The organism is Thauera sp. ZXT1-4 (assembly GCF_052598215.2).
This window is the reverse complement of the sequence record NZ_JBQWSN020000026.1, coordinates 1-51444: the sequence shown is the minus strand read 5'-3', so window position 1 is coordinate 51444 and position 51444 is coordinate 1. Positions and strand designations below refer to the sequence as shown.

General features: G+C 65.1%; 48 protein-coding genes. 17 read left to right on the top strand and 31 right to left on the bottom strand.

Going from position 1 to position 51444, the window contains the following annotated elements:
- Both ACUH78_RS15770 and ACUH78_RS15765 read right to left on the bottom strand, forming a co-directional pair.
- The coding region (locus ACUH78_RS15770; RefSeq protein WP_445333939.1) for a DUF6531 domain-containing protein at positions 1 to 4427 on the bottom strand (4427 nt) is incomplete at its 3' end.
- Positions 4428 to 4578: 151 nt separating this feature from the next.
- Entirely contained in the window at positions 4579 to 4812 is a 234-nt protein-coding gene (locus tag ACUH78_RS15765) for an RHS repeat domain-containing protein (protein ID WP_445333940.1), read from the bottom strand.
- A gap of 257 nt (positions 4813 to 5069) precedes the next feature.
- On the opposite strand from ACUH78_RS15765, the gene ACUH78_RS15760 reads away from it, so the two are divergent.
- From ACUH78_RS15760 to ACUH78_RS15740, 5 genes are all read left to right on the top strand, one after another.
- Entirely contained in the window at positions 5070 to 6038 is a 969-nt protein-coding gene (locus tag ACUH78_RS15760; protein ID WP_445333941.1) for a PilN domain-containing protein, read from the top strand.
- Positions 6035 to 6616 carry a type II secretion system protein GspM gene (gene gspM / locus ACUH78_RS15755; RefSeq protein WP_445333942.1) on the top strand — a complete coding sequence of 194 codons (582 nt, stop codon included), beginning with the start codon at positions 6035 to 6037 and terminating at the stop codon, positions 6614 to 6616. Before ACUH78_RS15760 ends, gspM begins: the two co-directional genes overlap by 4 nt.
- Positions 6597 to 7112 carry a hypothetical protein gene (locus ACUH78_RS15750; RefSeq protein ID WP_445333943.1) on the top strand — a complete coding sequence of 172 codons (516 nt, stop codon included), beginning with the start codon at positions 6597 to 6599 and terminating at the stop codon, positions 7110 to 7112. The genes gspM and ACUH78_RS15750 overlap by 20 nt, the downstream gene beginning before the upstream one ends.
- A 179-nt stretch (positions 7113 to 7291) precedes the next feature.
- Entirely contained in the window at positions 7292 to 9190 is a 1899-nt protein-coding gene (gene gspD / locus ACUH78_RS15745) for a type II secretion system secretin GspD (RefSeq protein ID WP_445333944.1), read from the top strand.
- A gap of 64 nt (positions 9191 to 9254) precedes the next feature.
- On the top strand, positions 9255 to 9956 hold the full coding sequence (locus tag ACUH78_RS15740; RefSeq protein ID WP_445333945.1) for a hypothetical protein: 702 nt from the start codon (positions 9255 to 9257) through the stop codon (positions 9954 to 9956).
- 92 nt (positions 9957 to 10048) lie between these two features.
- Here the strand turns inward: ACUH78_RS15740 and ACUH78_RS15735 are convergent, their stop codons facing one another.
- The 11 genes from ACUH78_RS15735 to ACUH78_RS15685 all read right to left on the bottom strand — a co-directional run bounded on the left by ACUH78_RS15735 (position 10049) and on the right by ACUH78_RS15685 (position 21751).
- On the bottom strand, positions 10049 to 11689 hold the full coding sequence (locus tag ACUH78_RS15735) for a hypothetical protein (RefSeq protein WP_445333946.1): 1641 nt from the start codon (positions 11687 to 11689) through the stop codon (positions 10049 to 10051).
- 50 nt (positions 11690 to 11739) lie between these two features.
- A complete protein-coding gene (lipA, locus tag ACUH78_RS15730) occupies positions 11740 to 12711 on the bottom strand; it encodes a lipoyl synthase (protein ID WP_445333947.1) in 972 nt (323 codons plus the stop codon).
- 47 nt (positions 12712 to 12758) lie between these two features.
- Entirely contained in the window at positions 12759 to 13427 is a 669-nt protein-coding gene (gene lipB, locus ACUH78_RS15725; RefSeq protein ID WP_418364406.1) for a lipoyl(octanoyl) transferase LipB, read from the bottom strand.
- Positions 13424 to 13708: a YbeD family protein gene (locus ACUH78_RS15720; RefSeq protein WP_418364405.1), complete on the bottom strand. Its 285-nt coding sequence runs from the start codon at positions 13706 to 13708 to the stop codon at positions 13424 to 13426. Before ACUH78_RS15720 ends, lipB begins: the two co-directional genes overlap by 4 nt.
- Positions 13709 to 13723: 15 nt before the next feature.
- Entirely contained in the window at positions 13724 to 14851 is a 1128-nt protein-coding gene (locus tag ACUH78_RS15715) for a D-alanyl-D-alanine carboxypeptidase family protein (protein ID WP_418364404.1), read from the bottom strand.
- A gap of 111 nt (positions 14852 to 14962) precedes the next feature.
- Positions 14963 to 16099, bottom strand: coding sequence for a septal ring lytic transglycosylase RlpA family protein (locus ACUH78_RS15710; RefSeq protein ID WP_418364618.1), 1137 nt, complete (start codon positions 16097 to 16099; stop codon positions 14963 to 14965).
- 12 nt (positions 16100 to 16111) lie between these two features.
- Positions 16112 to 17254, bottom strand: coding sequence for a rod shape-determining protein RodA (gene rodA / locus ACUH78_RS15705; RefSeq protein WP_418364617.1), 1143 nt, complete (start codon positions 17252 to 17254; stop codon positions 16112 to 16114).
- A complete protein-coding gene (gene mrdA / locus ACUH78_RS15700; RefSeq protein WP_418364403.1) occupies positions 17251 to 19236 on the bottom strand; it encodes a penicillin-binding protein 2 in 1986 nt (661 codons plus the stop codon). Before mrdA ends, rodA begins: the two co-directional genes overlap by 4 nt.
- A 12-nt stretch (positions 19237 to 19248) precedes the next feature.
- Entirely contained in the window at positions 19249 to 19770 is a 522-nt protein-coding gene (gene mreD, locus ACUH78_RS15695; protein WP_418364402.1) for a rod shape-determining protein MreD, read from the bottom strand.
- Between the two features lie 3 nt (positions 19771 to 19773).
- The gene (gene mreC, locus ACUH78_RS15690) at positions 19774 to 20646 is read right to left on the bottom strand and encodes a rod shape-determining protein MreC (protein WP_435751378.1); all 873 of its coding nucleotides are present in this window, start codon (positions 20644 to 20646) and stop codon (positions 19774 to 19776) included.
- Positions 20647 to 20707: 61 nt separating this feature from the next.
- On the bottom strand, positions 20708 to 21751 hold the full coding sequence (locus ACUH78_RS15685) for a rod shape-determining protein (RefSeq protein ID WP_418364400.1): 1044 nt from the start codon (positions 21749 to 21751) through the stop codon (positions 20708 to 20710).
- A gap of 168 nt (positions 21752 to 21919) precedes the next feature.
- Here ACUH78_RS15685 and gatC point away from each other — a divergent pair, with 168 nt between their 5' ends.
- From gatC to ACUH78_RS15650, 7 genes are all read left to right on the top strand, one after another.
- Positions 21920 to 22207 (top strand): Asp-tRNA(Asn)/Glu-tRNA(Gln) amidotransferase subunit GatC, encoded by a 288-nt coding sequence (gatC, locus tag ACUH78_RS15680; RefSeq protein ID WP_435751377.1) that lies wholly within the window; start codon positions 21920 to 21922, stop codon positions 22205 to 22207.
- A 43-nt stretch (positions 22208 to 22250) separates the two neighbouring features.
- Positions 22251 to 23723 carry an Asp-tRNA(Asn)/Glu-tRNA(Gln) amidotransferase subunit GatA gene (gatA, locus tag ACUH78_RS15675; protein ID WP_445333948.1) on the top strand — a complete coding sequence of 491 codons (1473 nt, stop codon included), beginning with the start codon at positions 22251 to 22253 and terminating at the stop codon, positions 23721 to 23723.
- Between the two features lie 25 nt (positions 23724 to 23748).
- Positions 23749 to 25221 carry an Asp-tRNA(Asn)/Glu-tRNA(Gln) amidotransferase subunit GatB gene (gene gatB, locus ACUH78_RS15670; protein WP_445333949.1) on the top strand — a complete coding sequence of 491 codons (1473 nt, stop codon included), beginning with the start codon at positions 23749 to 23751 and terminating at the stop codon, positions 25219 to 25221.
- 104 nt (positions 25222 to 25325) lie between these two features.
- A complete protein-coding gene (locus ACUH78_RS15665; RefSeq protein WP_418364396.1) occupies positions 25326 to 26417 on the top strand; it encodes a YeeE/YedE family protein in 1092 nt (363 codons plus the stop codon).
- 103 nt (positions 26418 to 26520) lie between these two features.
- On the top strand, positions 26521 to 27339 hold the full coding sequence (locus tag ACUH78_RS15660) for a class II glutamine amidotransferase (RefSeq protein WP_418364616.1): 819 nt from the start codon (positions 26521 to 26523) through the stop codon (positions 27337 to 27339).
- 111 nt (positions 27340 to 27450) lie between these two features.
- Positions 27451 to 27870: an HIT family protein gene (locus ACUH78_RS15655; protein ID WP_445333950.1), complete on the top strand. Its 420-nt coding sequence runs from the start codon at positions 27451 to 27453 to the stop codon at positions 27868 to 27870.
- 15 nt (positions 27871 to 27885) lie between these two features.
- Positions 27886 to 29496 (top strand): cyclic-di-GMP receptor FimW-related protein, encoded by a 1611-nt coding sequence (locus ACUH78_RS15650; RefSeq protein WP_445333951.1) that lies wholly within the window; start codon positions 27886 to 27888, stop codon positions 29494 to 29496.
- Here ACUH78_RS15650 and phoR read toward each other — a convergent pair.
- Positions 29483 to 30799 carry a phosphate regulon sensor histidine kinase PhoR gene (gene phoR, locus ACUH78_RS15645; RefSeq protein ID WP_445333952.1) on the bottom strand — a complete coding sequence of 439 codons (1317 nt, stop codon included), beginning with the start codon at positions 30797 to 30799 and terminating at the stop codon, positions 29483 to 29485. The two genes, ACUH78_RS15650 and phoR, sit on opposite strands and share 14 nt — an antisense overlap.
- A 26-nt stretch (positions 30800 to 30825) precedes the next feature.
- Positions 30826 to 31536: a phosphate regulon transcriptional regulator PhoB gene (gene phoB / locus ACUH78_RS15640; RefSeq protein WP_418364392.1), complete on the bottom strand. Its 711-nt coding sequence runs from the start codon at positions 31534 to 31536 to the stop codon at positions 30826 to 30828.
- Between the two features lie 155 nt (positions 31537 to 31691).
- On the opposite strand from phoB, the gene ACUH78_RS15635 reads away from it, so the two are divergent.
- From ACUH78_RS15635 to ACUH78_RS15620, 4 genes are all read left to right on the top strand, one after another.
- On the top strand, positions 31692 to 32120 hold the full coding sequence (locus tag ACUH78_RS15635; RefSeq protein ID WP_435751370.1) for a gamma-butyrobetaine hydroxylase family protein: 429 nt from the start codon (positions 31692 to 31694) through the stop codon (positions 32118 to 32120).
- Between the two features lie 7 nt (positions 32121 to 32127).
- On the top strand, positions 32128 to 32865 hold the full coding sequence (ubiE, locus tag ACUH78_RS15630) for a bifunctional demethylmenaquinone methyltransferase/2-methoxy-6-polyprenyl-1,4-benzoquinol methylase UbiE (protein WP_418364390.1): 738 nt from the start codon (positions 32128 to 32130) through the stop codon (positions 32863 to 32865).
- Positions 32866 to 32884: 19 nt separating this feature from the next.
- Positions 32885 to 33745 carry a Tim44 domain-containing protein gene (locus ACUH78_RS15625; RefSeq protein WP_445333953.1) on the top strand — a complete coding sequence of 287 codons (861 nt, stop codon included), beginning with the start codon at positions 32885 to 32887 and terminating at the stop codon, positions 33743 to 33745.
- Between the two features lie 173 nt (positions 33746 to 33918).
- Positions 33919 to 34500: a ubiquinone biosynthesis accessory factor UbiJ gene (locus tag ACUH78_RS15620; protein WP_445333954.1), complete on the top strand. Its 582-nt coding sequence runs from the start codon at positions 33919 to 33921 to the stop codon at positions 34498 to 34500.
- Positions 34501 to 34570: 70 nt separating this feature from the next.
- On the opposite strand, the gene ACUH78_RS15615 is transcribed toward ACUH78_RS15620, so the two are convergent.
- The 9 genes from ACUH78_RS15615 to ACUH78_RS15575 form a co-directional block, all read right to left on the bottom strand.
- Positions 34571 to 34996 (bottom strand): F0F1 ATP synthase subunit epsilon, encoded by a 426-nt coding sequence (locus tag ACUH78_RS15615; RefSeq protein WP_418364387.1) that lies wholly within the window; start codon positions 34994 to 34996, stop codon positions 34571 to 34573.
- A 53-nt stretch (positions 34997 to 35049) separates the two neighbouring features.
- On the bottom strand, positions 35050 to 36450 hold the full coding sequence (atpD, locus tag ACUH78_RS15610; RefSeq protein ID WP_418364386.1) for a F0F1 ATP synthase subunit beta: 1401 nt from the start codon (positions 36448 to 36450) through the stop codon (positions 35050 to 35052).
- Between the two features lie 26 nt (positions 36451 to 36476).
- Positions 36477 to 37346: a F0F1 ATP synthase subunit gamma gene (atpG, locus tag ACUH78_RS15605; RefSeq protein ID WP_094269682.1), complete on the bottom strand. Its 870-nt coding sequence runs from the start codon at positions 37344 to 37346 to the stop codon at positions 36477 to 36479.
- Between the two features lie 21 nt (positions 37347 to 37367).
- Complete coding sequence (atpA, locus tag ACUH78_RS15600; RefSeq protein WP_418364385.1) at positions 37368 to 38906, bottom strand: F0F1 ATP synthase subunit alpha; 1539 nt, start codon at positions 38904 to 38906, stop codon at positions 37368 to 37370.
- Positions 38907 to 38918: 12 nt separating this feature from the next.
- Positions 38919 to 39452: a F0F1 ATP synthase subunit delta gene (locus ACUH78_RS15595; protein WP_418364384.1), complete on the bottom strand. Its 534-nt coding sequence runs from the start codon at positions 39450 to 39452 to the stop codon at positions 38919 to 38921.
- A 3-nt stretch (positions 39453 to 39455) separates the two neighbouring features.
- On the bottom strand, positions 39456 to 39929 hold the full coding sequence (locus tag ACUH78_RS15590; protein WP_418364383.1) for a F0F1 ATP synthase subunit B: 474 nt from the start codon (positions 39927 to 39929) through the stop codon (positions 39456 to 39458).
- 47 nt (positions 39930 to 39976) lie between these two features.
- Positions 39977 to 40222, bottom strand: coding sequence for a F0F1 ATP synthase subunit C (gene atpE / locus ACUH78_RS15585; RefSeq protein ID WP_002925444.1), 246 nt, complete (start codon positions 40220 to 40222; stop codon positions 39977 to 39979).
- Positions 40223 to 40286: 64 nt separating this feature from the next.
- Positions 40287 to 41138: a F0F1 ATP synthase subunit A gene (gene atpB / locus ACUH78_RS15580; RefSeq protein ID WP_418364382.1), complete on the bottom strand. Its 852-nt coding sequence runs from the start codon at positions 41136 to 41138 to the stop codon at positions 40287 to 40289.
- A 2-nt stretch (positions 41139 to 41140) separates the two neighbouring features.
- The gene (locus ACUH78_RS15575; RefSeq protein ID WP_418364381.1) at positions 41141 to 41482 is read right to left on the bottom strand and encodes an ATP synthase subunit I; all 342 of its coding nucleotides are present in this window, start codon (positions 41480 to 41482) and stop codon (positions 41141 to 41143) included.
- A gap of 215 nt (positions 41483 to 41697) precedes the next feature.
- On the opposite strand from ACUH78_RS15575, the gene ACUH78_RS15570 reads away from it, so the two are divergent.
- The gene (locus ACUH78_RS15570) at positions 41698 to 43020 is read left to right on the top strand and encodes an MFS transporter (RefSeq protein ID WP_445333955.1); all 1323 of its coding nucleotides are present in this window, start codon (positions 41698 to 41700) and stop codon (positions 43018 to 43020) included.
- 12 nt (positions 43021 to 43032) lie between these two features.
- On the opposite strand, the gene ACUH78_RS15565 is transcribed toward ACUH78_RS15570, so the two are convergent.
- The 7 genes from ACUH78_RS15565 to ACUH78_RS15535 all read right to left on the bottom strand — a co-directional run bounded on the left by ACUH78_RS15565 (position 43033) and on the right by ACUH78_RS15535 (position 51313).
- Positions 43033 to 43884, bottom strand: coding sequence for a ParB/RepB/Spo0J family partition protein (locus ACUH78_RS15565; protein WP_445333956.1), 852 nt, complete (start codon positions 43882 to 43884; stop codon positions 43033 to 43035).
- Between the two features lie 14 nt (positions 43885 to 43898).
- Positions 43899 to 44669: a ParA family protein gene (locus tag ACUH78_RS15560; RefSeq protein ID WP_004261854.1), complete on the bottom strand. Its 771-nt coding sequence runs from the start codon at positions 44667 to 44669 to the stop codon at positions 43899 to 43901.
- 116 nt (positions 44670 to 44785) lie between these two features.
- Positions 44786 to 45439: a 16S rRNA (guanine(527)-N(7))-methyltransferase RsmG gene (rsmG, locus tag ACUH78_RS15555; RefSeq protein ID WP_445333957.1), complete on the bottom strand. Its 654-nt coding sequence runs from the start codon at positions 45437 to 45439 to the stop codon at positions 44786 to 44788.
- A complete protein-coding gene (mnmG, locus tag ACUH78_RS15550; RefSeq protein WP_445333958.1) occupies positions 45436 to 47367 on the bottom strand; it encodes a tRNA uridine-5-carboxymethylaminomethyl(34) synthesis enzyme MnmG in 1932 nt (643 codons plus the stop codon). Before mnmG ends, rsmG begins: the two co-directional genes overlap by 4 nt.
- A 169-nt stretch (positions 47368 to 47536) precedes the next feature.
- Positions 47537 to 48334 (bottom strand): enoyl-CoA hydratase-related protein, encoded by a 798-nt coding sequence (locus ACUH78_RS15545; protein WP_435751363.1) that lies wholly within the window; start codon positions 48332 to 48334, stop codon positions 47537 to 47539.
- An 11-nt stretch (positions 48335 to 48345) separates the two neighbouring features.
- Positions 48346 to 50526: an acetate--CoA ligase family protein gene (locus tag ACUH78_RS15540; RefSeq protein WP_445333959.1), complete on the bottom strand. Its 2181-nt coding sequence runs from the start codon at positions 50524 to 50526 to the stop codon at positions 48346 to 48348.
- A gap of 4 nt (positions 50527 to 50530) precedes the next feature.
- Positions 50531 to 51313: an enoyl-CoA hydratase/isomerase family protein gene (locus tag ACUH78_RS15535; protein ID WP_418364373.1), complete on the bottom strand. Its 783-nt coding sequence runs from the start codon at positions 51311 to 51313 to the stop codon at positions 50531 to 50533.
- Positions 51314 to 51444: the final 131 nt, after the last annotated feature.

Here is a 51444-nt window from a genome sequence, read left to right as displayed (position 1 = left end):
TCCGCGGCCGTGGGGTAGCTGCGGCTGGTCAGGCGGTGCAGGTTGTCGTAGGCGAAGGTGACCGTCTCGCCGCTGCGCTTCCTGTGGCTCGTGAGGCTGCCGACGGCGTTGTAGCCGTACTGCTCGTAGTCGGTGGTCGATGAGGTGCCAACCGTGGTGGGGTGCGGGTAGCGCAGCTTCACCCGGCGGTCGTGGCCGTCGTATTCGTAGGTGGTGCGGTTGCCCTTGGCGTCGGTCAGTGTGACCGGCAGGCCGTTGGCGCTGTAGGTGGTGGTGGCGTAGGTTTGTGCCAGCGCCGTGCCGACCGCCCGCTTGACCTGGTGCACGCTGTCGTCGGCGTTGTACACCGTCTCGGTGACCCGGTTGCCACCCTGCGCCGCGGGGAGCACCTCGGTGACGCGCATCAGGCGGTCGAGGTCGTCGTAGGCGTAGTCGGTGACCGCGACCGGGGCAGCGGCCGTCGGGCAGGTGGTGGCCGCGGCGGTCACTGCCGGGCCCCAGGCCTTCAGAAGCTTGCCGGTGGCGGTGTAGCTGCGGCAGCTGACCAGCCATTGTGTGCCCAGCTGGGCCGCCGTGCGGATGAGCCGGCCGTCGTTGTCATAGCCAAAGCGCGTCTGCTTGCCCAGCGCGTCGGTCGTCTGCGTGATGCGGCGCTGCGCATCGAAGGCGTGCGTGGTGGTGTCGGTGACGTCCGTGCGCGGGCCGTTGACCTGGGTGAGGTTGCCCACCCCGTCGTAGGTGAAGGCGGTGGTGAGGTTGAGCTTGCCCGTGCCCGCGTCAGCCACGACCGTTTGCGGGACGTACTTGTTGGCCGCGTTGTAGGTGGTGGTGGTGACCACCGTGCTGGTGGCGGTGATCCTGCTCGATTGGGACGTCTGCAGATAGAACGTCGGGTAGCCGCTGGCGGTGTAGGCGGTGTAGCCGTAGGTGGTTTGCGGTTGCACGCCCGCGGCATCGGCCGGGGCGGTGACCGTCAAGGGGTTGCCTTGTGCGGTGTAGGTGTAGGTGGTGACCTTGCCCAGCGCGTCAGTGGCGCTGGCGACCTTGTTGAACGCGCTCTCGTAGGTGAAGTTGCTGGTCAGCGTGGCCAGCCCCGAGCCGGGTTTGGCGATCTGGCGAACCTGGCTGACATTGTGCGTGCAGCGCTTGTCGGCGGCTGCGCACGGGGCGTCGTGGTAGCTGTATTCCAGTGCATTGCCTTCGGGGAAGGTCTTGCGCGTGAGCCGCCCCTGGCCGTCGTAGGTGTTGACCGTGCTGCGCCCGAGCGGGTCGATCGACTTCAGTTCCTTGCCGAAGGCGTCAAAGTACGAGACCTTGCTGACGGCACCCGGCCCGACCTCTTCGGAACGCGAGCCGGCGAAGTAGTAGGTGTAGAGCTTGCCCGCCGCGTTGGTCTGGGTCTGCACCCGGCCCAGGGTGTCGTAGACGTTGGTGGCGAAGGCAACCGTTGGCGTGCTGGGGTAGAAGAACTTCGTCATCCGCCCCGGCAGGTCATACTGGTAGGTGGTGGTCTTGGCGGTGGCGTCGGTGTAGCTGGTGAGGTTGCCGTTGGCATCGAAGGCGTAGCCGATGCTGCGCGTGCCGTCGCTCACCGCGCTGATGCGCGCGCCGCTGTAGGTGAAGTTGAGCACCCGGCCCAGGCTGTTGGCGACCTGGGTGAGGTTGGCGCCGCTGTAGGTGAACTTGGCCTGGACGCCACTCGGGTGGGTGTAGGTGGCGAGCTTGCCGGCGCTGTTGAAGGCCAGCTTGGCGCGGTTGAGTGTTTCGTACTGGTAGGTGCCGTCACCTTGCTTGGTCAGCCGTGCGGCATTGCCCGGGGGCGGGTTGTAGCTGCCGTCGGGGAGCTTGACGAACACTTCGCCGTTCAGGCCTTGCTGCACCACCACGGTGTTGTTGATGAGTTGGTCGCCGAACCAGCGCTGGCCCAGCGTGGCAATGACCATCTTGTCGAGCGGCTTGGCAGCATCGGCCAGCAGGTCGAGCGCGACGAGCTTCTCGACCAGCGTGGGGACGGCGTCGAGCGCGGAGTCCTCGCCCATACCCTGGAAGCCGTCCGAGCCAACCCGAGTGCTGGCGGCCAGGCTGTGCGTCCAGCCCTTGCCAAGCGGACCGTCCTGGGTGCGGGCACCGGAGCTGTAGAGCTTGTTCAGCCCCAGGCTGAGCGGAAACTCGCCAACCCCGGTCTGGATGTCTTCGTTGGCGTAGAGGAAGCTACCCGACGCGAAATCAATCGGGTCGTTGATCAGCTTCATGCCCACCTCGATCCAGTCCGACGGCGATTTTGCACCGTTGGCCGACTGAACTACGGTTGCCGCAGGGACGTTGCTGACGCCAAAGCCCCCCGCCAACCCACCGCCGATGATGGCGCCAATGCTCGTGCCGGTGCTGTTGATGGTGAAGTAGCCCGCGCCCGACCAGCTCCCCTCTGTCAGGTTGCAGCGCGCGGGCAGGATCAGCCGGTTGCCCGCGTTGATCTGGCTCTGGAAGGTAGCCAGCCAGGGCGAGCACGACACCAGGTTCGGTTGCACCACGCTGGCGTAGTTCGACGACTTGGCGTCGTAGATACGGTCGTTGTTGATCGCGGCGATGTCGATGAGCTTGACCGTCGACACGGCGCTTACGCCTGCGGTCTGCTGCACCGCGGTCGATTCGAAGATGCTCGAGTGCATCGCCGAGCTGTAGAAGACGGCTCGCTCCTTGGCGGCGTCAGCGCTTTGGCTGACGACACTCAACAGGTTGCCCGGCAGGTCGACGTAAGGGGCACCGCTATAGCCGGCGATGCCGATCTGGTGGTGGAAGAGCGTGTTGGTGCCGGCGAGCCGGTCGGTGATGTAGTCGGAGTGGTTCACCTGGGCGATCCAGGTGGCCGACAGCACTGCCAGCGAGGAACCTAGAACGACTTCGGAGGTGTCGGCACTGCCGGCGGCCTTGGCGGTGTCGAGCTGGCCGCGGTAGCGTTCCACCAGCCCACGTCCGGCCGGCCCCCAGCCGTTGCCGACCAGGAAGGTGCCCCCGGCCTTGATCGACTGCGTGAAGCTCTGGTTGGCGAAGGTGTTGCTGTAGGCGCCGTGGGTGACGTCGAAGGTGACGTTGCCCACCGTGCCCGGCGTCACCGCGGTGCCAGTAGCCTGCGCGACGCCATCGAGCATGAGCACGGGCTGGTTCGAGCCGTTGTAGGTGAGCGTCAGACGCTTGCCGTAGAGGACGTCGGACGTGTAGCTGCGGTCGATGCCCTGGTAACGGATGCGCAGCGTCGGGCTGTAGTTGGCCGGGATCGTCGCCCACTCGGTGAGTGCGACGGCCGTGTCCTGATAGGGCAGCGTGGTCTGGCGCAAGGCGCCGCCCGTGTGCGGGGCCACCGTCTTGCCGCCGATCACGTCATCGAGCGTGCCCGCCGGCAGGTTGGTGCGCAGGTGCGTGGCCAGCGTGTTGGCGTAGGTGGTGAGGGTGTTGCGGATGTTGGTCCGGTTGATGCCCTGGACGTAGTCCGCGGTGATCGTGGCGCCACTCTTGGCCGCGGTGAGGTAGCTGCTGGCGTTGTAGCCGCTGGCTGTGGCGAGGTTGATGCCGCTCTTGTGGACGTGCGACTTGAAACTGGGGTCGAAGTAGTAGTTCGTGCCGCCGATGTTGACCTTCACCCACACGTGGTCGAACTTCATGCTGTGCAGCGCGGCGGTCGAGCCCGGGCAGCTGCCTGCCGCGGTCGCCGTGACCGAGGCCACCGGGATCTGGGCGTTGCCGAAGAGGTTCAGGACCGCGCAGACGTTGGCGGTGTCGACACCGAGCCAGTCCTGCACCTGCGCAGCGGTCAGATTGATGCGTCCGCGCACGTGGTTGGCGGTGAAGCCCGCCTGGCGCAGCAGCTGCACCATCAGCGTGGCCTGGTCGAAGGCGGTGCCCTGATTGTCGAGCAGCGCGCCGATCGCCCCTTTCTGGATCCCCCATGTGGGGTAGTAGGCGATGTTGTTGCGGACGTACTCGTAGATGAGATCGGGGTCGTTCTTGAGCGCGCGCGCGAGTTCGGCGATGGAGGCCGGGCCGCTCGGTGCGGTATCGCCCGCCACGCGCATCGCCGACAGCGTCGTGTCGGTGCTTGCACCGCTGGCTGCCCCGGTCTCACGCGGCACACCCTGGTTCAGATCCTTGGGGAGCCCGCGCGCACGGATCGCGCGCTCGGACTCTTCCGGGGTGATCGGCGCGAGGATGACCCGATTGACCCCGGGGCCGTGCTCGATGCGCTCGACCTGTCCGCCGCGTGCGGCCTGCGCCCGTTCCCCGCCGCGCGCCGCGTCAGGCGTTGCGGCCACGGCCGGCAACCCCTGGCCGAACTGGATATTGCCTTCGGCCAGCGCCGTGCCCGAGAACAGGCCGGCCACGAGCATGGCCAGCATGCCCGCGCGATGCGGACCCCAATTGCGTTCAAACATGATCGAACTCCCGAACAGGCGCACACGAGATGTCAAGCTCATTACATTGACATCGAACCAGGGCGTGCAAGGACGCGCGACCCAACGGACGGGTCGCTCGAAACCACGGTGGAAAGACAGACAGAGGCGAGCGGCGGGCAGCCGCAGACGATCAGGGCACGCCCGTGGTGACACGGCTGACGCGATTGCCCGCCGCGTCGTACGTGTAGGTGATGACGACGCCGCTACTGTAGGTGGCCGTCTTGAGCCGGCCCATCGTGTCGTAGGTGTAGCTCACCGAACCGGCCAGCGCCGGTACCGCAAGCCCCAGCATGGCCGCGACAGCCATGAGGCGAATCCCCGCGCCCACCGTCGGCGTGCGCTTGACGATCTGTTTCCCGCTCATCGGCTCCCCTCCTCACAAAACTGACTTCGGCCCTCTCACGCTCGTCACAGGATTCGACTACACTCTGACGACATAAGCGGATTGCATGCGTCAATTGTTGTGGGCAAAAATCCCAATGTCAACCTCTATTCCAAATTAAATATTTGTTTAAGATGCATGACAGCAACCGCCCCTCGGCACGACGTGCCCAGCCAACTGCCCTGATACCGACCTTGCGGGACACGCTCGGCGCCTCTTTGCACTGGTGGCGGACCGAGATGGATTGGCTCATCGCACCGATTGCGAGGCGCGTCTTCGGGGTTCGGGCACCACTGACGTTGGTGACGGATGCGGCTGGAAAACTTGCGCTGTCCGAGCTTGATAGCGAAGTGGACTCAGGCTGGGAGGCTGTCTGCACGGGGCGACAAGTGATCGTTCTGCTGCATCCGGCACACGTTATGCGCTTGACTTTGACACTGCCTCGATCAGCACGCGGAGATCTGCGCGCTGCCGTGCGCTACCGGATGGCGGTCGAGGCGCCGGTTGACGAGTCTGCGCTGTACTTCGACGTCGGGGACATTACGGGAGCGCCCGCGCGCGATGAGATCAGGGTTGAAGTTGCCCTCTGCAAGCGCGCGCTTGTCGCCGAGCTCGAGGCGGCTATCGAACGTGCCAAGGCCCGTGCTTGCGTAGTCGGCTTCTCGCCCGCAGGTTCGACGTCACCCAAATTCAAGTTCCACGCTTCACGAGGCATGCAACGGAGCCAGTCTGCAACGCGGATCAACCGGTGGCTATTCATCTCGGCTGCATGCATCATACTGACGGCCGGTCCGGCGCTGTTCGCCCATGCATCATGGCTCGGGGTTCGTGCCCAGTCCGAGATTGAAGCAAGGCGAGCCAAGCAAGGCAGTGTCATACAGCTTGCCGAGGTTAACGCTCGCATCATTGCCATACGCGAGCAGCTCGCTCAGGCTCAACGCTCGTCAGGCGCCCTGCGGGTCATGGAGGATATTGCGACCCACTTGCCCAAACAGGCGTGGATCAGCCGGCTGGAGTATGAGTCAGGGCGCCTCAAACTCTCCGGCTATGCCGCAGACCCTGCTGCAACTGCACGGGCGCTCGAGCAGGCTGCCAGCCTGACCAGCGTGAAACTGGAGTCGGTTTCACGGCTGGATGGCGGGGCTGACGGCGTGAGCGTGCCGCAGTTCGCCTTGAATGCGATCGTTGGCAGGGAACGGAGCCGATGACGACGGTGCGGACAATGGCGCAACGTTCATTGGCGATCGTCGTCACGGTCTTGCTGTTTGTCGGCGGCTGGACGCTTGTGCTGCAACCGCTCTATGGCCTGCCTGTGACCGCAATCGAACGGCTGAATGACACGCGCTTCGAGCTTGCACGCCTGCAGGCATTGGCGTCGGAGAGCGGAGACCTCACCGCTGACGATGTAGACCGGCTCGAGCAATCCGTGGCCCCATTGATCTTCTCCTCCCCAAAAGACGGCGCCGCATTCGTTGCCGCGGTCGACTCACTGATCCGTAGCGCAAACGTTCAGTTGCTGGAGCTCAGGACGGCGGATCCCACGAAAGTGGCGAACCTGACCCGCTTCACGATCGACGTGCGAATGACTGCATCTGAAGAGGCATTGATTGGTTTGCTGATTGCGGCTGAACGTCATCGACCACTGCTTCTTATCGAGCGGGCGGTGGTGACGACGACGGCTTCGATGATCGACAACAGTTCGACTCCGGTTTCCGCAGAGTTGCGGGTAAGTGCCTTTGCGGGAGAAAACGACCAACCGAGTGACGGTGAAGCCCGTGCTCGATAGGCAGACGGTCTCTTTGCTGCTTATCAACGTCTGTGTGGTCTCGTTATCCGTGATCGCTCATTCGGTTCTACTGGAGGCGCCGGACGATCTGCCCGCTACGCGCGCGAGCGTTCCGGCTGCTGCCGAGACGTCGGTTGTCTTGATGGAAACGGTGCCCAACGCGCTTGAACAAACCCTGTTGTTCTCCCCTTCGCGGACCCGCTTGGCTCCAGCAACCGCCGAGCCAGAGGTAAGACCCAGTGCAATGCTTCCCCGCTTGGTCGGCATCATGATCGACGGCCATAAGCGAACTGCTTTGCTCGAGCTGGAATCCACCGCTTCGAGAAAAGTTGTCGCTGAGGGTGATCTGTTTGACGGGTGGGTGGTGATGGCAATCGCCGCCCACGCTGTCCGGCTGCAGGGTCGATCGAGCAATGAGGATAAGTCCCATGCCGCCCCGAGCGTCGAGATCCGACTCAGGCAACTCATTCAACCCTCACAAGACCCAGAACAATGAACAAGTGGCATCGACTCCTTTTGGGGATCGCCGTATCGACGGGGTTGAGTGCGTGCTCCACGACACCTCCTGTCGCACCTACCCGCCTGTCGACGTGGAAGATCGTTCCAGCGGAGCCCATGAAGGCAAGCCCGGATACTGGGCCATCTCTTCCGAGTGCGGCAGAAGACGCGTCAAGAATGACCACGGAGTTCTACAAGTCTGGTCGCAGCGAATCTGCGGTGCCCCGCGAGGGAACACCTGGCATCCCTGACACAGGTGAACGCTTCGAGCTCAACTTCAATGAGGCCGATATCCGTGGCGTGATCGACGCTGTGCTCGGAGACATGCTCAAGCTCGACTATGTTGTCTCGCCAGCGGTGGAGGGGCGCATCACCCTGCGCACAAGTCGCCCTGTGTCCAAGGCCTCTTTGCTGTCGGCCCTGGAGGCTGCACTGGGTTCCGTTTCGGCAGCCTTGCTAAGGGATGGTCAAACTGTAAACGTGGTGCCCTGGAGCGAGGCTCCGCAGCGGGTTCGCCCTGCACAACGCCTTGCCTCGGCGATGCCTCCTGTTCCGGGCTACGCGGTGGAGATCATTCCACTTCGTTACGTGAACGCGAACGACATGCAGGCGATTCTAGATTCATTCGTCCCAAAAGGGACCGTCCTTCAGGCAGACACCCATCACGGGCATCTTGTCGTGGCGGGCAGCAGCCAGGACCGTGGCGCCATTCTGCGTACTGTCGAGAATTTCGACGTCGATTGGCTAAGCGGCATGACGTTCGCGCTCTACAAGCTTGCTCAGAGCCGGCCGGAGACCATCGTTGCGGAACTGCGGGAGATATTCCAGGGCAAACTCGACCTCTTTACGACCCGAATCCGCCTCGTGCCGCTCGAACGCATGCAGGCCGTGCTTGGCGTTGCTCGCAACAAGGCTGATCTCGAACTGCTAGGCGAGTGGATTGGGCGGCTTGATGTCTCGAAAGCCGGTGCGCAGCGCATCTTCGTTTATAACGTCCAGAACGGTAATGCGAAGGACCTGGTAACGTCGCTCCGGCAGGTGCTGACTGGGGAAATGCAGACTACAGCGACTACCAGCCCATCGACGTCCTCGTTGCCGCAGCCGCAGATGCCCGGCTTGCCATCGCCCTCGATATCGCCGTCAGCATCGGGCCCCCAGGCGAACATTGGCAGGCTGGTGGCGATCGAGGAGAACAACTCGTTGATGTTTTACGGCACTGAGGACGAGTTCCGTGTGATCCAGGAAGCGCTCAAGCAGATCGACGTGTTACCGCGCCAGGTCATGATCGAAGCGTTTCTGGCCGAGGTGACCCTGAACAACAACCTGCGCTATGGCGTGCAATGGTTTTTCGACTCGAGTGAGAACACCGTGACCCTGAGTGCGACCGACACCGGCTCGGTCGCTTCGCAGTTCCCGGGTTTCTCTTATGTGTATTCGGGGAAGGCAAATGCACGCATCGTCCTCAATGCCCTGCAATCCAAGACGGAAGTGAAGATCCTCTCGGCGCCCAAGATATCCGTGCTGAACAACCAGAAGGCAAGCCTGCAGGTGGGCGACCAAGTGCCCATCGTGACGCAGACTTCTCAGGGCACGGACGCGGGCGGCGCTCCGATCATCAGCACGATCCAGATGCGCGACACGGGGGTTATCCTGGAGGTGACGCCCCGGGTCAATGACAATGGGAATGTGATCCTCGATGTCATGCAGGAAGTGAGCGAGGTTGCTCAAACCACCTCTTCTGGCATCGATTCGCCGACCATCCAGCGAAGAAAGATCCACAGCGTCGTCGCGACGCGCGACGGCTTCACGGTGGCGCTCGGCGGCTTGATCCGAGAAAGTGGCGGTGTCGGAAACAGCGGCATCCCATTGCTCAAGGACATGCCCGTGGTCGGCAACCTGTTCAGGAACAACACCTCCGATACTCGCCGCACCGAGCTGGTGGTCTTGCTCGTTCCACATGTGATGCGCAATCAGATGGAAACCCAGTCGGTCGTCGATGCGCTGGTTGACGGCCTCGATGCAGCTTCCCAGCTCGCCGAGCATGCGCGCCCACTCGTGCGGCCTCGTGCGCAGTAGAGGCTTTGTTCTCCTGCATACGTTGTGGCTACTTCTCGTAGCGGCAACACTTGTTGCCGGCTCGATGGCCACGGTCTTCTATTCGACCGAGGAGCTTGCGATTTCGGAACAGCGGCTCAGCATGGACCTTGCGCACGAGTCTGCCGTCGAGTTGGTCATCCACGACATTCTGGTCAACGGCAACCGAAGCCCCTGGATCGGCGACGGCGTCGTCACCCGGGACCTGAAGATCGCGGAGCGGGTGATCGGGGTTTCGGTTCAGCAGGCCACAGGACTCGTGGATCCGCTGACGTCCGATCCGAAGGTGCTCGACCGCCTGCTGGAACGCCTTGCTATAGACCCCTTAAGTCAAGGCTCCTCGGCCGAGAGATCAGCAATCGGCATTCGCCCTGCCACCTACGCGGACCTTCAGGCAATGCTCGGCCTCGACCATGAGCGGTTTGCCTGTCTATACCCACACGTTACGCTTTACTCGGGCCGTACAGAGCCGGACGAGCGGTATGCGTCAAGCCATCTTGCTGACCTTATCGGGCTGAGATCTGGTCCGCTGGGCGAGCGCTCGATCCTGACTGACAGTCCTGTCCACAGCGTCGTTGGCAGGACGTTTCGTGTGAATGCCCTTGCCACCAACGAGCAAGGTGATGCTGCCGGGCTCTCCATCGAAGTAACGATCACCGGCCAAATCGATCCGAGCCATCTTGTTAGAAGCCGGAAACGCATCGCAACCGCAGCAGGAAAAGCCATGAAGTGCGACAAGCACACGTAACGACGGGCGATCCCGAGACAACCGAACTGTGCACAACTCCGCTCGGCAGTCCTTCGGCAACAACTTGCCGTTTGCACAGTTTTTCTGGGGGCCTACAACCGCCCGTTGTCCTTCTCCACGGCGCTTACAATCATTGAAAGGTGCTTGAGCAAGCTCTGCGTCAATTGGTGAATGCTCGGCTCCCTAACCTGCACTACCAAAGCCGCGCTTTGGGCGTTCCGCTCCTCAATAATTGCCAGTTGACGAAGCGCCACGCCGCACTCGATGACCTCGGCGAAGCACGCCCTGCGCTGGCGCACCCGTCCTGCCTCATCAGAGAACAGCAGTTCCGGAAGCACCTCTCCATCCTCATCGACAGCAACCGCCAGCGAAAAAACCGGGACAGCCCTCTCTTTGGGGTCTATGACCCGGATCGTTCTGTCCTTCTTGCCGTTTGCCGTGGTCTCGCGACGAATCCGGGCCAGTGTCTTACGTACGAAGTGGGGTAGCGGAGGCTTCTTGTGCATCGGCGGACCAGCCTCCGGTTGCGTCGCCAAATCAATCCCGGCTGCATCCGATGAACCATCCGGCTCGCCAAACGCGACCTGCTCGATGCTGCCGTTGCTCCGTATCAAGAAAACCTCAGCGCTTGCAAGACTCTCGATTTTCTCCTTCCAGACCGGTTTGCGCAGAAGATCCGGAAAGCGCCTCTTGGTCGGAAAACCTCCGGAATGCTGCGACTTACGAGCACTGGGATCATCATCGACCGTCTTTGTTCGGAGCGAGATCTCGCTTACGTGACGAACGCCAGTCGCGTTCCGGCTACTTTCCGGGCGTCTTGCGCCTTGGGCGTTGCGCCGGGACGTTTCATAGGAAAGGGATCGAAACGGGAAGGCGTGCGAGCAGGAACGAAGTTGATAAGCCAGGAACGTGGCTCTTGGCTCATCGCCAAAGGGCAACCAAACGCCAGTTACAGCGAGGTTCGTCTCGCCCTCGAACGGAAAGCCGGTATACGGGTAGGCCACCTGTCCACTTGCCGCAGCTTTCTGGCAGGAAATGTGGATGCCAGCCGCCGAGCGCCAGGCGAGTCGATCGCCAGCCATCCTGCCGACATCCGAGGCCGACGCCCCGGATATCCCGGGAGCGAGGACAAGGTGCATGTGCCGGGAGCCGGAATCGAACGATTTGCTAGACCACAGCGCCTCTGCGTTGAGCGGCATGGAAAAGAGCCGTTGGAGCAGGTTGCTCGACGAGCCGAAGTAGAAGCGGATGATCTCCACGCAAGGGATCAGCAGCCTGCAGCCACCACCCAACGAAACCGCAACGCAGTAAGCCTGTGTGTGAAGCCGATGCCACGGGTGGGCATGCAGTGGAATCAGAAATTTTTCGTCTACTGCCAGACCTGCTTTAACGAAGCTGGTGGTACCGGGCACGATCTGGACGCTTCGAAAGGTTTCGGCATGGTAACTCGGCGAGGCAATCAAACGGCCGCCCTGCCACAGATCACCGATCGCCAGCAACGGCAATACCGCAACGGGCGCCCAGACCTCCCTCTGGTGCATGTGATCCGTACCGCCAGGCTGCAAAAGCGCCTCAGCGTCATTCGGCTCGCACCGCAGCGGCGAAATCGCCACCTTGATGCTGGGTTGGGCGTAGCGTCGAACACTCCCGGGGTAGGCGCACTCGCCGAACCAGTCAAGACGCCAGACTCGTTCGTCCGGCGTCAGACTGGGAAAATTCGGGAGTGGGCTCATGGCCTGCAAATTTGCACGGATCGATGTAAATTTGCAGCGATCGATGTAAATTAGCTTTTATCGGTGGAATTTACACACACCACCCCGGCGCCGTGCGCCTGCTGGTCGGCCCAGTAGCTGGAGCGCACCATCGGGCCGCAGGCGGCGTTCTTGAAGCCCATCTTCAGCGCCTCGGCCTCGAACATCTTGAAGGTGTCCGGATGTACGTAGCGCAGCACCGGCAGGTGACCGCCCGAAGGCTGCAGGTACTGGCCGATGGTGAGCATCTCGACGTCGTGCGCGCGCAGGTCGCGCATGACCTCGAGGATCTCCTCGTCCGTCTCACCCAGACCCACCATGAGGCCGGACTTGGTTGCAACCTCGGGATGGCGGGCCTTGAACTGCTTGAGCAACTCGAGCGAATAGGCGTAGTCCGAGCCCGGGCGCGCCTGCTTGTACAGACGCGGCACGGTCTCGAGGTTGTGGTTCATCACGTCGGGCGGGGCGGCGTCGAAGATGTCGAGCGCGATCTCCATGCGGCCGCGGAAATCCGGCACCAGCACCTCGATGCGGGTCTTCGGCGACGCCGCGCGGGTCTCGCGGATGCACTCGACGAAGTGCTGGGCGCCGCCATCGCGCAGGTCGTCACGATCCACCGAGGTGATCACCACGTAGTTCAGCCGCATCGCCGCGATCGTCTTGGCGAGATCGGTCGGCTCATCCGGGTTGAGCGGTTCGGGGCGGCCGTGGCCGACGTCGCAGAACGGACAGCGCCGGGTGCAGATGTCACCCATGATCATGAAGGTCGCCGTGCCCTTGCCAAAGCATTCGTGGATGTTCGGGCAGGAGGCCTCCTCGCACACGGTGTGCAGCTTGTGCTCGCGCAGCGTGGACTTGATCTCGTTGAAGCGCTCGGCCTCCATGCCCGCGCCGAGCTTGATACGGATCCAGTCGGGTTTCTTGAGGCGCTCGGCGGGTACGATCTTGATGGGGATGCGGGCGGTCTTGTCGGCGCCGCGCTGTTTGCGCGCTGGGGTTTCCATGGTCGCTGTTCTCTGTGGGTTCCGGGTGGGGAAGGGCGCTGTCGCGATTATGGCGCGCGGGCGGGCGTTGCGGCAGCCAGCCCGGCCGGATTCGAGGCATCTGCCGCGGAAAGGGGCGGCAGCAGGCGCTCAAGGTGGCCGAGCAGGCAGTCACCGACCTGATCCACGCTGGCGTCGATGCCGAAGTCCTTCATGCGAATCGTCCTGAGGCCTTCGTAGCCGCAGGGATTGATCCAGCCGAAGGGGGTCAGATCAGCGTCCACGTTGATCGCCAGACCGTGGTAGCTGCAGCCGTTCCTGACCCGCAGACCAAGTGCGGCGACCTTGTCGCCGTCGATGTAGACGCCGGGTGCGCCATCCTTGCGCTCGGCGGCAAGGCCGAAATCGGCCAGGGTGTCGATGATCGCCTGCTCCATCAGCTTGACCAGTTCACGCACCTTGAGCCGGCGCCGTGGCAGATCGATCAACAGGTAGGCCACGAGTTGGCCGGGCCCGTGATAGGTAATCTGGCCACCGCGGTCGATGCGCTCCAGCGGGATGCCGGCCGGATTCTGCAGCAGATGTTCCGGTTTGCCGGCCTGCCCGAGGGTGTAGACCGGCGGGTGCTGCAGCAGCCAGATCTCGTCGGCTGTGTCGTCCTGACGCCCAGCGGTGAACACCCGCATCGCCTCGAGCGCCGGCGCGTACTCCACCAGGCCGAGGCGTTTGACGATCACAGCACCACCTTGACCATCGGATGGGCGGTGAGCTCGCGGTACAGCGCATCGACCTGCCCCTGAGACAAGGCGCGGAAGGTGCAGGTCACCGCGAGGTAGTTGCCCTTGCTGGAAGGACGCATCTCGGCGCCAGCGGGCTCGAAATCGGGCGCGTGACGCAGCACCACCTCGATCACCGCTTGGGCGAAGCCATCCACCCGCGCGCCCATCACCTTGATCGGGAAGTCGCAGGGGTATTCGATCAGCGTCTGGCGCGTCTGCGCGCCCGGTGTATCGGCCATGTCGATTCCCCGCGCTTACAGGCTCTTGAAGAACATCACGATCGCGTCCCACAGGCGGCCGAAGAAACCGGCCACCGGCACATCCTGCAGCGCCACGACCGGGTAGCGGCCGATCGCCTGCCCCTCGGCACTCAGGGTCAGCGTGCCGACCTCCTGGCCCTTCTCGATCGGTGCGACCAGCGGCTGGCGGCTCTCGAGGGTGGCCTGAATCTTGTCCGCGGACTCCTTGGGCAGAGACAGCGTGAAGTCGCTGGTGAAGCCCACCGGCAATTCGTTGAGCTTGCCCTTCCACACGCGGAACTGCGACAGGGCCTCATCGGCCGAGTACAGCTTCACGGTGTCGTAGAACTGAAAGCCGTAGTTCAGCAGCTTGAGCGACTCCTGCGCACGCACGGTATCGGAGGCGGCACCGAGCACCACCGAGATCAGCCGGCGCGGGCCGCGCTGGGCGGTCGACACCAGGCAGTAGCCCGCGCTGCTCGTGTGGCCGGTCTTCATGCCGTCCACCGTCGGATCCATGTACAGCAGACGGTTCCGGTTCGGCTGCTTGATCTCGTTGTAGGTGTACTCCTTGAGCGAATACAGGCTGTAGTACTCGGGAAAATCGCGGATGATCGCGGTCGCCAGACGTGCGAGATCATTGCCGGTGGTGTAGAGCTGCGGATCGGGCAAGCCAGTGGAATTGGAGAAGTTCGTATTGGTCATGCCAAGGCGCTGCGCCTCGCGGTTCATCAGCGCGACGAAGGCCTCCTCGCTGCCGGCGATGGTTTCGGCGAGCGCGACGCAGGCATCGTTGCCCGACTGCACGATGACGCCATGGATCAGTTGTTCGACCGTGACCGGTTTGTTGGGCTCGATGAACATGCGCGAGCCTTCCATGCGCCAGGCCCGCTCCGATACGGGCACCTGCTGATCGGGGCTCAGCGTGCCCGCCTTGAGCGCCGAGAAGGTGACGTAGGCGGTCATCAGCTTCGTCAGCGAGGCCGGCTCGATGCGGGCGTCGGCGTCCTTGCCGGCCAGCACCTGACCGGTGGCGTGATCGACCAGCACCCAGGCATTCGCAGCCAGCGCTGGCGGCGGCACCGACTGCGCAAGCGCAGCGAACGAGAAAAGCGACACGAATACGGCGATCAGGAAACGCATGAGAACAACCCGGGGAATTTGAAGAAGGGGAGCGCCCGATTATAGGCGCCGCCCCGAAGCAGACCAAAAAACGAAAGCCTTTGTTTCAACCCTTGCAGCCATCCGCGGCCTTCAGCGCACCACGACGAAGGGCTTGAGCTTGAGCATGGTGCCCATGCGCTCGGCTGCGTTGCGCGCCGCATCGACCGAGTCGTAGGGCCCCGCATGGAGGCGGAAACGCTCGCCGTCGGCGAGCAACTCGAAGCGCTCGGCCAGCGTGGAGGCCTGGCTCTGCACAGTGTCACGAAAACCCTCGGCATTCGCGTACGAGGAAAACGCCCCCAACTGCAGGAAGATGCCCGCGCTGGCCGATGCAATCGGAGGCGCCAGCCCCGCCGCTGCGCCGCACACCGCCGCGTCCGCACATTCGCCCACCGCTGCGCTCGCGATGCCCGGGGCCGGTTGCGCCGCCGCACGGGCCAGCGGCGCCAACGCGCGCGCGGCCGGAAGTTCCTCGCCCGCGGCGGCGGCAACCGCGCCTTCACCGGCACGCGCCGGCAGGGGCGGCACCGGGCGGGTGGCGATCATGGGTGCTTCGCCCGGCAGGATCTGCTCCACCTCGACCTCGGCGCTGCCGGTGTTGATGTAGCCGAGTTTGTGCGCGGCCGCATAGGACAGATCGATGACGCGCCCGCGCAGGAAGGGGCCGCGGTCGTTCACCCGCACGACCACCGAGCGCCCGTTGCCCAGGTGCGTCACACGTACGTAGCTCGGAATCGGCAGCGTGGGGTGCGCCGCGGTCATGCCGTACATGTCGTAGGGCTCGCCGCTGGAAGTCGGCTTGCCGTGGAAGCGCCGCCCGTACCAGCTTGCATGGCCGCGCTGGCGGAAGGCTCGCAGCTCGGTGACGGGCACGAAGCTCTGCCCCATGACGTGATAGGGCCGGTTGGCAAAACGGTGTAGCGGCTCGACCCGCGGCTCGGCATCCGGAATGTCATCCAGCCCGGCGGGAATCATGTCATCCGGACCATCGTCCTTGTAGTAGCCACCACCGCGCGGGGTGCTGACCCTGGGCGCAGGAGAGGTCGAGGGCGCTTCGGCGCGCGGCGCCTCGCGCGCAGGCTGGGAGCCGCAGCCTGTCAAAACGAACCCCGCGACCAGCGCCGCAAGCAGCGGCAGCCGGGCGAGGAAGCGCGAGCACGCGGACCTTCGCGGAGCAGCTATGGTACGGGCGCCAATGCCTGGCGCGGGAGGCGGGAGGTTGTGAATCACGTCGGACCTTCAGTTCTTGTCGGCAAAGCGGCTGCGCTGGATGCTCATGAGGATGCCGATCCCCAGACAAAGCGTGACGAGCGCAGTTCCCCCGTAGCTGATGAAGGGCAGCGGCACGCCCACCACCGGCAGGATGCCGCTCACCATGCCCATGTTAACGAAGGCGTAGGTGAAGAAGATCATCGTGATCGCACCCGCAAGCAGACGCGAGGCGTGCGTGGGTGCATTCGCGGCGATGTGAAAGCCGCGCAGCAACAGGATGACGTAGGCGACAAGCAGCGCCAGTGCGCCCACCAGACCGAACTCCTCGGCCAGCACCGCGAAGATGAAGTCTGTGTGGCGCTCGGGCAGGAAGGCGAGATGGGTCTGCGTGCCGTCCATCCAGCCCTTGCCGGTGAGCCCGCCAGAGCCGATCGCGATCGTGGACTGGATGATGTGGAAGCCCTTGCCGAGCGGGTCGCGGGTGGGGTCGAGCAGCGTGCATACGCGCTGCTTCTGATACTCGCGCAGCACCTGCCAATCGACCTCCGGCTCGCACAAGGTGTCGCCAAACGCGACGATGGAGCCGAGGCCGATCACGACGGCGACCACCAGTGGCACGATCAACTTCCACGACAGTCCGGCGAAGTAGATCACGTACAGCCCCGACGCAGCCACGAGCAGACTCGTGCCCAGATCCGGCTGAATCACGATCAAACCCACCGGCACCGCAAGCATCACGCCCGCAACAACGAAGTCAGAAAAGCGTGTCTGCCCCTCCCGCTTCTGGAAGAACCAGGCGAGCATCAGGGGCATTGCGATCTTCATCAGCTCGGAGGGCTGGATGCGGGCCACGCCAAGATCGAGCCAGCGCTGCGCCCCCTTGGACACCTCGCCAAAAAGCTCCACACCGAGCAACAGCAGCACGCCCAGCAGGTAGAGCGGCACGGCGAGCGCGAGCAAGCGCTGCGGCTTGAGCAAGGCGAGCACCCACATGCCCGCGAGCGCGACACCAAAGTGCATGAATTGGGCGTCGAGCCGCTCGGGGGACGCACTCTTCATCAACAGATGCGCGGCACCGAGCAGGACCGTGAGCAGCAGTATCAACCACGGATCGATCGGGCGGAAGAAGCTGCGCACCAACACCAGCGGGTTGAAGCGTTTCTCCATCAGCGTACACCCCTCGCCGCGGCCTGCACCGGCCGGATCTGCGCAGGAGCCGGAGGCGCTGCATGCGGAGCGCCCGCAGCCTCGCTCTCGACGCCATCCGTGCTCTCCACGCCCTCTGCGTCCTCTGCTGCCGGTGCATCGGCCTCACGGTGGAGCAGGTAATAGTCCAGCACCTGGCGTGCGATGGGCGCAGCCGATTGCGCACCGAAGCCGCCATTCTCCACCAGCACGGCAAGCGCGATCTGAGGGTTCTCTGCCGGCGCGTAGGCGACGAACCAGGAATGGTCGCGCAGGCGCTCGCGCACATTGTCCTTGTCATAGCGCTGACCACGCAGCGAGTACACCTGCGCCGTGCCGGTCTTGCCGCCCACACTGTAGGGGGCATCCTTGAATACGCGCTTGCCGGTACCGCTCTGGTTTACGTCCACCATGGCATCGAGCACGGCTTTCAGGTGCGCCTGCTGCAGCGGAATCTGGCGCAGCGGCTCAGGCTCGATCACACGCCGCTCACCCGTCTGCGAATCGACTACGTACTTGACCACGTGCGGACGGTACAGCCTGCCCTCGTTGACCAGCGCCGCGAGCGCATTGGCGAGCTGCAGCGGGGTATAGGCGTTGTAACCCTGGCCGATGCCAACGGAGATCGTCTCGCCCGCATACCAGCGCTGCTGCTCTGGCTTGCTGAAACGGCGCATCTTCCACTCCGGCGAGGGCAGCACACCACTGGCTTCGCCCGGAAGGTCGATGCCCGTTCGCTCACCGAAGCCGAAGGGCGCCATGAAGCTTGAAATGCCACCGATGCCGAGATCGGCTGCGAGTTGGTAGTAATAGGTATTGCACGACACGACGATGGACTTGTGCAGGTCGACCATGCCGTGCCCCCCGACCTTGTCGTCCATGAAACGATGACCGCCAAAAACGAAATGGCCGGGATCGGCGATCTCCTTGTCAGCCGTGATCTTGCCCAGCTCCAGTCCAGCCAGCGCCATGAAGGGCTTGAAGGTGGACCCGGGGGGGTAAGCGGAATAGATCGCACGATGCAGCATCGGATGGTCGGGGGACTCGTTAAGCGCCTTCCAGTCCTGCGTCGAAATGCCATCGACGAACAGGTTGGGATCGTAGGACGGCGTGGACACCAGTGCCAGTACCCCTCCGGTGGCCGGTTCGATGGCCACCAGCGCGCCACGGCGGCCGCCGAAGGCCTGTTCGGCAAGCTTTTGCAAGCCGATGTCCAGCGTCAGCTCCAGATCGTTGCCGGGCTTTGCCGGCGTATTCGACAGGGCGCGCACCGCCCGGCCACCTGCATTGACCTCGACCTGCTCCACCCCGGTCGTGCCATGCAGTTCGCTTTCATAGGACAACTCCAGCCCAGCCTTGCCGATATACAGGCTGCCACGGTAGTTCGCCGTCTCGCCCGTCTCGTCGATGCGCTCCACGTCGCGCTGGTTGATGCGTCCGATGTACCCGATCACATGGGCGGCTGCGGCGCCGTGCGGATAGTCGCGCAGCAGGCGCGCCTTCACATCCACGCCCGGCAAGCGGTAGCGCTGTGAGGCCACGCGCGCGACTTCCTCATCACTCAGGCGGTTTCGCAACGGCACGCTCTCGAAATTGCGGCTCTCCTCGACCAGCTTCCGGAAGCGGCGCCGGTCGCGGGCCTCAACGGGAACGAGCTTGGCGATCTCGTCCAGGGTGGCCTCCAGATCCTTCACTTGCGACGGCGTGATTTCGATCGTGTAAGTCGCATAGTTGCGCGCAAGCACCACCCCCTTGCGATCGACAATGGTGCCGCGGTACGGGACCACCGGCAGCAAGGCGATGCGATTGTCCTCCGCGCGGGTGAGAAAGTAATCGTGCTGGCGCACCTGCAGGAAATGGAAGCGTGCGGCAAGAAGACCCAGGCAGATCAGCACGAACAATGCCGCAACCACGACGCGAAGCCGGAAACCGGCCAGTTCGGCTGCAGGCGCACGGAACTCGGTCATCGCACGCCGACCTCAGATCGGACGATTGTCATCGCGCTCCACCGGCTGGTACTGCGGGAGCAGCAGCAGCAGCGAGACCGGCCACCACAGCACTGCACTGGTGAAGCTCGAAAGGAAATAGGACCAACCCGGGAACTCGCCCCCCGCAAGCAGGCGCACCCCCATCATCAGCCCCTGCGCGATCAGCAGGACCGGCAGCACCTGCAGCGCCTGCTGCCAGCCCGGAAACCACAGCACCCTGCGTGCGATGCTGGTGCACAGGTAGGCCAGCACGACATAAGCGAGCGCGTGCTGCCCCATCGCCGCGCCAAGACCCACATCGAGCAGCAGGCCGAACACGAAGCCCGCCCCCATGCCGATGCGCAGGGGCTCGCGCACGCACCAGATCGACAGCACCATCGCCACCCAGTCGGGCAGGCCCGGGGTGCGTCCAGTGGGGATGTACTCGAGGCCGAGCGCGAGGAAGAGGCTCAGGTAGACGAACCAGAGCTTGACCGGCAACAGGATGCGCCGCGAACGGTGGGTCGGCTGCATGGTTCAGCGCCCTCCCGCTGCGTCGGGCGGCGGTGGCGGATACGACGCGCGCCCCACGACCAGCACCTGGACGCTGCGCTCGATTGCAGCCAGCGGCTCGCAGTCGATGCGCGCGAAGGCACCCGCGTCGCGGTCCACACGGGTGATCCTCGCCACCGGCAAGCCGGGCACAAAAACCCCATCCAGCCCCGAGGTCACCAGCAGGTCGCCGGGCTGGACATCCACGTCTGCCAGCACGTGGCGCATCTCCAGCATGCTTCGCCCGATGCCGTAGAGCACCCCGCGCACACCGCTGCGCACAACGCTCACCGGAACCGACTGGTTGCGGTCGGTGAGCAGGGTCACCTCGGACTGCACCGGGTGCACCCGCGTGACCTGCCCGATCACGCCCCGGGCATCGACGACGATCAGCCCCGCCTCGACGCCCTGTTGTGCGCCGCGATCGAGGATGACCTTGCGCGCGAAGGGATCCGGGGCGTTGTAGAGGATGTCGGCCGCGATGCTGCGTGTCTGCACGCGCTGCGACATCTCGAGCAGGCCGCGCAGTTCGGCGTTCTCGCGCTCGAGCAGATCGAAGCGCAACAGACGCTCCCCGGCATCGAGCTGGATGCGGCGCAGCTCGGCATTCTCGCGCTGAACGTCGATCAGGGTGCCGAAGTAGCGCGAAGCGTTGCGCGCCACGTCTGCAGGCGCGGACGCGGCCATTTGCAGCGGGTAGGTCACCACCGACAGCCCGTTGCGCAGCACTTCCAGGTAGCGGAAGCGCAGGTCTGCCACCAGCAGCACCAGGCAGATGGCGACGAAGCCGAACAGGCGCGCCGGCGCTGCCGGGCCACGCTTGAAGATCGGAGGAGGCTGATGGCCGACGAGAGACATCCGCGAAAAAGCACAGGCCGTCAGGAAGCGCACGCCCCGGCATGCGGGCCGGGGCTATGCATCAGTCGGAGGTGAAGATGGACGCGAGCTTGTCCATCTTGTCGAGCGCCATGCCGCAGCCGCGTGCGACGCAGGTCAGCGGCTCCTCCGCCACGACCACCGGCAGGCCGGTCTCTTCCATCAGCAGGCGGTCAAGGTCACGCACCAGCGCGCCACCGCCGGTCAGCATCATGCCGCGCTCGGCGATGTCCGCGCCGAGCTCGGGCGGGGTCTGCTCGAGGCCAATCTTGACCGCAGACACGATCTGGTTGAGCGGCTCGGTCAGCGCCTCGAGGATTTCGTTGGACGAGATCGTGAAGCTGCGCGGAATACCCTCCGCCAGGTTGCGGCCCTTGACCTCCATCTCACGCACCTCGGAGCCGGGGAAGGCCGAGCCGATCTCCTTCTTGATGTTCTCGGCGGTGGTCTCGCCGATCAGCATGCCGTAGTTGCGGCGAATGTAGTTGACGATGGACTCGTCGAATTTGTCGCCGCCGACCCGCACGCTGCCCGCATACACCATGCCGCCGAGCGAGATCACACCGACTTCGGTGGTGCCGCCGCCGATGTCGACCACCATCGAGCCGGTCGCGTCCGACACCGGCAGGCCTGCGCCGATCGCCGCCGCCATCGGCTCCTCGATCAGGAACACCTGCGATGCGCCCGCCGCAAGGGCCGCGTCACGGATCGCACGGCGCTCGACCTGGGTGGAACCGCAGGGCACGCAGATGATGATGCGCGGGCTGGGCGACAGCAGGCGCGAGTCGTGCACCTTCTTGATGAACTGCTTGATCATCTGCTCGGTGACGACGAAGTCAGCGATCACGCCGTCCTTCATCGGGCGGATCGCGGTGATGTTGCCGGGGGTCTTGCCGAGCATCTGCTTTGCAGAGTGGCCGACTGCCTGGATGGAGCGCTTGGCGTTGGGACCGCCTTCGGTCCGGATCGCAACCACCGAGGGCTCGTCCAGCACGATGCCCTTGCCGCGCACGTAGATCAGGGTGTTGGCCGTGCCGAGGTCGATCGCGAGATCGTTGGAGAAATAGGAGCGCAGGAAACCGAACATGAAACCTTCCGAAACCGGTGGAGGAGGTCTGACCGCGCAAGGCGGCAGACAGGCGCGCCGCAATGCGAAAACCCCGCCCGTCGCCGCAACGCGGCGCAGCCCCGGGCGGGGCAAAGGCACTTATGATAACCTACAAACCTTTGTGGATTAAGCAGGTTTTGTTACGCCATGTCGCTCTCCAATGACCAGGTCGGGCACATCGCCCGCCTCGCTCGCATCGCCCTTTCCGAGGCCGAAATCGAGGCCACGCGCGACAAGCTCAACGGCATCTTCGGCCTCATCGAACAGATGCAGGCGGTGGACACCACCGGCGTCGAGCCGATGAGCCACCCGCAGGAACTCGCCACCCGCCTGCGCCCCGACCTTGTCACCGAGGCCGACCGCCGCGACGCCTTCCAGAAGGTCGCGCCGCAGACCGAGGCGGGCCTCTATCTCGTACCGAAAGTCATCGAATGATCCGCATTGCGCCGCTCGCAATGCCCACACTCCCGCCCAGCCCATGATCAACGCTTCCCTCCCGGAACTGCGCCGTGCGCTCGATGCGCGGCAGATCTCCGCCGTCGAACTCGCGAGCCTGTTCCTCGACCGCATCGACACACTCAATCCCGAGCTCAACGCCTTCATCACCGTTGATCGCGAGGGTGCGCTCGCCGCGGCCCGCGCCGCCGACGAGCGCATCGCCACCGGTACGGCCGGCGCGCTTACCGGCATCCCGCTCGCACACAAGGACGTGTTCTGCACCGAAGGCGTGCTGACCACCTGCGGCTCGAAGATGCTGTCGAACTTCGTCAGCCCCTACGACGCCCATGTGGTGAGCCTGCTCAAGGCCGCCGGCGTGGTGAGCCTTGGCAAGGCCAACATGGACGAGTTCGCGATGGGCTCGTCCAACGAAAGCTCGTACTACGGCGCGGTGAAGAACCCGTGGAGCACGGCTCACGTGCCCGGCGGCTCGTCCGGCGGCTCGGCCGCCGCGGTCGCGGCGCGCCTGGCGCCGATCGCCACCGGCACCGACACCGGCGGCTCGGTGCGCCAGCCGGCGGCCTTCTGCGGCATCACCGGCATCAAGCCGACCTACGGCCTGGTGAGCCGCTACGGCATGATCGCCTACGCGTCCTCGCTGGACCAGGGCGGCGCCTTCGGCGCCAGCGCAGAGGATTGCGCGCTGCTGCTGTCCGCGATGACCGGCTTCGACGAGCGCGATTCCACGAGCCTCGAACGTCCAACCGAGGACTACGCCGCCGCGCTTGCCGCACCGGCTGCGGCGAAGCCGCTCGAAGGCCTGCGCATCGGCCTGCCACGCGAGTTCTTTGCCGAAGGCATGGCGGACGACGTGCGCGCCGCGATCGACGCCGCAATTGAACAGTACCGCGCGCTCGGCGCCACCACGGTCGAGGTCTCCCTGCCCAACGCAAAGCTGGCGATCCCGGCCTACTACGTGATCGCGCCGGCGGAGTGCTCGAGCAACCTGTCCCGCTTCGACGGCGTGCGCTACGGCCACCGCGCCGCCGACTACGGCGATCTCGCCGACATGTATGCAAAAAGCCGTGCGGAGGGCTTCGGCGCAGAGGTCAAGCGCCGCATCCTGGTCGGCACCTACGTGCTCTCGCATGGCTACTATGACGCCTATTACCTGCAGGCCCAGCGCCTGCGTCGCCTGATCGCACAGGATTTCCAGGCCGCACTGCAGCACTGCGACCTCATCGCCGGCCCGACCACGCCTCGCACAGCCTGGGCGCTCGGCGCGATGGCAGACGATCCGGTGCAGATGTATCTGTCTGACATCTACACCATTGCGGTAAACCTCGCCGGCCTGCCCGGCCTTTCGCACCCCGCCGGCTTCGGTGCAGGCGGGCTGCCGGTGGGCCTGCAACTGATCGGCAACTACTTCGCCGAGGCCCGCCTGCTCGAGGCGGCACACCGCTTCCAGCAAGCCACCGACTGGCACGCCCGCCGCCCAGGCTGCGCAGCCTGACGCCGAACGCAACACGAGAAAGAAGATGAGCCGATCCGATTGGGAAGTCGTCATCGGGCTGGAAGTTCACGCCCAGCTCAACACCACCAGCAAGATCTTCTCCGGCGCCAGCACCGCCTTCGGCGCCGAACCCAACCGTCAGGCAAGCGCAGTGGACATCGCCCTGCCCGGCGTGCTGCCGGTGCTCAACCGCGGCGCAGTCGAGCGCGCCATCCGCTTCGGCCTGGCGATCGGCGCGCACGTCGCAGAGAAGAGCGTGTTCGCGCGCAAGAACTATTTCTACCCCGACCTCCCCAAGGGCTACCAGATCAGCCAGATGGACCTGCCGGTAGTGGTCGGCGGCGCGATCACGATCCGCGTCGGCGAGGGTGAGCAGGCCTACGAGAAGACCGTGCGCCTGACCCGCGCCCACCTCGAGGAAGACGCGGGCAAGAGCCTGCACGAGGACTTCCACGGCATGACCGGCATCGACCTCAACCGCGCCGGCACGCCGCTGCTCGAGATCGTCTCCGAGCCCGACATGCGCTCGTCCGCCGAGGCCGTGGCCTATGCCCGCACACTGCACGCGCTGGTGCGCTGGATCGACATCTGCGACGGCAACATGCAGGAAGGCTCGTTCCGCTGCGACGCCAACGTCTCGGTGCGTAAGAAGGGGGCGACCGAGTTCGGCACCCGGCGCGAGATCAAGAACCTCAACTCCTTCCGCTTCCTGCAGCAGGCGATCGACTACGAGGTGCAGTGGCAGATCGACACCATCGAGGACGGCGGGCGCATCCAGCAGGCCACGGTGCTGTTCGACCCCGACACCGGCGAGACGCGCATGATGCGCAGCAAGGAAGACGCCCACGACTATCGCTACTTCCCCGACCCGGACCTGCTGCCGCTGGTGATCGCATCAGAATGGAAGGCGCGCGTGCAGGGCGAGATGCCCGAGTTGCCCGGGGCGATGAAGGCGCGCTTCATGGATGAATGGGGCCTGTCGGCCTACGACGCCACCACGCTTACGGCATCCAAGGAAGTCGCCGACTTCTACCAGGCCGCCGTATCTGCCGCGGGCGCCGCACTCGCAAAGCCTTGCGCCAACTGGGTCATGGGTGATCTCGCCGCACGCCTGAACAAGGCCGAGCTCGACATCGTTGCATCGCCGGTGTCGCCCGCACAGATCGCCGGGCTGGTCGCTCGCATCGCCGACAACACCCTCTCCAACGCCATCGCCAAGAAGGTGTTCGAGGCGCTGTGGAACGGCGAGGGCGGAGGAAAGGCAAACGCGGCCGACGAGATCATCGAAAAGCAGGGCCTCAGGCAGGTCACCGACACGGGCGCAATCGAGGTCATGATCGACGAGGTGCTCGCCGCCAACCAGAAGTCGGTGGACGAGTTCCGCGCCGGCAAGGAGAAGGCCTTCAATGCCCTGGTCGGCCAGGTCATGAAAGCGAGCAAGGGCAAGGCCAGTCCGGCCCAGGTCAACGAACTGCTGCGCAGGAAGCTCGAGGGCTGAGCCCGCCCCCCTCCGTCCGGAACACAAAGCCCCAAACCTGGACACATTCTTATATTCTCTTCCTCTAAACAAGCCGGCAGATCCATGCCGGCGCAGGAGGAGACATGGAAACCGTGGCCCGGATCCTCGACCAGCTCGGAGAGGACACGACGCTCGCGCTCGGCGGACTCGCCATCGGGGCGCTGTTCGGCTTCTTCGCCCAGCGCGCGCGCTTCTGCCTGCGCGCTGCGGTCATCGAGGTGGCCCGCATGCAGGCGGGGCCCCGACTCGCGGTCTGGCTGCTGGCCTTTGCCGCAGCGCTGGTGCTGACCCAGGGGCTGATCCTCGCCGGTGTGTTCGACACCGCAAACGTGCGCCAGCTCTCCAGCCCCGGCAGCCTGTCGGGGCCGATCATCGGCGGGCTGCTGTTCGGTATCGGCATGGTGCTCGCGCGTGGCTGCTCAAGCCGGCTGCTGGTACTCGCCGCCAATGGCAATCTGCGCGCGCTGCTCTCAGGACTGATCTTCGCGGTCACGGCCCAGGCTTCGATGGACGGCATCCTGTCGCCATGGCGCGAAGCGCTCGGCACGCTGTGGACCATCGAAGGCGGCAGCGCCCGCGACCTGCTCGCCCTCAGCGGTCTGGGTAACGGCGGCGGACTGGCGTTCGGTCTTGTCTGGCTCGTCGCCGGGCTGTGGCTCGCCCGCCGCAGCGGTATCGGCGCGCGCATTTCTGCGGGCGCGATCGCCGCCGGGCTGATGGTGGGCTGTGCCTGGCTATTCACGTTCCAGCTCTCCACCGTCAGCTTCTCGCCCACACCGGTACAGAGCCTGTCCTTCACCAGTCCCTCGGCCGACGTGCTGATGCTGGTGCTGTCTCCACCCGGCGAACCGCTGAACTTTGACCTGGGCATGGTTCCCGGCGTGTTCCTGGGTTCCTTCATCGCTGCGGCCCTGGCGCGCGAGCTCAAGCTGGAGGGCTTCGAAGGCGGCCACGCGATGAAGCGCTACATTGCCGGTGCGCTGTTGATGGGCTTCGGCGGCATGCTCGCCGGCGGCTGCGCAGTGGGTGCCGGCGTATCGGGTGCAGCCGTGTTCGCGCTCACCGCTTGGCTGACGCTGAGCGCAATGTGGGTGGGCGCGAGCCTGACCGACCGCCTCATCGACCACCCCGGATCGGCCGCGGCGCGCGCACGGGACAGCACAAGCCCCCCGTGAGCGTATTCGCCCCCGGAGGACTGATTCGCCCCTGGATGAGCCGGTCACTGCACCGCGCAGGCCCATGGGTATACTGCATGCGTCCTTCCTGCGGAGCTCGATGATGTGCCAGCTCATGGGCATGAACTGCAACGTTCCAACCGACATCTGCTTTTCCTTTGCCGGCTTCCGCGCACGCGGAGGGCGTACCGATCACCATGCCGACGGCTGGGGGATCGCCTTCTTCGAGGGCAAGGGAGTACGCGTGTTCCTGGACCCCGCCCCGAGCGCCCGATCACCCGTCGCCGAACTGGTCCGCCAGTATCCGATCCGGTCGCTCAACGTCATCGCACACATCCGCAAGGCGACACAGGGCGATGTCCGCCTGGAGAACACTCATCCCTTCCAGCGCGAACTGTGGGGCCGATACTGGATCTTCGCCCATAACGGCAACCTGAAGCCGTTCGCGCCGCCGCTCTCGGGCCGCTTTCAGCCCGTCGGCAGCACGGATTCCGAGCTCGCCTTCTGCCACATCCTCGACGTGCTCGCCGCACGCTTCCCGCACGGCATGCCTGCAGCCGACGCGCTGCATGCGGCCCTGCGCGAACTCGCCTGCGAGATCGGCAGCCTCGGCGAGTGCAATTTCCTCCTCTCGGACGGTGACTGGCTGTTTGCACATTGCTCTTCGCGCCTGTGCTACATCATCCGCCAGGCGCCGTTCACCGTCGCCCGCCTGGCCGACGAGGATCTGGAACTCGACTTCCGTCACGTGACGACACCCGACGACCGTGTGGCGGTCATCGCGACCACCCCGCTCACCGACAACGAAAGCTGGACTCAGATCCCGCCCGGCAACCTGGTCGCATTCAGGGAGGGCGCCCCCGTCGCCCTGGGAGAAACCGGAACCGTGGCGCAAAGCCCACCCCCAGCACGAACCCCCTGACCAGCACAAGTGCAAAGGCGCCGGAAAGTGCGTAACAGTTCCTCCCCCGCAGTGCGTTGCAGGATTTAAACTGCATGTCGGATTCTGCACCCACCCTGCCCGAGAGCATCCATGGATTGCACGCTTTGCGCCCTGCCGCCGGAACAGATCGTCTGGGATGACGGTCGCTGCTGCGTCCTCCGCGTGGAGGACGAAGCCCACCCGGGGTTCTGCCGCGTGGTCTGGAAAGAACACATCGCCGAGATGACCGACCTTTCGGCGGCGGACCGCATGCATCTGTTCGAGGTCGTCATGGCCACCGAAGCGGCTTTGCGCTCGGCACTGCATCCCGACAAGATCAACCTCGCGAGCTTCGGGAACATGGTGCCGCACCTGCACTGGCATGTGATCCCCCGCTACCGGGACGACCGGCACTTTCCCGAATCGGTGTGGGGGTCCGCGCAGCGCGAGGGGCAGGTCCACGCCGCGGCGGATCCGGTCATTCTCGCGCGGGCCATCGATGCAGCACTCAATTGCGCCAGACCGGACTGACCGGAGCGGACGCCCATGGACTACGCCCAACCCGCCTTCTGCCTGGAACTCCTGCAAAAGCTGCACCCGATCGATTTCCGCACCACCCACGCAACCCTGGTCCGCATCATCGACGGGCTCCTGCATGCCCGGCCGGCACCCAACCAGCACCTGGAGGTGCTGGAGGCCGCACGTGAAACCTTGAGCTTCGTCCAGGGAGAACTGGCACGCACCTACTGCACCCGCCCGCTGCCTCCCAATCAGGACGAGAACAACGACTTCGGCCGGGTTACCGGGCTGTGGAGGGCAATGGCAAAGTCATATGCGCGTCTTGCCGAAGCCGCCAGCCCGGCAGGCCTGCTTGATGACCAGCGCGCACTGCTGGCCCAGCGCTGCCTGTTCTACGAAGGTCAGGCGCTGATCGAGCACTTCCGTGCGCACCGCGGAGTATCGGCGGGCGCCTGGCAGGCCGTTCATGCCGCGTACGCGGCGGCCGTGCACAACGGTGTCGCGCGCGTGCGGGTCGGAGAGCCACTTAACGAGATCTGGCGCGCACAGAGCCCGCACGAGGCCTACATCTCCACGCTGCTGGTGGAGTTGGCGAACCCCTATGGCCGCAGCGAACGCGAACTGAACTGGGTGGTGCGCTGGGCGCAGCGCTTCGCACCCTACTGCACCCTCGACCGCAGCTTCGACGGACAGAAGCCCACCGCCTATGGCGTCGACACCGAACACGATTGCGGCCTCAAGCCCCTCGGTCTGATGCAGCGCACCGACTCACTGCTGCGCTTCGACGGCAGCGCGCTGGCCAGCCAGATCCAGGCCGTGCTGACGCAGTTCAAACGCGGTGTCAAACCCGCTTCACTCGGCCTGGGCGAAGACTGTCCGACCAATGCTTGCGCGCGCTTGCTGCTGTCCCTGTACCGCCCTTGGGGTCTGGCCTCTTCCGGGCGACGCTTCCCACGCCGCAGCAAGAGCGGCGAGATTGGACTCACCGGGGACTGGCTTGCGATCGGCTTCGCGATCAAGGGTGAGTTGTTCCAGCAACCTGCAATCGAAGCGCCCAAAGGCAAGCTGCGCGACGACATCTCGCTCTTTACCTTCGGTGAACGGGTCCCGATGGCGGACAACCCGGACAAGGCGCAGCAACGCCGCCAGGAACAGGCGATGAACCTGGGCTTCGATCTGGAGAGCTGGGACCTGCTCGACCAGTCGGTAGGCGGGTTCCGCCTGCAGAGCCGGGGAGATGCAGCCCGGCTCGAGCACCACCAGCTCATCGGCATCGACCCGCACGACGGTGAGAAGATCCTCCTCGCCGATCTGAGCTGGCTGATGTACCGCGAGGACAGCACACTTGAGATCGGCATCAATATCCTGCCGGGAATTCCTCGCGTTGTGGCGGCCCGCCAGCTAGCGCCGGGCGGGCGAAACCCCTTCCATCAGGCCTTCATGCTGCCGGCCTCGCCGGCACTCAAGACACCGGCATCCCTCGTGCTGCCTTCGATGTGGTTCCAGGCCGACCGCGGCATCGAGATCCGGGACGGAGACCAGATGCGCCACCTGAAGCTGTGCAAGCTGTTGCTGCGCGGCGCCAACTTCGACCAGTGCAGTTTCGACGCCGTGGACCAGCCGCTCAGCCAGACTTGAGACGCGAAGCCGGGAACAGGATCGCAAACCGGCTTCCCGCGCCGGGCTGGCTTTCGATCTTCAGCTCACCCTGGTGGCGGGTGACGATGTGCTTGACGATCGCCAGCCCCAGACCGGTGCCCCCCGTCTCCCGCGAGCGGCTCCGGTCCACGCGGTAGAAGCGCTCGGTGAGACGCGGGATATGCACCGGATCGATGCCGATGCCATCGTCGAGCACCCAGTACTCGCCGCCCCCCGCACCCGTCCGCCAGCCGATCTCGATGTGCCCCCCCGCAGGCGTGTAGCGCACCGCATTGCTCGCCAGATTGGAGAACGCACTGTGCAACTCCTTGCGGCTCCCGAGCAGTTCGCCACCCCCATCGAGCGCGAGACGAATCTCGTGGCGGCCCGCCGACAGCAGCTCGGTTTCCCTGAAGACTTCGTCCACCAGCTCGGGCACATCCACCGGTGCCTCGCCGACCCCTGGCGCGCCGGTCTCTAGCGCGGACAGGGTGAGCAGCTCCTCGATCAGCCGCTGCATGCGGGTGGATTGCTCGCTTGCAAGGGTCAGAAAGTGGACGACATCCTCGCGCGAGAAGTCGTCCAGGCCGTCGATCAGCGTCTCGAGGAAGCCGCCGACCACCGTGAGCGGCGTGCGCAGCTCGTGCGACACATTGGCGACGAAGTCCCGCCGCATGTTCTCCAGACGCTCGAGCTGTGAAACATCGCGCGAGAGCACCATGCGTCGCCCCGCCGCGAGCGGAACCACCTCGATCTGCAGGCTGCGGTCGCGTCGTCGCGCCGGGTGCATGACCAGCGGCTCGGCCGGATGAGTGGACCGGAGATAGGCAACAAACTCAGGCTGACGCACGAGGTTCTGCAAAGGCGCGCGCAGGTCATTGCGGCGGTCGAGGTCGAAGTGCTGTTCGGCCATCGGGTTCATCCACTCGATGAGGTCGTCCTCGCCCAAGTAGATCACACCGTCCGGCATCGCCATCGCGGCCTGCTGGAACCGCCCGAGCTCGGCGGACAAGCGCTCCTTGACCTCGCACTCACGCTGGATGCGACCACCCAGCTCGGCAAAAACCTGCCCCCACAGGCCCTCGCCCTGCGGCGCCGGGGTGCCGACGGGCTGACGCGCCCACGCCACCAGCAGTCGCAGGTTGCGTGCGAGCATGATCGATGCGCCGAGGAAGCCCACGAAGATCAGGGCCAGCGCTGCATCGGCGCCGCGATAGAGCCCGGCGAGCGCGGCGAGCCCGAAGAGCGCAACGACCGGCGTGGCAACGCCAAGGGTGACGAAGCGGAGGGAGAGCCGGCTCATGGGCATCGCAGGCGGCGGCCTCTGCCTCAGGCGGGGGTGGCGGGGTTCGCCACCTGGACCGAGAAGCGATAGCCGCTGCCGCGCACAGTCTGGATCAACCCATCGTGGCCGCTGGTCTCGAGCGCGCTCCGCAGCCGGCGGATATGCACATCGACCGTACGCTCCTCGACGAATACGTGGTCGCCCCAGACCTGGTCCAGCAACTGGGCACGCGAATGCACCCGCTCCGGATGCGTCATCAGGAAGTGGAGCAGGCGAAACTCGGTCGGCCCGAGCGACAGCGCAGCCTCTCCTGCGGTGACGCGGTGGGTGGCGGGGTCCAGACGCAGCCCACCAAGTTCGACCGCGTCCTCGGTGACCTGCGGCGCGCGGCGCCTCAGCACCGCCTTGATGCGCGCGACGAGTTCGCGCGGGCTGAACGGCTTGGTCACATAGTCATCGGCACCGATCTCCAGACCGGTGACCTTGTCCTGCTCCTCACCGCGTGCGGTGAGCATGATGATCGGCAGCTCGCGCGTGCGCTCGTCGGCACGCAGGCGGCGTGCGAACTCCACGCCCGAGGCACCGGGCAGCATCCAGTCCAGCAGGACGAGATCGGGCAGCGCCTCGCGCACGATGCGCTGTGCGGTTTCGGCATCGGCGGCGCGCACCACATGGTGACCGGCGCGCGCCAGGTTGGCGGCGATCAGCTCCTGGATCGCAGGCTCGTCTTCCACGAGAAGAATGTTCGCTGGCATGCCTGAACTCCCTGTTGTCGGCAGGCGCAGTGTATTTCAGGTCCTTGACGCTTTGATGACAGGTCATGGAAGCGAAACAGACCCGCGCCCGACTGGCCGGAAACCAGCTCCGGCGATTCGGGTATGATTGTGGCCCCTGAACCGGGATTGACGCCATGGCCGGACTCGACGAAACCACTCCGATCCCTACCGAGATCACCCTGCACAGCCTGTCGAAGCTTCTCGAGATTGCCTTCGACGACGGCAGCCGCTTCACGCTTCCCTTCGAGTTCCTCCGCGTCTATTCGCCGTCGGCCGAAGTACGCGGACACGGCCCTGGGCAGGAAACCCTGCAGCAAGGCAAACGCGACGTGGACATCGTCGACATCCACCCTGTCGGCAACTACGCGATCAAGCCGGTGTTCTCCGACGGCCACGACAGCGGGCTGTATTCATGGGACTACCTGTACTCCATCGCCAGCCACCAGGAAGAACTCTGGAGCGCGTACCTGGAGGCGCTGGAGCGCAACGGTGGCACGCGCGACCCCGCCAAGGTCCCTACTCCGCCTGCCCGCGCCAAGGGCGGGTGCGGCCATCAACACTGAGCAGATCATGCGTGACAAGACGACCCATTTCGGCTTCGAGACCGTCGCCGAGGAAGTGAAGGAAAAGAAGGTGGCCGAGGTCTTCTCCTCGGTGGCGCAGAAGTACGACGTGATGAACGATCTCATGTCCTTCGGACTGCACCGTCTGTGGAAGCACTTCACCATCCAGATCTCGGGCGTGCGGGAGGGCGACCGCGTGCTCGACGTCGCCGGCGGCACTGCGGATCTCTCGCTTGCGTTCGCACGCAAGGTGGGCCGCAGCGGACAGGTGTGGCTGACGGACATCAACCACGCCATGCTTTCAATCGGCCGAGACCGCATGGTCGACCGCGGCTACGCCATGCCCGCAGCACAGTGCAATGCCGAGAAGCTGCCCTTCCCGGACGACTGGTTCGACTGTGTCACGGTCGCCTTCGGCCTGCGCAACATGACCCACAAGGACGCAGCCATCGCGGAGATGCGGCGCGTGCTGCGTCCGGGCGGCCGCCTGCTGGTACTCGAGTTCTCGCGCGTCTGGAAGCCGCTGTCGCCGATTTACGATCTGTACTCCTTCAAGCTCTTGCCCTGGATGGGCGCGAAGGTGGCAGACGATGCGGACAGCTATCGCTATCTGGCGGAATCCATCCGCATGCACCCCGGTCAGGAAGAATTGAAGGCGATGATGGAACAAGCCGGCCTCGGCCGGGTCGACTACTTCAACCTGACGGCAGGCGTCGTCGCCCTGCACCGCGGTTACAAGATCTGAACCTGGAGACAAACGCACAATGAAGCACCTTCTCATCACGCTGCTGGTTGCCGTCGTATCGTTCGGCTTTGCGGTTCCCGAAGCCGAAGCCAAGCGCCTTGGGGGCGGCAGCAGTTTCGGCATGAAGCGCAACGCCACCCCGCCGGCGCAGCAACCACGTCAGCCCGCCGCCACGCAGCAGCAGGCCCCAACCGCTGGCGCGGCCGCGCAGCCCAAGCGCTCGTGGATGGGCCCAATCGCGGGCCTCGCAGCGGGTCTCGGTCTCGCCGCGCTGTTCTCGCACCTCGGCCTCGGCGAGGGCTTTGCGAACTTCGTGATGCTGCTCCTACTCGCTGCGGCAGCCTTCTTCCTGTTCCGTCTGATCTTCCGTCGCGGGGGCGCATCCAGCCGCCAGGGTGGCCTGCAGTACGCAGGCGCACAGGCGGGCAGCGGCGCACCCGCTGCCTTTCAGGCACAACAGCCGCTGACGTCGGGCGCCCCGGCCAACACCGACCTTGAACGGGCCCGCGCGTCCGGCTTCGACGCCGACGGCTTCGCCCGCCAGGCCAAGCTCAACTTCATCCGCCTGCAGGCGGCCAACGACACCGGCAACCTCGACGACCTGCGCGAGTTCACCACCCCCGAGGTGTTCGCGGAGCTCGCCATGCAGATCAACGAGCGTCGCGGCGCAGAACAGCGCACCGACGTGGTCGAACTCGATGCAGAGGTGATCGACGTGGCCGAAGAGGACAGCCGCTACGTGGTCAGCGTGCGCTTCAGTGGTCTGCTTCGCGAACAGACGGACGCGGCGCCGGAAGCCTTCAGCGAAATCTGGCACCTTACCAAGCCGCTTGCCGGCAGCGGCGGCTGGCTGATCGCTGGGGTCCAGCAGTCTCAGTGAGCGGGCGGGTGCTGTGGCGCGGCCCGCGGGCCGCTCCTGTGCACGCGACAGCATGAAGGTCACGATCGCGCCTCCGGGCGCGATCCGTTTTTTCATGCCGGGGCCGACCCAGGCGGTCGCTGCACCAAGTCCGGCCAATGCGTCGCGCACGCTCTCCCGAAAAGGCTTGAACCATGCTTTCCAGCGTCTTTCTCTCCGCCACCAACCATCTCCTCTCCCAATCTGGCTGGGCGCGTCAGCGGCTGCAGCCCCACGCCGGACGCACGGCACGCCTGGCGCTTGCTCCGCTCGGGGAGATCGACTTCTGCATCGCGGCCGACGGGCAGTTTGCAGAGTGGGCGGGTGAAGGCGAGCCCGAAGTCACGCTCCGCTTCGCACTCGCCGAACTCCCGCAACTGCTTGCCAATGGCCTCGGCTCTGCGATGCGCCACGTACGCATCGAAGGTAACGCCGAGTTTGCCGAGGCGCTCGGCTTCGTGTTCCGCCATCTGCGCTGGGACGCAGAAGAGGATCTGTCCCGCCTGTTCGGGGACATTGCCGCGCACCGGATTGTGGGCAGTGGACGCAAGGTGCTCGATGAAGGCAAACGCTCGATGGAGCGCGCTGGCGGCAGCCTTGCGGAATACCTGACCGAGGAGGCCTCCGTGCTGACTCCCCGTGCCTTCCTTGTTCCCTTCACGCAGCAGCTCATCGCCTTGCGGGACGACCTTGCACGTCTGGAAAAACGCGTCACGAAGCTGGAACGGAAGCACTGACGGGTCGCGCGCAGAACATCTGAAAAAAAAAGCAGCCCGTAGGCTGCTTCTTTGCTGCTAGCGGCTGCGATCAGTGGCCGCGCTTACGCAGACGCTGGATTGCGGCCAACTGCGCAACCGCCTCCATGAGCTCAGCCTGGGCCTTGGCGTAGTCCAGACGTGCGGTCTGGTTCGCCATGGCTTCCTCTGCCTTGCGCTTGGCTTCGAGCGCCTTTGCTTCGTCCAGATCCTTGCCCCGAATCGCGGTATCGGCAAGCACCGTCACCAGACCCGGTTGAACCTCCAGCAGGCCACCCGCGACGAAGACGAGTTCCTCTTCAGTCGCATTCTGGGCACGCACCCGCACCGCACCCGGCTTGATCCGGGTCATGAGCGGCATGTGTCCAGGCAGGATGCCGAGTTCACCCGTCTCGCCAGGCAGCGCGACGAATTCCGCCAGCCCGGAGAAGATCTGCTCTTCCGCGCTGACGATGTCGACGTGAACCGTCATAGCCATGTCGTTTCCTTTTCAAATCCGCGCGGCACCGAGGTACCGCGCGGGCGGACGAATTACTGCAGCTTCTTCGCCTTCTCGATGGCCTCGTCGATGTTGCCGACCATGTAGAAGGCCTGTTCCGGCAGACTGTCCAGTTCGCCGCTGACGATCATCTTGAAGCCCTTGATCGTATCCTTCAGCGAGACGTACTTGCCGGGCGAACCGGTGAACACTTCCGCCACGTGGAAGGGCTGCGACAGGAAGCGCTGGATCTTGCGCGCACGGGCCACGGCGAGCTTGTCTTCCGGCGACAGTTCATCCATGCCCAGAATCGCGATGATGTCGCGCAGTTCCTTGTACTTCTGCAGGGTCTGCTGGACCTGGCGGGCGACACCGTAGTGCTCTTCACCCACGACCAGCGGATCCAGCTGGCGCGAGGTGGAGTCGAGCGGATCGACTGCGGGGTAGATACCCAGCGCGGCGATGTCACGCGACAGCACCACGGTGGAGTCCAGGTGCAGGAAGGTGGTCGCAGGCGACGGGTCGGTCAGGTCGTCCGCCGGCACATACACCGCCTGGATCGACGTGATCGAGCCCACCTTGGTGGAGGTGATTCGCTCCTGCAGACGGCCCATTTCCTCGGCCAGCGTCGGCTGGTAACCCACCGCGGAAGGCATACGGCCCAGCAGCGCGGACACTTCGGTACCGGCCAGGGTGTAGCGGTAGATGTTATCCACGAAGAACAGGATGTCACGGCCTTCGTCACGGAAACGCTCGGCCATGGTCAGGCCGGTCAGCGCCACGCGCAGACGGTTGCCCGGGGGCTCGTTCATCTGGCCGAACACCATCGCGACCTTGTCGAGAACGTTGGAGTCCTTCATCTCGTGGTAGAAGTCGTTACCCTCACGAGTACGCTCACCCACGCCAGCGAACACCGACAGACCGGAGTGCTGCTTCGCGATGTTGTTGATCAGCTCCATCATGTTCACGGTCTTGCCAACGCCGGCGCCACCGAACAGGCCCACCTTGCCGCCCTTGGCGAACGGGCAGATCAGGTCGATCACCTTGATGCCGGTTTCGAGCAGCTCGACCGACGGCGACAGCTCGTCGAACTTCGGCGCCTTCTGGTGAATCGCGCGCAGCTCGTCGGTCTCGATCGGGCCGGCCTCGTCGATCGGGCGACCCAGCACGTCCATGATGCGGCCCAGCGTGCCGTGACCAACCGGAACGGAGATCGGCTTGCCGGTGCCGGAAACCTTCATGCCGCGGCGCAGGCCGTCGGAAGAACCCAGCGCGATGGTGCGCACCACGCCGTCGCCGAGCTGCTGCTGGACCTCGAAGGTCAGGCCAGCTTCGGCGAAGGAGTCGGCAGCGTCCTCGAGCTTCAGGGCGTCATACACCTTGGGCATCGATTCGCGCGGGAACTGGATGTCCACCACGGCGCCGATGCACTGAACGATCGTACCTTGACTCATCGTCATATCCTTAAATCAATAATCCGTTACACCGCGGCGGCGCCGCCGACGATTTCCGACAGCTCCTTCGTGATTGCGGCCTGGCGGGTCTTGTTGTAGACCAGCTGCAGTTCGCCAATCACGTTCTTGGCATTGTCGGAAGCGGCCTTCATTGCCACCATGCGCGCGCTCTGTTCGGATGCCATGTTCTCGGCCACGGCCTGATAGACCAGCGCCTCGACGTAACGTACCAGCAGCTCGTCGATGACAACCTGCGGATCCGGCTCGTAGAGATAGTCCCACGAGCTGTCGGGCGTGCCCAGCTTCTCGCCGGTGAGCGGGAGCAGCTGCTCAAGCACCGGTTCCTGCTTCATGGTGTTCACGAAGCGGGTGTAGGCCAGGTAAACCGCGTCGAGCTCGTCGTTCTGGAACGCGTCGAGCATGACCTTGACCGGACCGATCAGCTTTTCCAGGTGCGGGGTGTCACCCAACTGGGTGACGTTCGACACCACCTTGGCGCCCATGCGCTGCATGAAGCCCAGACCCTTGTTGCCGATTGCGCAGGCACGGATCTCGGTCACGCCCGAGGACTCCCAGTCCTTCATCGCGTTGAGCGCGATACGCTGGACGTTGGTGTTGAGGCCACCGCACAAACCCTTGTCGGTGGTCACCAGGATCAAGCCCACCCGCTTGACCTGGTCCTTGCGGACCAGGAAGGGGTGCTTGTAGTCGGTCACATTGGCCTGGGACAGGTTCGCGGCGAGTCGGCGGATCTTTTCGGCAAAGGGGCGGGCAGCACGCATCCGGTCCTGCGCCTTGCGCATCTTGGACGCAGCCACCATCTCCATGGCCTTGGTGATCTTGCGCGTGTTTTGCACGCTCTTGATCTTGGTACGGATTTCCTTACCGCTAGCCATATTCCGTCTCCCTCGCCGGCCTTAGGCCCAGCTCTTCTTGAACTCGGCGATCGCAGCAGCCAGGGTCTTTTCGCCGTCGGCGTCCAGTTCCTTCTTGCTCAGGATCGAAGAGACCAGAGCAGCCTGCTTGGTCTTGACGAACTGCAGCATCGCAGCCTCGAAGGCCAACACGCGACCCACGTCAACGTCGTCGAAGTAGCCATTGTTCACCGCGTACAGCACGATGGCCATGTCGGCGATCGACATCGGCGAGTACTGGGCCTGCTTCATCAGTTCGGTCACGCGGCGGCCACGCTCGAGCTGCTTGCGGGTCGCATCGTCCAGATCCGAGGCGAACTGGGCGAACGCGGCGAGTTCGCGATACTGCGCGAGGTCGGTACGGATACCGCCGGACAGCTTCTTGACGACCTTGGTCTGCGCGGCGCCACCGACGCGGGACACCGAGATACCGGCGTTGATCGCGGGACGGATACCGGCGTTGAAGAGGTCGGTTTCCAGGAAGATCTGACCGTCAGTAATCGAGATCACGTTGGTCGGCACGAAGGCGGACACGTCGCCGGCCTGCGTCTCGATGACCGGAAGGGCGGTCAGCGAACCGGTCTTGCCCTTGACTTCGCCGTTGGTGAACTTCTCAACGTAGTCTTCGTTGACGCGCGCGGCGCGCTCGAGCAGGCGGGAGTGCAGGTAGAACACGTCACCCGGGTAGGCTTCACGGCCCGGCGGACGACGCAGCAGCAGCGAAACCTGGCGGTAGGCCCAGGCCTGCTTGGTCAGGTCGTCATAGACGATCAGCGCATCCATGCCGCGGTCGCGGAAGTACTCGCCCATGGTGCAGCCGGCGTAGGCGGCCAGATACTGCATGGCAGCCGATTCCGACGCGGTGGCGGCGACGACGATGGTGTATTCCATCGCGCCGTTCTCTTCCAGCTTGCGCACGACGTTGGCGACGGTCGAAGCTTTCTGGCCGATGGCCACGTACACGCAGTACATGTCCTGGCCCTTCTGGTTGATGATCGCGTCGACCGCGACCGCCGTCTTGCCGGTCTGTCGGTCACCGATGATCAGCTCGCGCTGGCCACGGCCGATCGGCACCATCGAGTCGACCGACTTCAGGCCGGTCTGCACCGGCTGCGAAACCGACTTACGGGCGATGACACCCGGAGCGACCTTCTCGATCTTGTCGGTGAGCTTGGCGTTGATCGGGCCCTTGCCGTCGATCGGCTGACCCAGCGCATTCACGACGCGGCCGACCAACTCGGGGCCGACGGGCACTTCGAGAATGCGGCCGGTCGCCTTGACGATGTCGCCTTCGGTGATGTGCTCGTACTCGCCGAGGACCACCGCGCCGACGGAATCACGCTCGAGGTTGAGCGCCATGCCGTACGTGTTGCCGGGGAACTCCAGCATTTCGCCTTGCATGACGTCGGTCAGACCGTGAACGCGGCAGATACCGTCTGTGACGGAAACCACCGTGCCCTCGTTGCGCGACGTGGCAGCGAGCTGCAGGTTCTGGATCCGGCTCTTAATCAGATCACTGATTTCAGAGGGGTTGAGTTGCATGTATGTATGCTCCTAGTTCTTAAGCGCAGCGGCCATGTTCGCGAGCTTGCCGCGGACCGAGGCGTCGATCACTTCGTCGCCCACGGCGATGCGGACCCCACCGATGAGTTCGGGGTCGATGCTGACATTGACATTGACGGCGGCCTTGAAGCGGTCTTCGAGGTCTGCCTTCAACGCTGCCAGCGCGGCATCGTCGAGCGGGAAGGCGGAGGCGATTTGGGCCTCCAGGACGCCTTCGTGTTCGTTCTTCAGTTGAACGAACAGGTCACGGATCTCCGGAAGCACCAGCAGACGGTCGTTGTCCACGAGAACACGAACGAAATTCTGCTGCTCGGCGGTCAGGTCCCCGGCAACGCCGAGCACCAGCTCATGGAGCTGGCTCGACGACAGACTGGGGTCGCTGAAACACGCCTTCATGCCGGAGTCGGCCGCCACGAAGGCAAGCCGGTCCAGCGCTTCCGACCAAGGCCCCAGCGCATCTGCCCCGCGAGCCAGCTCGAAGGCGGCATCCGCATAAGGGCGCGCGATGGTGACGTTCTCGGCCATGACTTAGTGCAGTTCCTGTTTCAGGTTGGCAAGCAGTTCGGCATGCACCTCGGCATTGATCTCGCGGCGCAGGATCTTCTCTGCACCTGCGATCGCCAGATGAGCGACCTGGTCGCGCAGGGCTTCCTTGGCACGCTGGGTGGCGGCGCCGGCTTCGGTCTCGGCGGCCTCACGGGCTGCGGAGATGATGCGGCTGGCTTCGGCGCGGGCCTCGTCGATCAGCTGGCTCGCCTGCTTTTCAGCGGAGGCACGCACGTCACCCGCGGATTCGCGGGCCTTGCGCAGTTCCTCGACGACCTTCTTTTCGGCGAGCGCCAGATCGGCCTTGGCCTTGTCCGCAGCTGTCAGCCCGTCGGCGATTTTCTTCGCACGCTCATCCAGTGCCTTCACGATGGGCGGCCACACGAATTTCATCGTGAACCACGCCAGAATGAAGAACACAACGAGCTGGGCTATCAGGGTTGCGTTCAAATTCACGGTTCTTGGCCCTCAGGTTGGTTCAAAAAAGGATGAACTCGAACCGATCAGAGCTGGAACGGGTTGGCGAAGGCGAACATCATGGCGATACCAACGCCGATCAGGAACGCGGCGTCGATCAGGCCGGCGAGCAGGAACATCTTGGTCTGCAGCGCGTTCATCAGCTCGGGCTGACGGGCCGAGGCTTCGAGGTACTTGGAACCCATGATGCCGATACCGATACAAGCACCGATGGCACCCAGACCGATGATCAGACCAGCAGCCAGAGCAACAAAACCCAGAACGTTTTCCATGACGACTCCTTAGTGGGGAAGTGAGTTTAAAAACCAGGTACTGCGTTGAAGATGAAACCGGAACTTAGTGGCTTTCGTGGGCCTGACCGACATACACCAGCGTCAGCATCATGAAGATGAAGGCCTGGAGCGTGATGATCAGGATGTGGAAGATCGCCCACACGGTGCCTGCGACGACATGCCCCAGGAATCCGAAGACCGTGGCCGTACCACCGAGCAGCGCGATCAGGATGAAGACCAGCTCGCCTGCATACATGTTGCCGAACAGTCGCATGCCGTGAGAGACCGTCTTGGCGACGAACTCGATGATCTGCATCGCGAAGTTGACCGGATAGAGCAGCGGGTGGCTGCCGAAGGGCGCAGTGAAAAGCTCGTGAACCCAGCCGCTCACGCCCTTGATCTTGATGTTGTAGTAGAGGCACAGCAGCAGCACGCCGGTCGACATCCCCAGTGCCGCGGAAAGGTCCGCAGTTGCGACGACGCGCATGTAGGCGTGGGCCGGATCACCACCACCGGCGGCGTACACACCCTCCCAGATCCGCGGCAGAAGATCGACCGGCAGCAGGTCCATCGCGTTCATCAGGAAAATCCACACGAACACCGTGAGCGCGAGCGGAGCCACGAAGCGGCGCGATTCCGCGCTATGGACGATGCCCTTGGCCTGGTCGGCGACCATCTCGACGAGCATCTCGACGAAACCCTGGAAGCGTCCGGGCACACCCGAGGTGGCCTTGCGGGCTGCGAGCCACAGCAGAAAAACGGTGAGCAGGCCGAGCGAGATCGAGTAGAACATCGAGTCGATGTTGATCACGCTCCAGTCGACGATGTTTTCTTGCGCGTGTCCGGTGTTGTTGAGGTGCGTCAGGTGGTGAATGACGTACTCGGATGCGGTGGGGGCGTGCCCTTCTGTAGCCATGGTCAGGTCTTTACCAAAAATGCAAACAAATTCGCCTTAAGTGCCAGGATCAGGCCGACCAGCATGCCCCCCCAATGGAGGTCAGGGTAGACGGCCCACACAAGCACCAACAATCCCACTATCGAGGCGATCTTGATGAACTCGCCTGCGACGAAGGCGGTCACAGTCGCCGAACCGGTCTTGCGCGTGATGGCCGACAAGCGCATCGCGAACATCCAGCTTGGCAGCACGCATGCCAAACCTGCCCCTGCGGCGGAGATCGCACCAGCAACGCCGAACAGCGCGCCCGAGAGCAGCACTGCAACGAGTGTTGCGACCAACTGCAGTATGACAGCTTTAAGCATCGGTGTTGTCGCGTCAGCGCACACGGCGCTGGCGACCGCCCAAAATCCCGCGGATGGTAGGGGTTAACCGCAGCAAAGTCAAACTTCCGGTGCAATGCAGCATAGTGCAGGGAAGGTAGTTTTGTATCTTATACAAGACGGTGGGCCCAGCGTACCACTTGACGACGCCTGATCGCGGCAGGAGGATCCATTTCGGGGTGCTCCAGGGAAGCAGGATGATCAGAACCCGCAAGGCCAGCCGCCGTGAGATCTTCGGCTGGGCCATGTTCGATTTTGCGAACCAGGCCTACACGCTGCTGATCATCACGGTGGTGTTTGGCGACATCTACACGCGCATCGTGGTGGGTGACGCACCCGGCTACCGTCTGGGCAACCTGCTGTGGAGCGCGGCGCTGTGCCTGAGCTACGCCATCGTGGTGGTGAGCGCCCCCCTGCTCGGGGCGGTGATGGATCACGCGCAGGCGAAGAAGCGCCTGCTCTTCGCGAGCTACGTGCTCACGGTAGCCAGCACCGGCATGCTCTACTTCGTCGAGCCCGGCCACGTCTGGCTTGGCTTCGTGCTGATCGTGCTCTCCAACGCCGCGTATTCCGCCGGCGAGTCCTTCATCGCGAGCTTTCTACCCTTTCTTGGCGACAGCACGGAGCTTGGGCGCATCTCGGGCTATGGCTGGGCGCTCGGCTACGCAGGCGGGCTGGTATCGGCCGGATTCGTGCTCGCCTTCCTGGGCGAGGTCAGCGCGGAGAACTTCGAGCGCATCCGCTGGGTGGGCCCCTTCGCAGCTGCATTCTTCCTGCTCGCCGCCATCCCGACCTTCATCTGGCTGCGCGAACCGGCCTGCGGTCGACATCGCACACTGCAGCCCGCGGTGATCTTCAGCGCCTACGGGCGCCTGCTGCGGACAGTCCATTCGGTGGCAGAGTTTCCCGATCTGTTCCGGCTGTTCATCTCCATCCTGTTCGCGATGGCCGGCGTTTATGTGATCGTGGCCTTCTCGTTCATCTACGGCGCGCAAGTGATCGGCTGGAGCGAAGCCACCCGCGCGCAGATGTTCGTGATCGTCCAGATCACCGCCCTTCTCGGTGCGCTCGCTTTCGGCGCGCTGCAGGACCGCATCGGCGGTCGCGTCACGTATGCGCTCAGTCTGCTTCTGTGGGTGTTCGCAATCCTCGCGATCTACTTCGTGGAAGCGCTGACGGCAACCCTCAACGGCACGCTGGGGCTGACGCTGGAGGCGGAGCGGGTGTTCCTCTTTGCAGGATTGCTTTCGGGGCTGAGCCTGGGTTCAAGCCAGTCGGTCGGACGCGCACTGGTCGGAATGTTCGCCCCGGAGAGCCGCGCCGCCGAATTGTTCGGTTTCTGGGGTCTGTTCAGCAAGCTTGCGGCAATCTTCGGCATCTTCGCCGTAGGCCTGCTGCAGTGGCTGTTCGGGCTTCAGGGCGCAGTGCTGTTCTGCATCGCGCTTTTCGCCGCGGCACTGGTGCCGCTGGCCGGGGTCGATGAAGCACGCGGCATTCGCACGGCATGGCAAAAAAAATGAAGCTGCGGAGGCTCAGCGCAACCGACCGAGCAGTCCGTCGAGCTGGTCCAGGCTGCCGAAGCGGATCGTGAGCTCGCCGGCCCCTTTCTTGCTGGTCTTGATCTTCACCGTGGCGCCAAGCGCGTCCGAGACTTCCTCCTCCAGCCGCAGCAGGTCGCGGTCGGGCGGGGGTGCGGGCTTCTTCTGGCGCGGGTTGAGGACCTGCTGCACCAGGCGCTCGGTATCGCGTACCGAAAGCTGGCGCGCAGCGACCTGGTTCGCGAGCTGGATCTGACCGGCACCATCGAGCGGCAGCAGCGCGCGTGCATGGCCCATGTCGATATCACCTGCCATCAGCAATTCCTGCACCGGCTTGGCGAGGTTGAGCAGGCGCAGCAGGTTGGACGCGGCCGGGCGCGAACGGCCGACGGCGTCGGCGGCCTGCTGGTGCGTCATCTCGAACTCGTCGATCAGGCGCTGGATGCCGCTGGCCTCCTCGAGCGGGTTCAGGTCCTCGCGCTGGATGTTCTCGATCAGCGACATCGCCAGCGCGGCTTCGTCGGGAATGTCGCGCACCAGGCAGGGCACCTCGGCCAGGCCGGCGATCTGCGACGCGCGCCAGCGGCGCTCGCCCGCGATGATCTCGTAGGCATCGTCGCCCACCGGACGCACCATGATCGGCTGCATGATGCCCTGCGCCTTGATCGAGGCAGCGAGCTCCTCGAGCGAGCCCGGGTCCATGCGCGTGCGCGGCTGGTACTTGCCCGGCTGCAGCGCGATCGTGGGCAGCATCTGCAGCTCGCCCTTCTCGGCTTCGTCTTCCTGATTGGCGGCCAGCAGCGCATCGAGTCCGCGGCCGAGGCCCTTGAGTCTGGGTTTGTTCATGGTCTTGTCCGGGTTCAGAAGGTCTTGGCGCGCTCGATCATCTCGTGGGCGAAGGCCATGTAGGCCTGGGCGCCCTTGGCGGCCTTGTCGAACACCACGCCCGGGATGCCGTGACTGGGCGCTTCGGCCAGGCGCACGTTGCGCGGCACGATGGCGCGGAACACCTTATCGCCGAAATGGCCCTCGAGCTGCGCCGAGACCTGTTGCTGCAGGGTCACGCGCGGGTCGAACATCACACGCAGCAGACCGATGATCTTGAGGTCGCGATTGAGGTTGGCATGCACCTTCTTGATGGTGTTCACCAGGTCGGACAGCCCCTCGAGCGCGTAATACTCGCACTGCATCGGGATGATGACGCCGTTGGCGCAGCACAGGCCATTGAGCGTCAGCATGGACAGCGAGGGCGGGCAGTCGATGAGCACGAAATCGTAGTCGGCATCGAAGGCGGCCAGCGCATTGCGCAGACGCTTCTCGCGCTGGTCGAGGTTCACCAGTTCGACCTCGGCGCCGGCCAGGTCACGGTTGGCGGGCAGTACGTCATAGCCGCCGGTCGGCGAGGTGACGCGCACCCCGGCCAGATCGACCAGACCGACCAGCAGGTGGTAGATCGAACTCTTCAGGCTGCGCTTGTCGATGCCGCTGCCCATCGTCGCATTGCCCTGCGGATCGAGATCGATCAGCAGCGTGCGCTGCCCGGCCTGTTGCAGCGCGGCGGCGAGGTTGACGCAGGTGGTGGTCTTGCCCACCCCGCCCTTCTGGTTGGCAACGCAGAAAATCTTGGCCATGGTCGAATCAGGCTATTCCATTTGCAGGGATCGCACGCAGAGCGCGAAACCCGGAGTGTACTTCAATGCGGCGGCGCATCAGCCGGAGTGACGCACATCATCACCCCCGCGCAGTGTCACGCGCGATGGATGACGAGCAGATGACGCTCGGCGTCCAGGCCGGGCACGGTCAGCGCATAGGTCTCCGTCACGGTCCAGCCTGCGGGCAAGGCAGCGACCTCGTCGGCCGGATTGACGCCCTTCATCGCGTACAGCGCGCCGCCCTCCGCAACGAGGTGGCCGGACAGGTTCACGAAATCCGCGAGGCTGGAGAAAGCGCGCGAAATCACGCCGTCGGCCGCGCCACCGGGCAGGGCGTCGGCCTGCACCTGCTCGACGCGCTTGTTGAAGACGCCGAAGTTGCCCAGGCCGAGTTCGATCTTCGCCTGCTGCTGGAAGCTCGCCTTCTTGCCCACGGTCTCGATCGACGTGACGATCAGCCCGGGATGCACGATGGCCAGCACCACGCCGGGCAGCCCCCCACCGGAGCCGATGTCGGCCAGCCGGCTCACCGCGCCCAGATGCGGCAGCACCGCCAGCGAGTCGAGCAGGTGGTGGGTGATCACCTCCTGCGGATTGCGGATCGCGGTGAGGTTGTAGACCTTGTTCCACTTCAGCAGCAGTTCGCCGAAGGCGAGCAGGCGATCGACGGTTTCCTGCGGCAGGGCGAGGCCGAGCGCGGCGATGCCCTCGGCCAGCTGGCCCGCGTAAGCGTGCAGACGTCCGCTCATGCCGCCGGCCTCCGCACCACCTCATCGCTCGCCGCGCCACCGGCCCGGGCCGCGAGGTCGCGGCGCTTGAGCCACACCAGCAGCAGCGAGATGGCCGCCGGGGTCACGCCCTGAATGCGGCCGGCCTGGCCGATGGTCTCCGGCTTGTGCAGGTTGAGCTTCTGCTGCACTTCCTTGGACAGGCCGCGCACCTGCGCGTAGTCCAGGTCGACCGGCAGGCGGGTGGCCTCGGCCTGCGCCTGTTTGGCGACTTCTTCCTGCTGGCGGTCGATGTAGCCCTGATACTTGGCAGCGATCTCGATCTGCTCGATCACCTGCGCATCGGTCTCGCGCTCGTCCGGCGCGCCGGGCAAGCTCATCAGCGATGCGTAGCTCGTCTCCGGCCGGCGCAGCAGCTCGAAGTAGCGCTGCTCGCGCTCGAGCGCCTTGCCTAGCACGCGCGCCTGGTCGTCGGCGGGAATCGCCTCCGGTCGCGCCCACGCGGCCTTCAACTGCGCGGTGCCGCGCTCGATCGCTTCGCGCTTGGCGCAGAAGGCGGCCCAGCGTGCGTCGTCGACCAGGCCGAGCTCGCGGCCCTTCTCGGTGAGGCGCAGGTCGGCGTTGTCCTCGCGGAGCGACAGGCGGTACTCGGCGCGCGACGTGAACATGCGATAGGGCTCGGCTACGCCGCGAGTGATCAGGTCGTCCACCAGCACGCCGAGGTAGGCCTCGTCGCGGCGCGGACACCAGGGTTCGCGGCCCTGCACCTGCAGCGCGGCGTTGGCGCCGGCCAGCAGGCCTTGCGCGGCGGCTTCCTCGTAGCCGGTGGTGCCGTTGATCTGGCCGGCGAAGTACAACCCGCCGATCGACTTGGTCTCCAGCGAGGACTTGAGGTTGCGCGGGTCGAAGTAGTCGTACTCGATCGCGTAGCCGGGGCGCAGGATGTGGGCATTCTCCAGACCGCGGATGCTGCGCACGACCGCAAGCTGCACGTCGAAGGGCAGCGAGGTGGAAATGCCGTTCGGGTAGATCTCGTGCGTCTCCAGGCCTTCGGGCTCGAGGAAGATGTTGTGGTGATCCTTGTCCGCGAAGCGGTGGATCTTGTCCTCGATCGACGGGCAGTAGCGCGGGCCGACGCCCTCGATCACACCGGAATACATCGGCGAACGGTCGAGGTTGGCGCGGATCACGTCATGCGTGCCTTCATTGGTCTGCGTCATCCAGCACGGCAACTGGCGCGGATGTTGCTCGGGACGACCGAGGAAGCTGAACACCGGCACCGGGTCGTCGCCCGGTTGCTCGGTCATCACCGAGAAGTCGATCGTGCGCGCATCCAACCGTGGCGGGGTGCCGGTCTTCAGCCGCCCCTGCGGCAACGCCAACTCCTTGAGCCGCGCGCCGAGCGAGATCGCCGGCGGGTCGCCCGCTCGCCCGGCGGAATAATTCTGCATCCCCACATGCACCAGACCGTTGAGGAAGGTGCCCGCGGTCAGCACCACCGCCGGGGCCTCGAAGCGCAGGCCGATCTGGGTGACCACGCCGGTCACGCGGTCGCCAACCACGGTGAGGTCGTCCACCGCCTGCTGGAACAGCCACAGGTTCGGCTGGTTCTCCAGCCGGCGGCGGATCGCCGCCTTGTACAGCACGCGATCGGCCTGGGCGCGGGTGGCGCGCACCGCCGGCCCCTTGGAGGCGTTGAGGATGCGGAACTGGATGCCGCCCTCGTCGGTGGCTGCGGCCATCGCGCCGCCGAGCGCATCGACCTCCTTGACCAGGTGGCCCTTGCCGATGCCGCCGATCGAGGGGTTGCAGCTCATCGCGCCGAGCGTCTCGATGTTGTGGGTGAGCAACAGCGTGGCCGCGCCCATGCGCGCCGCGGCGAGCGCGGCCTCGGTCCCGGCGTGACCGCCGCCGACCACGATGACATCGAAACGGGTGGGGTAGAGCATGAGGCGCTCCGTGCTGCGAGGCGTGAACAAGGGGCGTAATTCTACGCCTTCAGCGCCCGTGCGAACAGGTTCCGCGCCAGTGTTTCACGGAATTTCACATTTTAAACAGCAGCTTACCCGGGCAAGAAAAACTGTGCCGCCGCACCGTGGGCGCGGCGGCGGGCATGGCTCAGCGCTTCTGCGCGGCCAGCATGCGATGCACCGCCTCGAGGTGCTCGGGCTCGTTGTGACACATGCCTTGGAAGGCCGCACACAGGTCGAGGAAGTCCTTCAGCTCCATGCGCTGCGCCATCTTCATCAGGCGCTTGGTCAGGCGCAGGGCCTTGGGCGGCTGGGCGGCAAAGCGCGCGGCCAGGGCCCGGGCGCGTGGCAGCAGCTGCTCGGGCTCGACTACGTCGAGCACGATGCCCAGCGCCTTCGCCTCTTCGGCGCCGACGATGCGCCCGGACAGCGTGAGCTCGAAAGCCTGCTGGTAGCCGATCAGGCGCTGCATGAACCACGCACCGCCGTCGCCCGGGATGATGCCCAGATTCAGGAAGGTCTCGCCGAACTTCGCCTTCGTCGAAGCGATGCGGATGTCGGCCATGTTGGCAAGATCGAAGCCGGCGCCGATCGCCGGCCCGTTGACCGCGGCGATGATCGGCACCTCCACCGCCTGCAGCGCGAGTGGGATGCGCTGGATACCGCGGCGGTAGCGGGTGGCGACCTCGGCCACGTCACCGGCGAAGTCGCCGCCGCGCTCGGCCATGTCCTTGACGTTGCCGCCGGACGAGAAGGCCGCGCCGGCGCCGGTCATCACCAGCACCGAGACTTCTTCGCAACCGTTGATCCAGTCGGCCACGGCGCAGAGGTCGTCGATCAGCGCCGAGCCGGTGAGCGCATTGCGCAGATCATCGCGGTTGAAGGTGAGGGTGGCGACGCGATTGTCGACGTCGAGCAGCGCGTCGGTGAGCTGGGGCAGGTTCATGGACGGTCCTCTCAGGGGTTGAGCACGCTGCGGTTGGTGATGATGCGGGCATCGACCACGGCGTAGCCCTCAGGGTAGGCGATGACCGGGTTGAGGTCGAGCTCGGAGAGCTGCGGGTAGGCGGTGACGATGCTCGACACCTTGAGCAGCAGCTCCACCAGCGCGGCCTTGTCGACCGGCGGCTCGCCACGCACGCCGGCGAGGATCTTGCGCGCCTTGAGCTGCTCGACCATGGACTCGGCGTCGCGGCGCGACAGCGGGATGGCGCGGAAGGCCACGTCCTCGAGGATCTCGACGAAGATGCCGCCGAGGCCGAACATCAGCACCGGACCGAAGATCGGGTCGCGCACCACGCCGACGATGACCTCCGTGCCCTTCTTCGCCATCGGCGTCACCAGCACGCCGCGGATGTCGGCGTTGGCGTCGTAGGCGCGGCAGCTCGCCATGATCTGCTCGAAGGCCTCGCGCAGCGCGGCCTCGCCGACCAGGTTGAGCTTGACGCCACCGGCGTCGGACTTGTGCAGGATGTCCTTGGAGACGACCTTCATCGCCAGCGGTTGCTCGCCGAACGCGTCCGCCGCCGCGGCGAGCTCGTCGGGCGTGCGCGCCACGACCTCGCCCGCCACCGCCACGCCATGGGTGCGCAGCAGGGTCTTGGCCTCGTACTCGTACAGGTCGCGGCCTTCGGTCTGCGCGCGCGAGAACATGGCCTGCATGGTCTCGTCAGGCGCCACGCTTTCCTGCAGCGGCTGGCCGTGCTGCCAGGCGAGGTACTGGCCGCGCTCGCCCAGCGCCTGCAGCACCTTCACCGCGTATTCGATCGAGGCATACACCGGCACGCCGGCCTCGTGCAGGCGGCGCAGCGCGGGCGGCTTGACCGGCGCGTACAGGCTGTAGATCACCAGCGGCTTGTCACCGCGGCGGGCGAACTCGATCATGGATTCCGCCGCGCGCATCTCGCCGCCCAGCAGCGATTCGGCGAAGCGGGTGTGGTAGCCGCCGAACATGCCGACCAGGAACACCGCATCCACGTTGTCGTCGTCGGCCACGATCTCCACGCAGCGCGCGAGCACTTCGGGGTCGGCGTCCGAACTCCCCGCCACGTCCACCGGATTCACCAGCGAGGCTTGCGGGAACAGGACTTCAGCCAAGCGCTTGCGTGTAGCCTCGGAGAGCTCGGCCAGCGCCAGCCCGGCCTCGGACAGGCGATCGGAAGTAATGGTCGCCTGTCCGCCGCCGTCGGCGATCACCGCAATGCGCTTGCCGCGCGCCTGCTGCATCAGCGCCAGGCCTTCGGCCACGGGCAGGATCTCGTCGGAGTTGTGCACCACGCTCACGCCGACCTGGCGCAGCAGATCCACCGTCATCGCGTAGCTGCCGGCGAGCGCGCCGGTGTGCGAGCTGGCGGCCTTCTTGCCGAGTTCGGTGGCGCCGGACTTGTACACCACCACCGGCTTCACCGGCGTGATCTCGCGCGCCGCCTGCAGGAAGCGCTGGCCGTCGCGGAAGCCCTCCACGTAGAGCGTGGCCACGCGGGTGTGCTCGTCCTCGCCCAGGTAGCGCAGGTAGTCGTTGAAGCCCACATCGGTCTGGTTGCCCGGGCCGACGTAGGTCGAAAAGCCCACGTGGCCGTTGTACTCGGCCTCCAGCACCAGCGACAGCAGCATGTTGCCCGACTGCGAGATGAAGCCGATGTCGCCCGGCTTGGCCGTGCGCAGGTCGAGCAGGTTCACGTTCTTGTGCAGGTTGAACATGCCCGAGGTGTTGGGACCGATGATGCGCACGCCGCCGGCACGCGCGGCGTCAAGCACCTCCTGCTCGAGCTTCGCGCCCTCGGGGCCGGTCTCGCGGAAGCCGCTGGCGAGGATCACAGCGCCTTTCACCCCCTTGCGCCCACATTCCGCCATCAGCCCGGGCAGGGTCTTGGCCGGCGTGCAGATCAGCGCCAGGTCGATCGGGCCGGGCACATCGTCGAGCGAGGCGCAAGTGGGCACGCCGAGGATCTCGGACACCTTGGGGTTGATCGGGTAGACCTTGCCGCGGTAGTTGCCCTTGATCAGACCGACCATGGCCTTGTAGCCGCGCTTGGTGGGGTCGGTCGAGGCGCCGATGATGGCGATAGCGTCGGGCGCGAGAAAGTCGTGCAGGGCGCTCTTGTGGGCGGGTGCGGTCTGGATTGTCGTCTCGGTCATCGTGTCATTCCCCCTTGAAGACGGGTGCGCGCTTCTCGGCAAAGGCATCCACGCCTTCTTGCCAGTCCTTCGTCGTACCAACGAACATCATGCCCTCGAGCTCCGCGGTGAGGCAGGCGTCGAGCGTGCGCTCGGCCGACAGGTTGAGCTGCTTCTTTGCCAGCGCCATCGAGAACGGCGCCTTGCCCGCCACCTTGCGCGCGAACTCGCGCGCGGTATCGAGAAAGCCTTCGTCTGCGAACACGCGGTTGGCCAGCCCGATGCGCACCGCCTCCTCACCCTGGATGCGCTCGCCGAGGAAGACCAGCTCACGCGCCTTGGCCAGCCCTACCAGGCGCGGCAGCAGCCAGGTGACGCCACCGCCGAGGAAATTGCCGATCGAGATCTCGGGCAGGCCGATCTGCGCGCTCTCGGCCATGAGCAGGAAATCCGAGGCGATCGCGATCTCGGCGCCGGCCCCCAGCGCGTAGCCATTCACCGCGGCGATCACCGGCTTGTCCAGGTGCAGCAGGCGGTGGCAGGCATCCTGCTCGCCCTTCAGATACTGGCGGCGGTCGAAGGCGGTGCGGCCGGCCTTGTGCGCCTTGAGGTCGGCGCCGACGCAGAAGGCGCGGCCTTCGCCGGTAATCAGCACCACACGCGCGTTGCCGTCCCGCTCGGCACAGGTGAGCGCATCGTTGAGCTCGTCATAGAGCTGCTGAGTCACGGCATTGAGGCGCTGCGGACGGTTGAGGCGGATCTCGGCGATGCCATCGCGCAGTTCATAAAGGATGGTTTCGTAGCGCATCGGGGTCTCCTGTCGGGGGTGGGAGGAAAAGCTGTTCGGTGAGGGCTGGTCAGTATGGGCGGATCAGTGGCTCAGGCCTGCGTGCGCTCATCGGCGAGCGCCGCGGCGCGTTCGGCCGCACGCCTGCGCTG

Bases quoted from the DNA above. Each gene is read 5' to 3' on its own strand.
- ACUH78_RS15765 (WP_445333940.1), bottom strand. From the start codon at position 4,812: ATGAGCGGGAAACAGATCGTCAAGCGCACGCCGACGGTGGGCGCGGGG.
- ACUH78_RS15760 (WP_445333941.1), top strand. From the start codon at position 5,070: ATGGATTGGCTCATCGCACCGATTGCGAGGCGCGTCTTCGGGGTTCGG.
- gspM (WP_445333942.1), top strand. From the start codon at position 6,035: ATGACGACGGTGCGGACAATGGCGCAACGTTCATTGGCGATCGTCGTC.
- gspD (WP_445333944.1), top strand. From the start codon at position 7,292: ATGACCACGGAGTTCTACAAGTCTGGTCGCAGCGAATCTGCGGTGCCC.
- ACUH78_RS15740 (WP_445333945.1), top strand. From the start codon at position 9,255: ATGGCCACGGTCTTCTATTCGACCGAGGAGCTTGCGATTTCGGAACAG.
- ACUH78_RS15735 (WP_445333946.1), bottom strand. From the start codon at position 11,689: ATGAGCCCACTCCCGAATTTTCCCAGTCTGACGCCGGACGAACGAGTC.
- lipA (WP_445333947.1), bottom strand. From the start codon at position 12,711: ATGGAAACCCCAGCGCGCAAACAGCGCGGCGCCGACAAGACCGCCCGC.
- ACUH78_RS15720 (WP_418364405.1), bottom strand. From the start codon at position 13,708: ATGGCCGATACACCGGGCGCGCAGACGCGCCAGACGCTGATCGAATAC.
- ACUH78_RS15715 (WP_418364404.1), bottom strand. From the start codon at position 14,851: ATGCGTTTCCTGATCGCCGTATTCGTGTCGCTTTTCTCGTTCGCTGCG.
- mrdA (WP_418364403.1), bottom strand. From the start codon at position 19,236: ATGACCGAGTTCCGTGCGCCTGCAGCCGAACTGGCCGGTTTCCGGCTT.
- mreD (WP_418364402.1), bottom strand. From the start codon at position 19,770: ATGCAGCCGACCCACCGTTCGCGGCGCATCCTGTTGCCGGTCAAGCTC.
- mreC (WP_435751378.1), bottom strand. From the start codon at position 20,646: ATGTCTCTCGTCGGCCATCAGCCTCCTCCGATCTTCAAGCGTGGCCCG.
- ACUH78_RS15685 (WP_418364400.1), bottom strand. From the start codon at position 21,751: ATGTTCGGTTTCCTGCGCTCCTATTTCTCCAACGATCTCGCGATCGAC.
- gatC (WP_435751377.1), top strand. From the start codon at position 21,920: ATGTCGCTCTCCAATGACCAGGTCGGGCACATCGCCCGCCTCGCTCGC.
- gatA (WP_445333948.1), top strand. From the start codon at position 22,251: ATGATCAACGCTTCCCTCCCGGAACTGCGCCGTGCGCTCGATGCGCGG.
- gatB (WP_445333949.1), top strand. From the start codon at position 23,749: ATGAGCCGATCCGATTGGGAAGTCGTCATCGGGCTGGAAGTTCACGCC.
- ACUH78_RS15665 (WP_418364396.1), top strand. From the start codon at position 25,326: ATGGAAACCGTGGCCCGGATCCTCGACCAGCTCGGAGAGGACACGACG.
- ACUH78_RS15660 (WP_418364616.1), top strand. From the start codon at position 26,521: ATGTGCCAGCTCATGGGCATGAACTGCAACGTTCCAACCGACATCTGC.
- ACUH78_RS15655 (WP_445333950.1), top strand. From the start codon at position 27,451: ATGGATTGCACGCTTTGCGCCCTGCCGCCGGAACAGATCGTCTGGGAT.
- ACUH78_RS15650 (WP_445333951.1), top strand. From the start codon at position 27,886: ATGGACTACGCCCAACCCGCCTTCTGCCTGGAACTCCTGCAAAAGCTG.
- phoR (WP_445333952.1), bottom strand. From the start codon at position 30,799: ATGAGCCGGCTCTCCCTCCGCTTCGTCACCCTTGGCGTTGCCACGCCG.
- phoB (WP_418364392.1), bottom strand. From the start codon at position 31,536: ATGCCAGCGAACATTCTTCTCGTGGAAGACGAGCCTGCGATCCAGGAG.
- ACUH78_RS15635 (WP_435751370.1), top strand. From the start codon at position 31,692: ATGGCCGGACTCGACGAAACCACTCCGATCCCTACCGAGATCACCCTG.
- ubiE (WP_418364390.1), top strand. From the start codon at position 32,128: ATGCGTGACAAGACGACCCATTTCGGCTTCGAGACCGTCGCCGAGGAA.
- ACUH78_RS15625 (WP_445333953.1), top strand. From the start codon at position 32,885: ATGAAGCACCTTCTCATCACGCTGCTGGTTGCCGTCGTATCGTTCGGC.
- ACUH78_RS15620 (WP_445333954.1), top strand. From the start codon at position 33,919: ATGCTTTCCAGCGTCTTTCTCTCCGCCACCAACCATCTCCTCTCCCAA.
- ACUH78_RS15615 (WP_418364387.1), bottom strand. From the start codon at position 34,996: ATGGCTATGACGGTTCACGTCGACATCGTCAGCGCGGAAGAGCAGATC.
- atpD (WP_418364386.1), bottom strand. From the start codon at position 36,450: ATGAGTCAAGGTACGATCGTTCAGTGCATCGGCGCCGTGGTGGACATC.
- atpG (WP_094269682.1), bottom strand. From the start codon at position 37,346: ATGGCTAGCGGTAAGGAAATCCGTACCAAGATCAAGAGCGTGCAAAAC.
- atpA (WP_418364385.1), bottom strand. From the start codon at position 38,906: ATGCAACTCAACCCCTCTGAAATCAGTGATCTGATTAAGAGCCGGATC.
- ACUH78_RS15595 (WP_418364384.1), bottom strand. From the start codon at position 39,452: ATGGCCGAGAACGTCACCATCGCGCGCCCTTATGCGGATGCCGCCTTC.
- atpE (WP_002925444.1), bottom strand. From the start codon at position 40,222: ATGGAAAACGTTCTGGGTTTTGTTGCTCTGGCTGCTGGTCTGATCATC.
- atpB (WP_418364382.1), bottom strand. From the start codon at position 41,138: ATGGCTACAGAAGGGCACGCCCCCACCGCATCCGAGTACGTCATTCAC.
- ACUH78_RS15575 (WP_418364381.1), bottom strand. From the start codon at position 41,482: ATGCTTAAAGCTGTCATACTGCAGTTGGTCGCAACACTCGTTGCAGTG.
- ACUH78_RS15570 (WP_445333955.1), top strand. From the start codon at position 41,698: ATGATCAGAACCCGCAAGGCCAGCCGCCGTGAGATCTTCGGCTGGGCC.
- ACUH78_RS15565 (WP_445333956.1), bottom strand. From the start codon at position 43,884: ATGAACAAACCCAGACTCAAGGGCCTCGGCCGCGGACTCGATGCGCTG.
- ACUH78_RS15560 (WP_004261854.1), bottom strand. From the start codon at position 44,669: ATGGCCAAGATTTTCTGCGTTGCCAACCAGAAGGGCGGGGTGGGCAAG.
- rsmG (WP_445333957.1), bottom strand. From the start codon at position 45,439: ATGAGCGGACGTCTGCACGCTTACGCGGGCCAGCTGGCCGAGGGCATC.
- mnmG (WP_445333958.1), bottom strand. From the start codon at position 47,367: ATGCTCTACCCCACCCGTTTCGATGTCATCGTGGTCGGCGGCGGTCAC.
- ACUH78_RS15545 (WP_435751363.1), bottom strand. From the start codon at position 48,334: ATGAACCTGCCCCAGCTCACCGACGCGCTGCTCGACGTCGACAATCGC.
- ACUH78_RS15540 (WP_445333959.1), bottom strand. From the start codon at position 50,526: ATGACCGAGACGACAATCCAGACCGCACCCGCCCACAAGAGCGCCCTG.
- ACUH78_RS15535 (WP_418364373.1), bottom strand. From the start codon at position 51,313: ATGCGCTACGAAACCATCCTTTATGAACTGCGCGATGGCATCGCCGAG.